Origin of the sequence: Marinomonas shanghaiensis (genome assembly GCF_003259175.1) — a bacterium.
In the GTDB taxonomy this organism is placed as follows: domain Bacteria; phylum Pseudomonadota; class Gammaproteobacteria; order Pseudomonadales; family Marinomonadaceae; genus Marinomonas; species Marinomonas shanghaiensis.
The window spans coordinates 172650-230166 of record NZ_QGOK01000005.1; the positions used below are offsets into that span (position 1 = coordinate 172650).

A 57517-nucleotide genomic window follows, 5' to 3' on the forward strand; every position below is an offset into this window, starting at 1 on the left:
GAGCAATTTTACCACTTAACAAAAGTGTCGCGGCGCGTTCTCTGGGAAAACATCGCTGTGCGGGTTTTTAGCATTTACGAGCAGCGTATTCTTACCAATATTGCTGAAGAAAAAAGAGCGACAGCGGAAGCAGATTATGCGTATTTGCTTGATAAAAATACGACGCAATTGTTTGGCTTAAATGAAAACCCGCTGACGGTGTTTTATCGAGACAAGCAGTTAACGGCACTATCGGAAACCCCTGTTCGTGTTAGACGTACCTGTTGTTTTTACTACCAAGCCACTGAGCCGCCAGTGTATTGTGGTTCTTGTCCTTTGCCTTTGAAGAAAAAGAAAACAACCCCACTTTAATCCTCCCCTTGAAGATAAGGGGAGGAGGCTGTTCTCGTTCTTAGGGGGTTAAAAATCCAAACCATAAGCCAGTGTCAGGGTACGACCACGGCCTTTAAAGTAGAAGCTGTCATTGGCAAAAGCGGCTTGTGAATAGTAAGTGAAGTAGTCTTCGTTGAACAAGTTAGCGATAGATACACTCATTTTCCCCACAGGAAGTTTATAACCAACGGATGCATCGACTAGGGTGTAGCTATCGAAGTCTAATTTGTCATTATCAAAACTACGGCTGAAGGCATGATTTACTTGCAATAAAGAAGACAGTTTCTCACTCCAACGAGCATTCCATGATGTGACTAGGCGGTTAGGTGGAATATCGGCACCGGTTAGCTTGGTATCTACTTTTCCATCACCATCCATATCAGACTTGCCTTGGATGTAAGAGTAGCTAGCTTGTAACTTGTGTTCTTTATTTAGTTGTACCCCTAAAGACGCTTCGGCGCCTTGAATCTCTTTCTTTTCGCGTTTTACAACATAGAGTCCATCTTCTTCAGCGATACGGCTACCTAAATCTGAATTGGATTCATAATAGCTTAATTCGAAATCGTATGGATGGCGGTTTACACGAAAGCCCACTTCATAGTTATCGGTTACGATAGGTGATAGATCAATCAACGTTTCAATATTTTGATTAGTTGTCTTAACATCACGAAGCACGCGTCCAACGTCAGGCATACCAAAGCCTTGCGAATAGTTAGCGAATACACTGACAGCAGGTGTGATCTTAAAAACAGCGCCTGCATTGTAGACTGTTTCATGGAAACTTGGGCTCCCGCCATTGACTGTTACACCGTTTTTAGCGGCCACTGTCTGGTAAGTATCTACGTCTAATTTAGCGTGTTCATAACGAGCACCGGCTTGCAGAATTAAGCGCTCAATTGGTTTGTATTCAAATTGAATGAATGGCGCGTAGTTGGTGTATTCCGCTTCTGGAACATAGGTGCGATTTGTTAAGACTAAGGTCTGGCTAGTGGTATCTTGTAGTAAATCTAAGCCTGTCGTGATGCTTAAGTCGTTATCTAACAAATCATCTTTGGTCAGGCTAAATTTCGCGCCGATTTTTTCAGACTGATTTTGACTTTGATCATAAAGCGTACCAACGGGTGCGATGCTGATGTCTTGAAAGCTTCCTGAATTTGTCGCGCCATAACGACCTTCAAAGTCTTGGTGGAAGATTTGCGCTTTCAATTCCATGCCATCAAGGTCGCTGTCAGTGTAGAAAAGACTGGTTGTTTGCACGTCGTTATAAGGAGCCACGCCGTTTGGTGGTGTGCCTTTGATAGAGCTGGTGGCAACACCATTATCTCTGTCACCATCCACTCCGGTAAAGTTCATACGTCCTTTCATTTGGTACTTATTAACTTCTAGTTCCAGCCTCTGATCGTCCCCTAACCAGTAGCCTAATTTGACAAAAGCGTCATAGCTTTTTGAATCCATTATGTCGCCACGAACGGTTGCCGCCCCAACATAGTTACCATCGGCATCGAGGTACATGCCTTGTACTTCGTTAGTTAGACCGACAAGGTAATCGAAATCGCCTTGTGAGCCTTCTGCTTGGTAACCAATTTTATATGAAAGAGTATCGCTGCTTATGTCATCTGTCGGTGTTGTCAATTGCACGTCCATATGCTGTTTTAAATCGTTTGAACGTGTTGATTTGGTGATGAAGTTAATAATGCCGCCAGTTGCCCCTAAACCGTGAACCGCAGTTGCGCCATGGATAACTTCTATACGGTCAACCATAGATAAGTCAATGGTGTGGGCAGATCGGCTACCTTCTCGAATAGGGTTAGATTGCGGTACGCCGTCGACCATGTATAAAACAGAACGGCCACGGAAGGTTTGGCTGCTGTTATTTAATTTTTGTGTATTGGGTGAGTAGGCAGGTAGAAGATTAGAAAGCGCTTGGGAGCTATCGGTTGAAATAGACAGTTGCTCTTCAATTTGCTTCCGATTGATCACCGTGATGACCTGAGGACTGTCTTCTTTTTTGGTATTAGAGCGGCTGGTTTGGATAATCAATGTATTTAGATTGATCGCTTGGTTGTCCGCTGTAAGACCTTGGTGGCTCTTTGTTAAGCTGTAAGTGCCGTCTTGATTAGCAATCACCACCAAACCTTTGTTAGAGAGTAACTGCTCAATGAGTTCTATTGGATTGCCGTTACCTGAAATGCCTTCGCTTTTCAGGTTTTGTGTTAAGGCCGGATTAAACGATAGGGCGATATTGTGACGAGCGGAAAATTCAGTAAGTACGCTCCCAAGGTCACCAGCGTCAATGTGTAATGGCTCACGAGTCGTTTGATCTGCGGTATCTTGCGCGACAACAAATGGGCTAAGACTCGCCGCGATGATTAACCCACTACAGGTCAATGTTGTACCGATTGCCTTCTGAAATTGCGTTTTTAGAGCGATTTTTTTACGGGTAGTCACAGCCACCTCCTTCTTTACAATGATGGTGCTTATTAGTGGTTTACTCTGTAAGCCACTTGAAAAGAAAAAAAGTGTCAGCTGAAATAAAAATTATTTCATTTTTTTAGGCGGATTCTATGGTGACCCAATAATGTCCAAGATGACGGTTTATTTGGATCGGATAGGTATGCGATAACATATTGAGAATCATGTTGAGATCTTGGACAGGATACGCTCCAGAGATCGCCATATTGGCAATCGCAGGAGAAACCCGTAATAAGCCGTTATGGTAACGGGAAACCTCTAGAGCAAACTGACTTAATGGCATCTTGTGCACAGCAAGCATTTTGTTTAACCAAGAGGTCGTATTGGATTCGAGTGCTTTTCGAGACAAAAATGTCTGACGTGATAATTCGACTTGGTAACCGGCGCTAATAGCATGGTCTGGCGTAGCTTGTGCCAGTTTAGGCGATGCTTTGACAAGGCCTTCAATCACGCCCAAGCGTGTTAAATCAGGGTACTGACGCACGGTGAAGTTGGCCTCTAAAGGCGATAAAACTGCGTCCCGTGTTGTTACGACAAAAGGGGTCGGCAAGTGAGCATTGGCGGTGGTCGTATTAACTTGGATTTCGCCTTCTCTTAATGACAACAAACGTGTTTGGTGATCAAACGTAATATCAAATGCCGTTGCGGTATTCAGCTTAACTTGGGTTCCATCTGGTAACGTAACTTGCTTTTGCTGGCCTTTCGCGGTGCGATAATCGGCGCTCCATTGTTGATTGTTGACCGCTTTATAACTTCCCCATATTAAGGGGCCAGAGGCTAACAGAAGCGCCAGTTTGCCAATATGCAAACGGCGTGTTGCATCGTCTGGTCGGTTCAGTACCGCGTAAGCTACTTCCTTCGGTAGTGTGTCGACTTTATTGATAAAATGTTGCGCACGCTGCCATGCGCACTGGTTGTCTTTGCTTGATTGTAACCATTGCTGCAGCTGTTCTTGCTCGCTATTCGTGAGCGGTTTTTCTTGTTGTCTGATGAGCCAATCAGCGGCTTCGTGTAGACTTTTTTTCGAGAGCTTATTCAAACACATCGTCTCCCATTAAGATGAGGCATTTTACATAAGCTTGTTTCATGTATCGCTTTACGGTGGCGAGCGAAAGCTGCATTTCATCGGCTATTTGCTGATATTTTTTGCCTTCTATTTGCGACAGCAAAAAGACCTGTTTCACCTGTTCGGGAAGGGCATTAAGCAGCCTGTCTACTTCTTCTAACGTTTGTAAAATAATGAATTCATGTTCAGGTGAAATAACGAAGGACTCAGGCTGTGTGGCTAACAGTTCCAGATACGCCTGCTCTAAGGATCTACGTCTATAGAAATGGCACACAAGGCCTTTGGCGATGGTGGCTAAATAGGCTTTGGGTTCTTTAATGGTGGCGGCATTCTGCTTTGCGTGAACGCGCAAGAAAGTATCCTGAGTCAAATCAGCGGCATCGAATTGGCTGTCTAAACGTTTTCGAATCCATGTGTACAGCCAATTGTGATGATTGGCATATAAAGAGTGCATTACATCATGTTGCACACTGTGGCTCGCATTGTGCGGCATGAAACCGAACCTTATAAAAAAGTAGAAATGATAATTACTATCATTAAAAAGCTTTGCGCTTGCCTTGTCAAGATAGGGTTGTTATGACGGTGATGTTTGCTTTGCAAAGAGAAAGAAAAGCGCCAGGATAAGACTGACTGGCGCTTCTATTTTTGAGTTAGTCCAACGCCAGATCATTTTGGCGGATGATTCTTAATCCAATGATCGGCGATGTCCTCGCGGCGGGCAATCCAGACGTGCTCGTGGGATTGTACGTAATCCAGGAACTTTTTTAATGCCATGAAGCGGCTGGGTTTGCCGAGTGTTCGACAGTGCATACCGATGGACATCATTTTCGGTGCGGTGGCGCCTTCTTCATACAAACAATCAAAGTTGTCTTTCAAGTATTGGAAAAATTCTTCACTATGATTAAAACCGTACGGCGAAGAAAACTTCATGTCGTTGCAGTCGAGCGTGTAAGGCACGATAAGATGCGGTTTGCTGCCGCCCTCTGGCGTATCGACTTTTACCCAATACGGTAGGTCGTCGCCGTAGTTGTCTGAATCGTATTTTAGTTGCGCTTGTTCAGCGACTAAGGCGCGAGTGTTTGGCGAGTCGCGTCCGGTGTACCAGCCAACGGGTTTAACGCCAGTGACTTCTTCGATCAAGGCGAGCGCTTGTTGCATGTGTTCGCGCTCTTGCTCAATCGGCATTTCTTGGTAATGAATCCATTTTAAGCCATGACAGACAATCTCGTGTTGGCCTTCCACAAAGGCTTTTGCCACTTCTGGGTTACGTTGTAATGCGGTGGCAATGGCAAAAATCGTCAGCGGTAAGCCGCGCTTTTCGAATTCGTTGAGGATGCGCCACACACCAGTGCGAGAACCGTATTCGTAAAGGGACTCCATGCTCATGTGACGATCTTTGAAGGGTTGGGCGCCGAATATTTCTGATAAAAAGGTCTCGGCGTGTTCGTCGCCATGTAAGACGCAGTTTTCACCGCCTTCCTCGAAGTTTAAAACAAACTGTAAGGCGACTCGGGCGTTGTTGGGCCATTTTACGTTTGGCAACCCTTGTCGACCGTAACCGGCATAATCGCGTTCTAAATAGTGTTTCATGGTGTGCGTTCCATTTTTTGTTAGATAGTGTGGAAGCCGTTATAAGCTCCAGTGCGCATAGCGCCCAGTAAAGGCTTTGCTAACACGCTGTCCGTATTGACCTTTTTTAGAGGTGTGTAGTCCTAACTGATGCAATGATTCTGCCAGTTTTACCGCGGCGACAACGCCGTCAATGATGGGCACAGGCAGTTCTGCAGATAGCTTTTCCACCAAACTCGACATACCAGCACAGCCCAAGACGATGGCTTCCGCGCCGTCTTGCTCTATCGCGGCTAGGCATTCTGCTTTAAGTAACTGATAGGCCGTAGGGTCGATATTTTCTAAGGCCAAAACGGGAATGTCGGTGGCTCTGACACCGCTGCATTTATGTAAATAACCGTATTTTTGAAGTAAGTGTTCACTCGCTGGTAAGGTTCTGGATAACGTGGTGACGACACCAAAGCGATGGGCAATTAAACTGGCCATTTGAAACCCCGCCTCGGCAATGCCAATGACTGGCGCATCCGCCAATTCTCGCGCGGCGTCTAACGCTGGGTCGCCAAAGCAGGCGATAATGTGAGCATCGACACCTTGTTGTTTGCCTTGTTCGATCAGATCGAGCAGGGCGGCACTGGCAATGACTTCATCAAAAGCGCATTCGATGCTTTTCGGGCCGTGTTCTGGTGTGCAGGCGATAATTTGCGTGCTGTCTAGCGCAACCGTTTGTGCACTTAAGGCCATTGCGTGAGTCATGTCGGCGCTGGTATTGGGGTTAATGAGCTGAATTCGCATGGTGCTCCTAGCGGCCAAAAAGTTTTTGAAAATCAATGTTTTCTTCGGGTTTACTATCAAGGATAAGCGAAGATCTGATGTGTTTAAGGTGATGGCTCATCCAGTGTTGCGCCTTATCTTTGTGCCCTTGATCAAGCAGATCCAGTAGCTCCGAGTGATCTCCACATTCGCAACCGACACTGCCGCGAGTACCGTAAGCGGCGAGAATAAGTGAAGAGCGATAGCAGAGTTGTTGGACAAAGTTCGCCAGTACTTTATTGCCTGCTAGCGTCGCTAATTCATAATGGAAACGAGCGGTGAGCTGGATGGAGTCGGCTAATTGATTGCTTTCTTCTGCGTGTTTTTCTTCCGTGACCATAATACGAAAACGCTCAGAATGTTCCGCATTCCAATGAGTAAGCAGGTCAGGAATGAGTTGTGGCTCAATCAATAGGCGGCTGTCTAGTACTTCTAATGCTTCCGCTTTGCTTGGATGGTTTACCTGTGCGCCTTTGTTTTTTTCAATCACCACAAAGTGTTCCAGAGCAAGCCGTTGCAAGACTTTGCGTATGCCCGTTCGGCTCACACCAAAGGCTTCTGATAATCGGTCTTCTGGTAAACGTGCTCCGGGTGGCAGCTGATGCTCGACAATGGCGTTTAGCATTTGTCGGTAAATGTTTTCGTCATTCGACATAAATCTTCTCTATTTATTGTATACAATAATTAATTGAATCGTCGTTTATAAGACAATATAACACGGCTGTTTGTTTCATACATCCTAAACAAAAAAAGTAATTTTTGTGCACAATCATGGTGACTATTGAGTCGATTTGGCTTTTATTGGTGCGTTTTGTCGCGTTCAAAACCGCGTTTAATTTCATTTGATGCGGTAAATGCTTGGTTTATGTTTTTGGCACATTAATTGTATTTGTGATTGTATACAATTAAAAAGGAACGTAATCATGAAACAAACATTTGAACAAAGCCCTAAGCTGGCAAACAGCGATCTTCTCCCAGAGAAAGAGCAAAAATGGGGCTGGTATAGTATTTTCGCATTTTGGATGTCAGACGTGCACAGCGTGGGTGGCTATGTGTTTGCGGCCAGTTTGTTTGCGTTGGGTCTAAATGGTATTCAGGTATTTATCAGTTTGTTGTTGGGTATCTCAATCGTGTTGTTGTTTGCCAACTTGATGGGGAAACCAGGACAAAAAGCCGGTATTCCTTTTCCTGTGGTAGCGCGCATGTCTTTTGGTGTGTTTGGCGCTAATATTCCCGCCATTATTCGTGGCTTAATCGCCGTGGTTTGGTACGGTATTCAAACCTTTCTGGCGTCTAGCTCCTTCATTATTTTGCTGCTGTACTTCTTCCCAGGCATGGCGTCCCTTGCGGACCAATCTTTTGTCGGCCTTTCTTATCTAGGTTGGATTGGCTTTTCGGCGATGTGGGTCGTGCAAGCGATTGTCTTTATGTTCGGTATGGACATGATACGTAAAGTGATCGATTGGTCTGGCCCGGCTATATATATCGCCATGTTTGCGCTTTGTATTTACATGGTCGATCGTGCCGGTTGGGAAAACATCAGTTTCAGCTTGAGCTCAAACAATCTCACGGGTATGGATGTGTATGCTCAGATGTTTATTGCCATCGCTTTGGTGGCTGGCTACTTCGCGGGACCAACCTTGAACTTCAGTGACTTCTCTCGTTACTGCGGTAGCTACAAAAAATTGAAATTGGGTAACCTATTGGGCTTGCCCGTTAACTTTGTGCTGTTTTCTTTGTTTAGTGTGGTGATTGTATCGGCCTCTATTCCTGTGTTTGGCGAGATGATTACGGATCCTGTAGAAACGGTGAAACGTCTTGATTCTGGTTTTATCACGGTATTGGGCGCACTGACGTTTATCTTTGCCACTGTGGGCATCAATATCGTGGCGAACTTTGTCGCACCTGCGTTTGATTTCTCTAACGTATCGCCACAGAAGATCAGCTTTAAAGCGGGCGGTTTTATTGCCGCGTTTGGTTCTGTGTTGCTAACGCCTTGGAACTTGTTTAATAACCCAGAAGTGATTCACTACACGGTGGATGTTTTGGGCGCGATGATTGGGCCTTTGTATGGCATTATTATTGTCGATTATTTCTTCATCAAAAAAGGCCAAATTGACGTGGCCGCGTTGTACACAGAGTCTCCTAAAGGGGCTTATTGGTATGAAAACGGTGTGAATAAGAAGAGTGTCTATGCTCTGATTATTGCGGGTTTAGTATCTATCTTAGCGACCTTCGTGTTTAGCGCCTTGGCAAACTACGCCATCTTTATTGGTGGCATCGTGGCGGCCTTGTCTTATCGCTACATGATGGAACCAGAGCGTGCTGCTCTGCAAAACATGGCATTGGCTAAGTCGTAAAATCGTTTTACATTAGCGTCAATAGAACCAAAAAGCCCCGCATTCCCTCGGAAAGGAATGTGGGGCTTAGTTTTATTTACTCAGTGAAAAGGCTGTTAAGCCGTTGCAGCAAGGTCGGCTTCCGCCGCCGCCAGCATGTCGAACTCTTCTTCCGGTGTTTTCGCCACAAGGCGATTTTTACTGTACAAGAAGTAGTAAGCGGCGCCGATAGCGAACAAGACCAGCGTGTAGAAAAACGCGCGTGGGTCGTAAGCGTAAACGCCAGTGAGTGCTAACAGAGACAAAACAAAGGCGATGGAGGAGGTGAAAATACCGCCTGGTGTTTTATAAGGACGTTCCATGTTTGGCTGTTTGATGCGAAGCAAAATGTGACTAAGCGCCATCAAAGCATAAGATACGGTTGCGCCAACCACGGCCATTGCCAACATTAGATCGCCTTCGCCCGTCAAAGAAGCAAGAAAGCCTAAAATGCCAGGAACGATCAAAGCACGAGCAGGCACTTTACGTTTGTCTGTTACTGACAAGCTTTGTGGAATGTAACCAGCACGAGACAGAGCAAAGACCAAACGGCTGTAACCGTAGATGATGGAGAAGAAAGACGCGATCAAACCAGCAAGACCGAGAACGTTTACCGCTGTTGCCAAAGAGCTGTGACCCGCAAAATTTAAGGCATCAACCAAAGGCACCGCGCTCTTACCCATCGCGTCGGCACCGGCAGCGCCCGCTAATAAAAACACCACCAAGAGTGCGGTAAACAGTAAGAAGATCATCGCGCCGATAATGCCTTTTGGCACATCTTTCGCTGGGTCTTTGGCTTCTTCTGCGGCTAGAGGCACACCTTCAACCGCCAAGAACAACCACATACCAAATGGCAATGCCGCCCAAATACCATACCAACCCATTGGCATAAATTCAGACGCGCCAGCGGCATCCGTGACTGCCACATCAAATAAACGGCTGCTATCAAAATCGCCAATCAATGCCACTGCTGTCGCTAGAATGGCAATCACGGCCAAGCCGCTGATGACCATCATGACTTTGAGCGCTTCGCCTGCACCGGCTAGGTGAATGCCGATAAAGACAATGTAAAACGCGGCGTAGACCCAAGGTCCATTAAAGCCCAACAGGGCTTCTACCGCAGAACCGATAAATATCACAATGGCGGCAGGCGCCAAAGCGTATTCAATTAACACCGCTAGGCCGGTTAAATAACCGCCAGTAGGCCCCATTGCTTGACGCGCAAAGCTGTAACCGCCGCCCGCCGCAGGGATAGCGGCAGACATTTCTGCCAAGGATAAAACCAAGGTGAAATACATGACCGCCATGAGCGCTGCTGCGATGGCAAACCCACCCCAGCCCGCTTCGGCAATACCAAAGTTCCAGCCTGCGAAGTCACCAGAGATAACGTAAGATACGCCCAAACCCGCGAGCAGAATCCAGCCCGCGGAGCCTCGTTTTAGCTGGCGTTTCGCCAGATATTCTTTATTGATTTGATCAGACATTTTAGTTTCCTTTTGTTCCAGTTGTGCTCTATATGTTGAGTTTTAAACCGTCATTTTTTGCCCTGTGGGCTTATAGTTTTCTTGCTTTTCTGTTTGTACGTCTTCGTGCGTTTTGTTTTTCCTTATCTTTTTTTCTCTTATCTTTTTCCTCGTATTAGGAGATGAGGAAGTTTTTTGACTCCTTTGAGGTGTCTACGATTAAATCATCGTCCGATCTGTCTTTGAGTTTGACGCCAGACAGTTTCAGGGTTCGTGCTTCGTTTAATAGATAAAAGGCTTTGCGTGCCGCTTCTTGATAGACCAAGCCCGCTGGGCGAACGTTGGATATGCAGTTTCTGTAGGCATCGGTATAACCCACTTTTCCGCCCCAAGTGAGATACAAGCCTAAACTGTCTGGCGAGCTCAGCCCCGGACGTTCACCGATTAATACCAAGACACATTTGGCGTTTAGGCGCTCACACACATCGTCACCAATGGCAACGCGGCCTTGTTCAACAAAGCAAACGGGCGCGATGTTCCAGCTTTTGATATAGCCAGACAGGGCTTGTAAAAAGGGCAAGGTATTTTGCTCTACTGCCAGCGACGACAAACCATCCACCACGACAATGGCAAGGTCATAATTCTGCGAGGTGGAGTCTCTGTGTTCGTCCAGTATATTGGCCGAGGCGTCGTCCAATCTGCGGCCATAATCTGGACGCTGTAAATAGGTTGCGCGGTCCGTCGCGCGACTGTGCAAGAGTAGGGGGGCACAGTGCTTTGTCCAATCTTTTGCCCAATCTTGTTCTACTAGCGCTTTGGCTAACGCCTTGCTATCGAGTTGCGTGTGCACGGCATCGATCGCTTGAGCATGGGCCAGCTGAAAAGCCAACAAATGCTTGGTTGGGACGCTGATACCAGAACGGCCCAAACCCACTCGCGCATCGGTAAAGGCATTGAGTTTGCGCCACGGGTTCTCTGTTACTGGCTCTGCATGCGGGTGTGTTGGGAAAGACTTGTCTGAATGAGTGGTCTCTTGGCTCATGGCTTGCCTCCAATCATCTTATGCAGTGATTTATGAAAGGCGTCAGGCACCTGATGATTAAGAACAAATTGCTCGTTGTTTTTGAAAATTTCCATCTTAGCCAACCAAAGGCCGAACTCTGGTGACGGTTTTAACCCTAGCACTCGGCGAGCGTACAAGGCGTCATGAAACGAGGTGGTCTGGTAGTTCAGCATGATGTCGTCGGAACCGGGGATGCCCATCACAAAAGTACAGCCCGCGACACCTAACAGTGTCAGTAAATTATCCATGTCGTTCTGGTCGGCTTCCGCGTGATTGGTGTAGCAAACATCACACCCCATAGGTAAGCCAAGTAGCTTTCCACTGAAGTGGTCTTCTAACCCTGCACGAGTGATTTCTTTGCCGTCGTACAAATATTCAGGGCCGATAAAACCGACCACGGTATTCACCAGTAACGGATTAAACTTACGTGCTACCGCGTAAGCCCGAGCCTCGCAGGTCTGCTGATCTAAACCGTGATTGGCATTGGCGGATAAAGCGCTGCCTTGGCCTGTCTCAAAGTACATGACGTTATTGCCAACCGTGCCGCGATTCAGCGATAAGGCCGCCGCTTGGGCTTCGGCCAGCGTGGCGAGGTTAAAACCAAAACTGTCGTTGGTCGCTTGGGTGCCACCAATCGATTGGAAAACCAAATCCACGGGCGCGCCTTGTTCGATGCATTCAATGGTGTTGGTTACGTGAGTTAAAACGCAGGATTGAGTCGGGATTTCATAATGCTGGATGACTTCGTCCATCATCTTGATCAAGCGTGTGGCTTGCTGCACGTTGTCAGTGGCAGGGTTAATGCCAATCACCGCGTCGCCATTGGCGTAGAGCAAACCGTCCAACATGCTGGCCGCGATGCCGGTTAAATCGTCGGTCGGGTGGTTGGGTTGCAAACGCGTCGACAAATGCCCAGGCAAACCAATGGTGTTACGAAACGCGGTTTTCACATGGCACTTTTTCGCGACCAAGATCAAATCCTGATTGCGCATAATCTTACTGACCGCCGCCGCCATTTCTGGCGTCACACCGGGTCGAATCTTCGTCAGGACCTCGCTGGTGGCTAAATCGCTCAGTAACCAATCACGAAAGCCGCCCACTGTTAGATGAGAAATCACAGAAAAGGCGTTTTTGTCATGATCGTCTAATATTAGTCGGGTAATTTCGTCTTCTTCGTAGGGAACAAGCGCGTGTTCAAGGAAAACTTTAAGCGGTACGTCGGCCAGTGTCATCTGCGCGATGGCGCGTTCTTCGGCGCTTTGAGCCGCAACACCGGCTAAACGATCACCTGAACGCGCGGGCGTGGCCTTGGCCATTAAGTCGGCAAGATCGACAAAGCCGAAGGTACGTTCTCCTACTACGTGGCGAAATTGAAAAGCGGAATGTGGGTTATGCATCATATTTGCTCACGCTTTAGATCGGATATGGACTCAAAAACACCGCCTCAAGAGTAAGAGGCATACATTTTGCAGTCTTTATCTGAGTCTATGTTTCTAGTCCATGGTTTGAGAAATAACATAAGTTAACAGTACGGAAATCCATAAATGGGTGTTATCGAATAATGGCAAGATTTAAAAAATTTATATATTTCAAATGGTTAGGTTTTTAGTTCCTCATATTCCGTAAGAAAAACAAACACAGACAGGTGTGGTTATGTTGAATTTAATGATGGATGCACCAAAACAGGGCTTTCTCTCCAATGTATCGAACGCTGATATATCGAAAGTGAGACTGTCGGAAGCGCACGACGCCGATTTGCACGCCAGTAATTTGACCAACTGGCAGCAAGAGTACGACCAAACCAGCCGTGGCAGTTTTTACGGTCGTATTGTCGAGCTGCCGTTTGATGGTTTGCAGGTGTTTTGTGAACACACCAGCCAAGCCTTACAGCAAAAGTGCGTGGTGTGGCCGAATTCGGTTTGGTTGGGGATTCCGCTTGCCGACCAAGAAGAGAGCCGCATTAATGGTTTAACCATCCATTCAAACAACATTATGTGCCGTCCAGGTGATTGTAATTTTCAGCTATCCACACCGCAGGATTATGATTTATATGGCTTAGTCGTGGATCGTTCAAAGCTGATTAAAATGGCCGCGATTCACGGGGTGGATCTCAATTGGAAAGAACTCACCGAATGTGGCCGTTTGGGCGTACCCGATAAAACCTTAGAGGAAGTGCGCTTTGTACTGGCACGTTTGTTGTCGTTGCAAAACAACACCACACCGCCACGCCTGCAGCAAGACATCGTGATGATGGCCTTGCTTGAAGTACTCAAAGTAGAAACCCCACAGCCCGCCAAAACACAAAGCTATTACCACCGTAAAAAAGTGGTCGATTGTGCCCGTCAGTTTTTGGATTATCACCTTGATGAACCCGTTACCGTGACGCAATTGTGTGAAATAACCAACGTTAGCCGTCGTACCTTGCAATACAGTTTTGAAAGCATCCTCGGCGTCAGCCCGATTCAATACCTACGCATCAGCCGACTAAACGGCGTGCGTCGTTCCCTCGTCCAAGCCAAAAATGGCCAAGCTGTCAGCGACATCGCCGCCCAATGGGGATTTTGGCACCTGAGCCAATTTGCCAAAGACTATAAGCAGTTGTTTGGTGAAACACCTTCAAAAACCCTTACGGGATTGAGTGGTTGAGAGCAAAAAGATATAAGGGTTAGATAAAAAATAGCATTTTCATCTGACCCTAAATTATCGAGCGTTATAACACAGAGATGATTCCTTGCTCGAAAACCGCAATTGGACTATTATTTGTACAATAAATTGTACTAAATGGAGTTCATTATGAGCCGTATTCACCTTGATCAAGATATTCAGCCTTTGTCTGAGTTCCGTGCTGGCGTTGCATCATTTATCAAACAGATCAATGAAACTCGTCGACCACTGGTTATTACACAGCGAGGTAAGGGTGTGGCCGTCGTTCTTGACGTTGCTGAGTATGAAGCAATGCAAGAGAAAATCGAATTACTCGAAGAAATGCGTACCGCAGAAGCCCAATTTGCTGCAGGTTTGGGTGTATCAAACGAAGATGCTCGTTCTCAGGTTCTGGGGCGCATCATCTAATGAAAGTAGTTTGGTCACCTCTAGCGCTACAAAAACTTGGTGACGCCGCAGAGTTTATTGCTTTGGATAACCCATCTGCTGCAGAAAAGTGGGTGAGGGAAGTGTTCGACAAAACAGAGTTGCTTGGCTCAATGCCAGAAATGGGTCGTATGGTTCCTGAAATGCTTCATACTAATTACCGTGAAATAATTTTTGGTCATTACCGCATTATTTATAGTTTGGGCCACGAAATACGCGTTCTCACAGTGCGTAACTGTCGTCAATTACTCACAGAACGTGATGTATGAAACATCAACAATTAGGGGCTGATGAAAAATAGCACTAAAATCTGCATTTTTTCATCTGACCCTAAAATCTATACCTTATACCTACGCATCAGCCGACTAAACGGCGTGCGTCGCTCACTGGTACAAGCGAAAAATGGTCAAGCTGTCAGCGACATCGCCGCCCAATGGGGATTTTGGCACCTTAGCCAATTTGCTAAAGACTATAAGCAGTTGTTTGGTGAAACACCTTCAAAAACACTTACGGGATTGAGTGGTTGAGTAAAAAGAGATAACGGCTTTATCGTATTTATACTGGCACCAAGCCAGAAAGTCTTTTAGTATCAATCAACAACATAAAACCCAGCTCATATAACGCGTTGTGGATAAATGTGTAAACCCGCATGCTCGGATGTCCAATTAACCAATCTGTGGGAAAGGTTAAAAAGTGCCATAGAATCAATTTTTATAGGGATTTATATGAAAATTCAAAACAGTGTAGATGCGCATGCGCACTGTTAAAATGTTATAGCTATTCATCAACATTATCAATTTAGATAGGAATAGGAGAAATATATGGCGGGGATTCGAGTTTCAGGAAAATCACAAGTTACGATTATTGGTGGAAGTATTGAGCGAAATGGTGGTGGTGGGCTAGTTATTGATGGTGAATCAACCGTAGATGTTAGAGGTGGAACAAAAATTCGTGATAACTATGGTGACGGTGTAGCCGTATCGGGTGAAGGTTCTATAGTAACTGTTGAAGACGCTGATATATCAAATAATGGGCTTGAACAAGCGTATAGAATCTTAGGCGTTGATCGTGCATATATTACCGAAGAGCAACTAGAAGCATTAATTAACAAGGCAATCTCAACACACGAAAGAAATCATTCGAGTAGCTCTGTTGTTGAAGATGTTTTGACTTGGGCAAACAATACGGCAATTTTTGCTACGGTTGCTGGTTCAGACCCTCTTGTGGTCGCTGTATCAGGGGTTGTTGCTTATGGTGTTTCAAACCTTAAAGCTCTAAAAGAAAAATTGATTTCGAGCTAGCCATAGCTATAACAAAGCGTTCAAGAGGGATTTTGCACGCGTGGCATTTTTAGTATGCGTTGATTTTAGTGTTTATGGCGCTATGCGGAAGCTTTGTATTGCGTGCTGGCACCCCTTAACGCGGCGTTAAACGTCTATGTGCAAAATATCTACATCATCAACTAACAAAATTATGGATTTTTTATGAATAAAGAACCTTTCGGATCAAGGAATGTTATTGAATCAAAAATATCAGAAGATCAACTGAAAAGCTTTTTAGTAGGTTTTGACTTAGATGATGATGGGGTTAGTAAATATAGATGGTCACAGCTGGTAACAAAAATCACAAATGTCATTCATGAGTTTTCATTCGGTTTTCATGAGGGCACAAGTACAGAAAATACACAGACTCTTGAGAAAATCATAGAAGCCGCAAACTCAGTTTATAAGATTGATGAATTTCAGAAAGTAAGAGATATTTATAAAAATGAAGGGCATATCGACGATGATCTGGATGATAAATACCTAAGACGGGGAGAATTTGGGGAATTGATACTTCATTTAATACTTAGAGATCACTTCAATACAATACCTTTACTTTCAAAAATATATTTTAAGGACTCACTTGGTAATACAGTTCACGGTTTTGACTGTGTACATATTGAGCCAGAAAGCAAAACACTTTGGCTTGGAGAATCTAAACTCTATTTTGACCCAAAACGTGGGTTGAGTGAGCTTATAAAAGATATAGAAGAACACTTCAAAATTGATTATTTGGATTCTGAATTTGGACTAATTGCAAAAAAAATAAAGCACTTTAATAATATACCTGAATCTGAGCACTGGAAAAAATTACTGTCTTCAACAACGAAAATTAAAGATAAACTGAATGAAATATATATTCCATTATTATGTACATACAGTTGTGATTTATTTACAAAGTACGATGATGAAGGCAACTCTGACTTTATTAACGAGTACGAGAATAAAATAAGAGAGTTGCAAAAGTACTTCGAAGAAAGGAATAATCACCCACTAAAATCAAAGTTACGGATAATAATAATTCTTCTTCCCGTACAGTGTAAAAAAACTCTGGTTAAGAAGCTACATCATAAACTCTCTCTGTTACAGTCTGTTGGAGAGTAAAATGACTGAAATACTCAATAAAATACAATCAGCAACTGAGTTCAATAGTTCAGAAACATTTGATATTTATCGTCACTGTGCAGCAACTTTGATCCAAAATGAAGAAGAAGGTTCGAATCTTCTAATTCACATTCTTAACTCCAGAGTTAAGTTCTCCAGTTCGCTAGATGAAATGCTTGCTGACTTAGTTGAATCTATAGGGTTTTATCCATACCTAAAGAAAGAGAATTTAAACCTTTCATCAACAAGTTCAAAAATAAGGCAAACATCAAGTTTATCTGAAAACATTCATGATAAGTATTTTCATGAGGAACAAAAATATGTTCTTGAACTATTAAGTTCGAATAAAAATGTAATTGTCAGCGCACCAACAAGCTTCGGGAAAAGCTTACTTATTGAAGAAATTGTCGCATCATACAAATATAAAAATATTGTCGTAATACAACCAACACTAGCGCTTATAGATGAAACTAGAAAAAAACTCTCTAAATATGAAGAAAATTACAAAATAATTGTTCGTACATCCCAAGAAGCCTCCACAGAAAAAAGTAATTTATTTCTTCTAACCGCAGAAAGGGTCAATGAATATCAAAATCTTCCAGACATTGATTTTCTGATTATTGACGAGTTTTATAAATTAAGCTCAAAGCGGGATGATGAACGATCAGATTCTCTAAACAATGCCTTTAGATACATTTTAGAAAAATATGATCCTAAATTTTATCTTCTAGGGCCTAATATAGAAGGCATATCTGATGGGTTTGCCGAAAAATACAATGCAATTTTTTACAAAACACAATATAGCTTAGTTGGCTGTGAAGACGTGGATATATACCAAGATCATAAAGGGAAGTTCGGTAGTCGAGGTGAAAAGAAAAAGTATAAGGAGAAGGTGTTATTTGACCTAATTTATGACCTTAAAAATGAAAAAACAATAATTTATTGCTCATCACCAGCAAGATCACGATATCTTTCAGTTGAATTTTTAAAATATCTTATTTCAAAAAAAGAATTACCAAAGAACAAAAAACTATCAATCATTGACTGGATAGAAGCTTATGTTTCCGAAGATTGGAGCCTTATTGATTGCTTAAAGTATGGCATTGGATTTCATGATGGTGCGCTCCAGAAACATTTAACATCTTCTATAATTGACTATTTTAACAGCGGAACATTAAAAACATTATTTTGTACGTCAACAATTATTGAAGGTGTAAACACTGCTGCAAAGAACGTAATATTTTTTGATTGTAAGAAAGGAAAGGATGCTCCAATAGATTTTTTTGATTATTCAAACATTAAAGGTAGAGCTGGCCGTCTAATGGAGCATTATGTTGGTAGGGTTTTTAACTTCAACCCAGTTCCAAAGTATGATCAAGTATATATTGACATTCCATTTTTTGAACAGAATCCTATATCTGACGAAGTGCTGATAAATATAAGTAATGAAAATATTATTGATAAAGAGAGTGAACAGTATCACTACTTATCGAGCCTTCCTGAAAATGAGAAAGAAATATTTTCTAGAAATTCCCTTTACATAAGAGGACAAGATTCGATTGTTTCAAGAATTCGACAAGATATAAAAAATAATTACGATCTGATCTTTTGGGATTCCACTCCTAAATATAAGCAGCTTGAATATTGTTTAGGTCTTGCTTGGGATTACCTTATCAAACCAGGTGAAAACCTTAATCCAATGACAAAGAATAAAATTGTTAAGATTACTTTTGATTATGGTATCAACAAAAGTATACTAGAGTTAGTAAATAACAACTTCATATATAAGAAAAAACTCGAGAGTTATAATAGCTGGAGTGATAAAGAAATCCTTGATGAGTCGATACGTGATAGCTTTCAAATCCTCCACCACTGGTTTCAATATAAAATTCCTAAATGGCTGCTCGTTGTAAATGAGCTTCAAAGATATGTTTGTAGTGAATTAGGGTTAAGGCCTGGAAACTACACCTTCTATGCAAATTCTATCGAAAGTGATTTTATACGGGAGAACCTCACTATTCTTGCAGAATATGGTGTGCCACGATCAGCAATAGATAAGATAGCGAAATATATTGATAAAAATCTCAATCAAGATTTGGTGATTCAAGAAATTATTGGTAAAGGAATTCATAATAAACCTGAGTTTTTGAGCTATGAGCGTGAAAAGCTAGTATCCAACTATACAGCGAAAAACGTTTAGAGCATTAGGGTCAGATGAAAATTAAAATTTTCATCTTGTATCTTAACCAACAGCTACAAACAATTAGGGTTAGATGAAAATTAAAAATTTATTTTCATTTTGTATCTTAACCAGCAGCTACATTATGTTTGTACAGACATGATGAAGCAGGGGCAGTGAGGATGTTTTCATCTTGGGTAGTTTAACCTGTGAGTCAGATTATCCCCTCACTTTTTTACTGGACGTGATCCTAATAACTTGAATCCCAAATTAATCGAGGTTTAGTAAATCATGGAAGAAAGAAGTCAGTTATTCTTAGAGCAATATCTTAGCTCTTTACCTCTAGAAGTGTCTGAAAAATATACTTCTTTTAGCGCAGACTATTTTTGTGCAGATGAGTTTAACGCAAATGTATGTGCTGATTTAATCCTTCGAGGCGAGAAACGAGCATCATGCAGTATGGAGTATTGGTACAGCCAAAAAGGTGAACTTATGCCGCAGGTTGGTCATCTTCAGGTTGTGACCAACTGGAATGGTAAGCCGATTTGTATTATCGAAATTACCTCAGTATCGAAGTGCCAATACAATCAGGTTACTGAAGAGTTTGCCGCATCAGAAGGTGAGGGTGACAAGTCATTGGCATGGTGGCAAACAGCTCATCGAAATTTTTTCTCACGTGAATGTGATGAGCTTGGAATAGAGTTTCAAGACAATATGCTGTTAGTTTTAGAGCATTTTAAGGTCGTGTATCACTGAAAAATAAACAATTAGCGTCAGATAAAAATTAAACTTGCTTCACACCTTAATTGGGCTTTATGCCCCAAACATTGGATTCACATCCATACTCTTATGCAAGATTCTGATTATCTGGATGTTCTGACTACCAATTTGTTGATAAAAAATAACATGGCTTCCTTGTGGAAACTTTCGGTAGCCATCTCTGATTTCATTCTCTCTCTTCGTTATCGAGTTCATTGATCAACGAGTCGAGGTCATAATCCGCCATACCACTTTCTTCACCTTCAACGAGCAGCTGTCGTAAGGTGTTCATTTTCGTTTCTTGTGTTTCGAGTAAACGTAAAGCGGAACGAATCACTTTACTTTTTGAACCATAGCGTCCACTTTGGACCTGGCTACTGATAAAGCTATCAAAATGTTCATCAAGCGTAATGCTAGTATTTTTCGCCATTGGGATCTCCTTAATACCTACCTTCTTATCACCCCGAAAATTATTTTTCAAAAAAATATCCTTTATCTGAAACCTTTTTTTAAAAGATGAGTATCTCTGTATGAGCCACCCAATTGGGTGACACCTGGTTTACTAATACAACTCATATAGGATGATTATGATGAAAAAGACGATTATTGCTGCCACGACTGCTTTCGCTGTTTCTGCTTGTTCCACTGGCTTTTACGGAACATCGGACCAAGCTAGTCCTATCGCTGGGTACGCGCTTGCTAACAACGGAACGACCTTGATCACTATGGGGTCTATCGCGTCTCCCTCGAAAATGGACACCTTTATGCTAAGCAATAAGCTGGATGCGGTGGCTTATCGTCCCGTCACAGGCGAGCTGTTGGGCTATTCCAACGGTGCGGTTTATGCTGTGAATACTAAGACGGGCAAGCTAACCGATCTGGGGGCTACCTTCACCAATGGCGCCATGATTTCTAAGGATGCGTCAGCCACCGCGATGGATTTTAATAACGCCATCGATGCGGTGCGTATGGTGGGTTCTGACGGGACAAACTTGGTGTATTTCCCAGTCGGTTTTGGTGACCAAGATAAGCGTGCTAATTCCGTATTGAAATTCACCTCTACCTTTTATGTAAAAGGCGACAGCAACGAAGGCATGACGCCTGAAATCTTTGCGAACGCTTACACGAACGCCATTGCCGGTGCAAAAGCGTCGAGCACTTTTCAGTTTGCGTTAGACAGTAAAACAGATTCATTGGTCAGCCTTGCGAATAATACAGGCGAACTAAAAACCGTCGCTAAGATCACCGTTAATGGTAAGGCCGTTGATCTATCATCCATGGGTGGTTTCGATATTGTGTCTGCCGAAGAAGGTTCTGACGCGGCTTATGCCATATTACAGCTTGAAGGGGCATCAAAAGCCGGCCTTTACTCTATAGACCTGACGACAGGCGCGGCAACCTTAATGGCCGACCTACCAATGGGTGGATTTAGTGGTTTTGCTGTCTCTGGCGGCAAATAATGCCAAAGGGTGTTTTTACACCCGTAGTAAGAAAAAACCAAAGGCAGTCTAGTAATAGATTGCCTTTTTCTTGTGAGCTCGTTTAGCAATTTAGGGCGTCACATTCAAGGCGGTAGTCGAAAGCGCTTCTTTCCTAAATCCCACATCTTTCTTTCATTACTCTTTTATCAAATTATCGAGATATTTGTTTCAGACTAAATTGTTATGTTATAACATATTGACTTGTTGTAATGAGCGCTCTAAAAGAGCGTTAGTGTCAGACCAGTCAACTACTCCTCATCATGTAGGGCATTATATGAATGAACAGCCAATGAATACTCCACCGAGTAAAAAGCTTCCTGTTACTGTGTTATCTGGTTTTCTGGGGGCGGGTAAAACCACCTTGTTAAACCATATTTTGAATAACCGCGAAGGTCGACGTGTTGCGGTGATCGTGAACGATATGAGTGAGGTCAATATCGATGCGGATCTGATACGAGAGGGCGGGGCAGAGCTTTCTCGTACGGATGAAAAAATGGTCGAAATGAGCAACGGCTGTATTTGCTGCACGTTACGAGAAGACTTGCTGATTGAAGTGGAACGGTTAGCCAAAGAGGGAAAATTTGATCAGTTGGTGATTGAATCAACGGGTATTTCAGAGCCGTTACCTGTTGCGGAAACCTTTACTTTTGAAGGCGAAGACGGCCGCTGTTTGAATGAAGTGGCACAACTCGACACCATGGTGACTGTGGTGGACGCGTTTAATTTTCTTCGTGATTATAGTTCGCACGACGATTTACAAACGCGCGGTGAATCGTTAGGCGAAGAAGACGACCGAACCGTGGTGGATCTATTGATTGAGCAAATCGAATTTTGCGATGTGATGGTCATTAACAAAGTGGACTTGGTGACGGAAGAAGATCGAGATCGATTGATTGCCATTCTGCGCAGCTTGAACCCAAGGGCGAAAATCGAAATTGCTCAGTTTGGTAAGGTGCCATTAGAGCGTGTTTTGCAGACTGGCCTGTTTGATTTTGAACAAGCGTCTTTAGCGCCCGCTTGGCTACAAGAAATTCGCGGAACCCATGTGCCAGAAACCGAGGAATACGGCATCAGCAGTTTTGTCTACAGCGCGCGTAGGCCTTTTCATCCGAGTCGTTTCTATGAGCTGGTGAATCAGGATTGGCCGGGTGTTGTGCGTTCCAAAGGCTATTTTTGGTTAGCATCTGACCCGACCAAAGCGGGTAATTGGTCACAAGCAGGCGCGGCGGCAAGGCACGGTCCTGCCGGATATTGGTGGGTGTCTATTCCCAAGGCTCAGTGGCCACAAGACGCAGAGTCGGTCGAGTGGATCCATGAAAAATGGCATGACAAGGTAGGTGATGCGCGCCAAGAGCTCGTTTTAATCGGTATGAACATGGACGAATCCGCTTTGCGAGCCAACCTCAATGCGTGCTTGTTAACCGATGAAGAAATGGCACTCGGCGCCAATGTTTGGAAGACTTGGACAAACCCTTTTCCCGAATGGGTTTAATCTTGATGCACGCCTTACTTGTTGTAAGGTGTGTTTTCGTGGGGGTTGATGCAGAGTGTAATAACGCCGAATATATCATTTTGATGTAGGCTCATTTGAGCGAAACGTCATAACAGGAGCAAATGATGATTCGATGCTGGGGGTTGTTATTGTCTGCTCTGTTCAGTTTTTGCGTTCAAGCCGATGCTGCTCAGAACACAGTGGATCATGGGGACTTTGGTCCTTTTATGCGTTCGTTAAATAATACGAACTATGGTTATCAAGTTATTCAAGACATTACGGATAGCGCATCAACCAAGCTAATCGAGAAATTCGAGGTGCGTCCAGGAGACTGCTACTGGAATAAAGGCTGGAACGATTGCGAGCAAGATCGCGAACGCAGTGAGTTATCCGAGCAGCAGAAAACGACGTCAGCAGGTAGTGACGCTTGGTACGGTTGGTCGATTTATTTTCCTGACGATTATCCCAATGTTTTTCCAACCAAGGTGGCTCTAGGTCAATTTCATCAAGCCAATTCTCATCCTATCTGGATGTTTCAAAATGGCCGTGGCGGGTATCATCTAGACGATCATATTTCCGGTACTAAGCAATACTACGAGCTGATTAATGAGGCTGATCTGCGAGGTCGGTGGCATAAAATCGAAGTGTATGCTCGCTGGGAAAAAGACGATTCTGGTGTGTTCCAAGTTTGGGTAAACGGCGAGCAAAAAGTCGACTACCAAGGTCCGACGATGGACGCAGACATTGTGTATTTTAAATACGGCGTGTATCGATCTTTTTTATCGCGATACAAACAAACCAAGCAGTCAAACGTCGTACCGCCGCAAATTGTCTATTACAGCAATGTGAAGCGTGGTAAAAATAGAGCATCGCTTCAGCCTTAGAGTATTGCCATTGGGAGATAACATGAGCGTTCAAATTCGTCCTGCTGTCATTGATGATTTACCTGCGTTAACCGATCTTTATAATCACTACATAGTGAATACGGCGACGACTTTTGATATAGAGCCGTACACGTTAGAGGGTCGATCGGTTTGGTTTTCGCAGTTTGCACCAACAGGTCGGTATCGATTGTTGGTGGCGGAACAAGACGGCGAGATCCTTGGCTACGCTTGCAGCGGTCAATTCAAACCCAAACGCGCCTATGAAACCTCGGTGGAAGTCAGCATTTATCTAAAACCTGAGACAAAAGGCCGAGGCTTGGGAACCGCTTTATACATCGAGTTGTTCGAGCTATTGGAAACAGAAGACGTACATCGCGCTTACGCGGGCATCACTTTACCCAACGAAGCCTCCCGCATTATCCATGAAAAATTCGGCTTTGAATCCGTTGGGGTTTATCTTGAAGTTGGCCGAAAATTTGGTCAATACTGGGACGTGGAATGGTTCGAGAAAGAAGTGGGGGGGCTTAGAAAATAACAATGACTTATTAACCTAGGTTAATTCCTTCTCTTCTGTGCTCCTGTAAGCTTAATGGTATTCCGTATTGATTGAGTATTAGGGAGCGCAGTATGTCGTTATCATCCAGTCTACAAAATTATCTATCTGACCTCGGTTTGGTCGTACCTGAGCCATTGAATATTGAGTTTGTGCAGGCGTTGCAAGAACGACATGTGGCGCGTTATAGCTTTAATAGTTTGGCGGTGGTGTTGGGCGAAGAGATTTCTTTGGAGCTTGATGCGATCAGTCAGAAAATAGTGACGCGAGGTTTGGGTGGGTATTGTTTTGAACACAACAAGCTAACGTTTGAGCTTTTAAAAGCCTTGGGTTATGACGTGCAGCTTAAGTTGGCAAGAGTACTGAATAACAACTTCGAGCGTGAAGCGGGCAGAACCCATCGTGTGACCTTGTTGACGCTAGAAGGTGTGAGTTATTTAGTGGATACCGGCTTTGGTGGCAATGGGCCGATTGCGCCCTTGCGGTTAGATAGCAATACGCAGCAAGTGGCGGGTTTAGACCGCTATCGTTTGTTGGCAAAAGGTAAGGGTGAATACGATTTGCAGGTGATGAAGGGGGAAGATTATTTTACCCTTTATCGTTTTGATCATGCGGATTACACGGATGCGGATTGTGCGCTGGGGCATTTTTATTCTCATAAAAACCCTAACGCGGTGTTTCTGAAGAACCTAATGGTGACTTTGAAGCAAAAAGATCAAACCATGGCGCTGGTGAATGCAGAGTTAATCATTCGAAATCGCCAAGGCGAGAAAAAGCGCATGATTGAAACCCCCGAGTTACTTAACGATATTTTGATCACTGAGTTTGATATTGTTCTTGATCCAGCGCTGGTCGAGCATTTGTTTATTCGCTTTTTGGCGCCAATCTTGGCGGTGGATGAAGTCGGGACACGTTCATGAGCTCGCTATTTACCTTGTTATTGTGGGCTTGGTTGATGGCGTCTTCTTTTATCATCTCGGGTCATATGGTGGCATACGCCAGTCCGATTGCTACGTCAGCGTTGCGCTTTTTGTTGGCGATGTTGATGATGTTGCCTGCGCTATGGTTCAGTTGGCAGCGTGCTAAGTTAAATAAAACCGAGCAGTTTCGAGCCTTGTTCGCTTCGCGTCAGCGGCTTTTTCATTATGTGGTGATAAGCGGTGCGCTGGTGGGCTTTTTTATTGGTTTGTTTGTCGCGTTGCAGTCGACTACGCCGTTGAATACCTCTGTGTTATATACCTTGGTTCCCTTGATGGGTGTGATGATAACGAGGGTGTGGCTTAAAGAAATGGCGCCTTTATGGCGAGTGGTTGGTTTTGTGCTGGGGTCTATTGGGGCGATGACAGTGTTATTTTCTACACAAGACTCTTCTACACAAGACTTTCCTATTCAGGGAGGCGACGGATTTCAGTGGCATTCCGGCGATTATATTTTTGTTGGGGCATGTTTCTTATTGGCCTTGCATGTGGTGTCCGTTCAAAAGTGGGGGCGTTCATTAGGTGCTTTGTCTGGCGCTTTTATGATTATGCTGTTTGGCTCGCTTTGGTTGCTGCCTATCGCGTTGATTTGGGGAGAGCTTGATCAGGTGCAGTGGGCGTCGCAAGGTTTTTGGCTGAATATCTTGTATCTAACTGTGTTTACTACCTTGTTTACCTTTGTGTTGCAGCAGCGTTTGGTGATGACGGTTGGGGCGAGTCGGCTGCTTGCGATATCTTATACTATACCGGTTTGGGTGGCGTTATTTACGGCGCTGACACAATCGCGTCTACTGAGTTTGGTGGACTGGCCTTTTGTTGCTGGCATAGTACTGTTAGGTGTCGCGCTGTTTCTTATTGATGGTAACTTGCATAAGGTGAAAATTGCTGATGGATCGAATTCAACTGCAAAATAGTTTCGAAGCGTATTTTAACGAATGGGGCTACGAGATTGATTGGCAAAGACTGACGGTGCCAATGGATGTGCATGTGATTCGCAAAGGGGATTATCTCTTTAGACAAGGCGATGCCGCGAATCGTTTGTATTTTTTGCATTCTGGGTTAGTGCGTTATGTCAGTGTGTCTGATGAGGGTAAAGAGTTCACACAAACCTTTGCAAAGAGCCCGAGAATCATTGGTTCGACCAAGGCGATGGTAACAGGATCGACTGTTTTATTCGGTATCCAAGCGTTGGAAGATTGCATGGTGTCTTCTTACCCTTGGCAGGCTTTTTATGCCCAAATGCGTCATGATATTGGCTTTTTAGAGTGTTACGCTAAATTTTTAGAGCGCATTTTCATGACGAAAGAAGAGCGCGAGAATGCTTTTGTAAAGCATTCGGCAGAACGGCGTTATCTCGATTTTTGTATGACTTATCCTGAGCTGAAAAACACCATACCACAGCAGCAAATCGCCTCTTACATTGGTATTACGCCGGTGGCATTGAGTCGAATTCGACAAAAATTGAAGTTAGGTCATCGTTGAATGCGGGTTCTTGAAATAATCAATTTTTAGTCATTTGTTATTTCGTCATTTCATCATTTGGTAAAGTGAATACATGTGCTTGTGTATGACTTTATTCCCCTTTGTCTTTTTTAAAAACATAAAAATAATTTATAGATCAATGTCTTAAATTATTTTTAAGCCTTTATTTTCGTGCTTTTTATATTTGGGCATGCTCCATGCAATTCCCCTTGTTGTGAGAAATAACCTATTTAGCTCACCTTACCTATCTGACTGGGCTCCCCTCTCTGTCAAATAGACGTGGTGTCTACTTAGTGACGGCTTACCGTTTCATAAAAAAAATAAGGAGAAACACTATGATGTTAGCGAATAAAACCCTTTTAATTACCGGCGTATCCTCTGGTATCGGTGCGGATGTTGCTAGGCTTGCTCGTTTTCACGGGGCACGAGTGATCGGCATTGATCGTAATCAGCCTAGCATGACATTGGATGATTTCATTCAAGTGGATTTAGGTAATCCTACGGCGATTGATGCCGCTCTGGCGGCTTTACCTGAAAAAATCGACGCCTTGTGTAACATTGCGGGTGTGCCTGGCACTGCAGATGTGGAGCTAGTAGGCCGAGTAAATTATTTAGGATTACGCCATTTAACCGAAGCACTAATACCGAGATTCAACAAGAATGCTAGCATCGTGAATGTGGCTTCTGTGTTGGGCATTGAATGGCCTCAGCGTTTAGAAAAACACAAAGCACTGGCTGACACTTCGTATTTTGAAGAAGGTGTGGCTTGGTTAAAGAAAAATCCCGTCCCTCAAGAAACCTGTTACCAATATTTCAAAGAAGCCTTGATTGTTTGGTCTACTCAGCAAGCCTTTACCTGGTTCCGTGATCATGGTGTACGTATGAATTGCGTGGCTCCGGGTCCTGTTTTTACGCCCATTTTAGGCGATTTTGTGTCCATGTTGGGTGAGGAAAGAGTTCAAAAAGACGCCGCAAGAATGGTTCGCCCCGCTTATTCCGATGAAGTGGCTGAGGTGATTGGTTTTCTTTGTTCCGATGCCTCTCGTTGGGTGTGTGGTGTCAATATTCCGGTCGATGGCGGTTTGGCTTCAACCTATCTGTAAGTACGTAATTTTATCCATGTCTTAAAAATATAAAACAACAATAAAAAGGTATTTGTCATGACAGTATTAAAACGCGCTTGTACTTGTGCGCTGTTAACCCTACCTGTTACAGCAATGGCGTATGATTTGCCCGGTGTTAACTTAGGTGGCACCAGTTTTTATGATGGGGCTCCAGGTCCGCAAGGGCCGGGTTGGTATCTTATCGAGTATTTGCAATATCTCTCATCCGATACGCTGAATGATGGTAATGGTGATCCGCTTTCTTTGCCAAGACAAGATATAGATTTATTTATTCCTTTGACTCAGATTATTTATGAGCCAGAGGAGCATTTCACTGAAAATACTCGATTGGGTTATACCCTGCTTCTACCTTGGATGGCGAAACAAGACGTGGATGATGGTTTAAATAATGCAGCAATAAGTGCGCAGAGTGGTATTGGCGATATCATTTTGGGGGCTTTTTTACAGTTTGATCCCGTTATGGGAGAAAATGGCCCGCGTTATTCTCAGCGTATTGAGTTGGACGTCACTTTGCCGACTGGCGAGTATGATGCGGGCAATGCCATTAATCCGGGCAGCAATGCCTTTAATATTAACCCTTATTACTCTTTAACTTACTGGTTAACCCCACGTTGGACAGCGTCTACGCGTATTTCCTATTTATGGAATGGTAAAAATGATGACCCTTCAACGGCGCTTAACGCCAAAAACGACAGCCAAGCAGGTCAGGCCTTGCATGCTAACTTTGCCAGTGCGTATGTACTGACAGACAACTTAAGTGTTGGATTGAATGGTTACTGGTTGAATCAAATTACCGACACCAAAGTGGATGGTAAAGACGTAAAAGGACGCAGAGAGAAAGTATGGGCTGTGGGGCCAGGTCTTGTTTATAAGCTAGATCAAGAGAACTCTGTTTTTGCGAATATGTACTTTGAGCAAGATGCCGAGAACCGTTCTGAAGGTAATCGCTTTGTGTTGAGGTTCAATCACCATTTTTAATGGATTTGAAAAGAACACTTAAGAATAGTTTTATCACCTTTTCCCCGTGATGTGTGGTCCATCACGGGGCTTTTTACGCGCTATTCCTCTGTGTTGTTTTGTTTGCTTTTCTTAAGACGATACGCCAATTGTGGTCTGCTTAGACCGACTCGTCTGGCGGCTTCAGATAAGTTGCCTTGCGCATTGTCTACCGCTTCTTGTAAAAGGTTGCGTTCTAGCATTTCAATATCGATAGAATCCTTTGTGCCCACGAATTGAGAAATGTGTTCCAGCAACGAGCTGGTAGGCTCTGTCTTTGTCTTTGAATGGCTCAAATTTCCTTGGTCATTGACCGAATAAATAATCTCATCCGGAATAAATTCATTTCTGAAAAGATGATGAAGATCAATGGGTTCGCCTTCTTCTGAAGAAATCACGCCACGCTCCATTAGGTTTTGTAACTCACGAATATTGCCCGGAAACGCATAGTTAAAAAGAGCACGGCGTGCTGTTTGCGTCATACCCGAAGGGGATTTAGAGTGTAACGCACAGAAGTGGTGGTAGAAGTGATTAATCAATAAAGGAATATCTGCTTTACGCTCTCTTAATGGTGGTAAATGAATAGGGAATACGTTCAAACGGAAAAACAAGTCTTCACGAAATTCGCCTCTCTCGACGGCTTTACGTAGGTCCACATTCGTCGCTGCGATGACTCTGACGTTCACTTTGATGGGGGAAATGCCACCCACTCTTTCTATTTCTCTTTCTTGTAAGGCTCGCAGTAATTTACTTTGTCCTGCTAAGTTCAGGTTACCGATCTCATCAAGAAAAAGGGTGCCGCCATTGGCTCTTTCAAAACGTCCTGGACGGCTCATAGTGGCGCCAGTGAAGGCGCCTTTTTCGACACCAAATAACTCGGATTCCATGAGATTTTCGGGAATGGCCGCACAGTTAAAGGCCAAAAACGGGCCTGTTTGACGACTAAACTTATGCAGCATACTGGCAAAAAGTTCCTTGCCGACGCCGGATTCTCCTGTGAAAAGCACGGTGGCATTGGTCGGGGCCACTTTTTTTAATGAATGTGTGGCAGCGGTAAAGGCAGCTGAAACACCGATCATCCGAAGTTGATCTTCTGGCGAACTGGGCTCCATTTCATTGAGCTTAGGATCTGCTTGTGTTGTATTTTCTATCTCGTTGGCAGTTACGTTCAGAAAGCGAATATCCTCTCGGATATCGCCCCACAGTTCGGCGGATTTGCCAATAACACGACAAACAGCATGTCCCATAGATTGGCATTCTACTTCGCGGAAAATCACCAAAGAACCCACGAGACCAGAGACATAACCAATGGCGTAGCCCAGTTCCATCCAGCATGCCGGTGAGCTGCCAATGCCGTAGGCGGCAATATGTTCTTCGTCTTCACTGCTGTGATGCCATAGAAATTCGCCGTCATACAGGCCTTTTTCGGTATCGAATTCAAAATGAATGGTTTCGACTTTTACAACCCCTTCCAGACCGTGGAGATGAGTGCCAGCGGTAAATATGGATGGGGGATCAGAGTCTGGCCAGCGGTTACGAATGAGATCGGCATCGCGCATGCCAGATAAGTAGCCAGTACGAGTCAAAATATCACGAGCTTTATCTAAACCGAGAGAATCAATGAGCTCTCTGCGCAGCAACCCAAAGGATGAACTATGGATAAGCAACATGCGTTGATCTTCTAGCCAAATACGACCATCACCAGGAGAGAAAAATAGACATTCTGTCAGATCATCTACGGTAGGGGAGTTGTGACCATCGAGTTCGCGCGAGCTGCCTTTGAGCAGTATTTTGGTATTTTCTTTTGCCATATCGGCCAATGAGATGCGGTGCAAGTTTGTCATTATTATTTTTCCTCTTTCACCTAATTGATGAAATGGTTAACTGCTTTTTCTTTAGTTTTGATTAAATTTAACGATATCGTCAAGTCTGTTGATTGAATTTTATCCGTCACTATCCGTTATGTTTTTGTCCTTTTATAATTAATTATTTATATATCAATAGATTGGGTGTTGTTTTTATTTTGATAGAAACAGAAACAACATATCGGCATAGGTATTGCTCTGCTTTCTCCATCCGCTACGTTTGAATCTTGAATAGACAAGAAGAGTGACAGAGGCGGAAATCTAATAAAAATAAACAGGAGAACACAGATGACGATATCCGTACTTGAATCGAAAAAATGGTCAGGGAATTTTTTTACAGGCGACTGGGTTCAGGCCTCGAATACACAAGAGGTCATTGAGCCAGCGACAGGCAATGTTTTGAGTCATGTGGCCATTGCTTCAGCCAATGATGTTTATCTGGCTTGTCAGCAGGCGGCGAAGGCTCAAAAAGAGTGGCTAAAAGTCCCTCCTAGAGACAAAGCGACGTTATTTCACAAAGCCGCTGCTTTTATGCAGGACAATTTTGATGAACTGGCCTTATACGTCGCCCGTGAAACGGGCGGTATTATTCCTAAAGGCCAGCATGAAATAAAAGAAGCCATCCTGATTTTGCAATTAGCGGCCAATATGACCCTAGAGCCAAACGGCTTGACCTTGCCTTCTGTGCCAGAAAGAATGTCTTACGCAACACGCAAACCTATTGGTGTCATTGGTGTTATTTCTCCGTTTAACTTTCCATTAATTCTGTCTATTCGTTCCATTGCCCCCGCGTTGGCAACAGGTAATGCGGTGGTGACCAAACCCGACCCACAAACGCCTGTAACCGGCGGTTTTATTCTTGCTCTTGCCTTGGAAGCGGCAGGCTTTCCCAAGGGGATTTTTCAAGTATTGCCTGGCGCGGTAGAGGCGGGTGAAGCTTTGTGCGCAGCGCCAGAAATTGGCATGGTGGCCTTTACTGGCTCGACCGCAGCGGGCCGAAAAGTGGGTGAAGCGTGTGGCCGTAACTTGAAAAAAGTCTCTCTTGAATTAGGCGGTAAGAGCTCGTTGATTATTTTAGAGGACGCTGATTTAGATGTGGCGGCCAGTAATATTGCCTGGGGTGCGTATTTCCACCAAGGTCAAATTTGCATGGCGTCAGGGCGCATTCTCGTTCAAGCAAGCATTGCGGCAGCATTGACGGCAAAAGTCGTTGAAAAAGCCCAACACCTACCTGTAGGGGATCCTGTTTCTGGAACTGTGGCCTTGGGGCCCTTGATTAATCAGCGTCAACTTGAAAAAGTGCATGCCATCGTGCAAGACACTGTAGCGGCTGGCGCTAGGTTAGAAGCGGGCGGAACATATGACGGGCCTTTCTATGCCCCAACGGTATTGAGTAATGTCAAACCCGGTATGCGTTCGTTTGATGAAGAGATCTTTGGTCCAGTGGTGAATATTGTCACCTTTGAAAGCGATGCCGAAGCCGTTGAAATGGCGAATAACACCCAATATGGCCTAGCGGGTGCGGTGATCTCGAACGACCTTTCTCGTGCGCAACGCATTGGTGCTCAGTTGCATGTTGGTTTACTGCACATCAATGATCAAACCGTGAACGATGAATGCATCAACCCATTTGGTGGTTGTGGCGCTTCGGGCAATGGCAGCGCGGTGTGTGGCCCTGCGGATTGGGATCTTTATACCCATTGGCAATGGGTAACGGTGAAACAATCTGCTACGCCTTATCCTTTCTAATTAAACAGATAGTAAAGCCCTACATTCATCATGTGGGGCTATTTTCTTTACTTATTTGCTTGTTGCTAATCGCCAATGTCAGTTCTTCAATAAAGACCTTGATAAGAGTCGATTGTCGTTCTCTGTGCAGTGTGATGCCCAGTGTGCATTGCGGGTTGGGTAGGCGAATGGGGACTTGCTTTAAGCGGGGGTTGAGTTGCTTGATGTTCCAGTCATCGTAGAAAAGAAGTGCAATGGCATCGCTGTGAATGACCAGTTCCTCTGACGAGGCAAAGGTGAGCATTTCGAGGGCTTGAATCGGCGGTTTGTTGTCGATGCTATGAAATAAGCTTTCGAAATAATCCCGAATGGGGGTGCCGTGGCGCGCGACAATCCAGCGTTCATTGGTTAAATCATTGAGGGTTTTAGCATAACCATGAACTGGGTGATCGGCTCTGGCGATCAACGCATATTGCACCTCTAGCAAAGGTAATTCTATTAAGTCTGGGTGAATTGGGCCTTTGCGCATGAGTCCTAAAAAACAGTCTATTTCGCCTTGTCTTAACGCATTGGCAAGCATGTGATAAGGGCCTTGCATGGCTTGTAAACGAATGCCTGAGTGTTTCTTAAAGATAGAAGCAAACGCGATGGGAACGATGTCTTGGCAGGAAAAGGACAACATGCCGACAGACAATCTTCCGGTTAATTCGTTGGGCTGTGACTGTAGTGTGTGGGGAAGCGATTGAGCGATAGGCGCTATTCTCAGGAACAACGAAGCGAGTTGTTTGGCGGCAGTTTGTGGTATCAGACCATGGCGCGCTCGTGAGAAGAGCGGCTGCTGTATCATATTTTCGCTTTCTTTTAAGGTTTTGCTGACCGCGGGTTGAGTCATGTTAAGAGTTTGCGCGGCCAGTGAGGCGCTGCCCATTCTGACCACGGCTTCTATCGTCATAAGATGCCGCCATTCCACATAGGACTTTAGCTTCAATAGCGGTCTCACATCGCATTGCAAATGGCGTTCGGTATCGGCAATGGCTTGCAATAGGCGGTTGCATGATGAAATAACCACTTCGCCTTCTGCCGTGGGTTCTGCGCCACTCCAGCCACGAGTAAAAAGACTGATTTGCAGTGCGTGTTCTGCTTGTGAAAGGGCGCGAGAAACACTGGATTGGCTTAGGTTTAGCGATAAGCTGGCGTCTTTCTCTGTGCCTTTTTTCATGATCTCGGTAATCACCCTGCATTGTTTGAGCGTGAGAGGAAAAGCTGCAATGGGATTGATCATGGTGTTTTTTCTCGTAATGCCGAGGATGAAATAGGCGTAATTTTAGATATAACCAAATTTTAAGTCATATTTTTAAATATGCATATGCCATTTTTGTTTTTCCCGTATACCTTATTCATTCAACCAGTGTCGTGTGATGGTCACTCTGGCTTTTCGATTTAAGGTAAGAAGCACATGAATAATAACAATAAGCCTTACAGTAACATTCCTGGTACGACTGTATTCGACGGGGATATGGCACGAATAGGCTTCCATCTTAATCAATTTTGTATGTCGCTTATGCAGGCATCGAATCGTGATGCTTTTCGGCAAGATGAGCGCGGTTATGTAGACCAATGGCCAATGACAGAAGCGCAAAAAAAGGCCGTGTTGGCGCGTGATTTCACACAGTTAATTGCCTTGGGTGGCAATATTTATTATCTCGTTAAACTCAGTTCCAGCGATGGACTTAGTGTTGCGGCGGCCGTTTCTACCATGACGAACTTATCCCCTGAAGATTATATGGCAATGATGCGCAATGGCGGTCGTTCGCCAGACGGTAATCGTTATGTCGAGAATGACAAACCTAAGGAGAAGCCATAATGGCAAAGATCACTGCAGGATTAGGCACTTCTCACATTCCCTTGCTTGGCCACATTATTGATAAGGGTGAGAGCCATACTGAAAAGTGGGCGCCGATTTTTGATGGTTTCCAGTTCACCAAACAATGGATTAAAAAGCAAAAACCAGACGTGGTGATCTTGGTGTACAACGACCATGCGACGGCGTTTGATATGAAGATTATTCCGACCTTTGCCATTGGTTGTGGCGAAGAATATCACCCAGCCGATGAAGGGTATGGCGCACGCCCCGTTCCGACGGTAAAAGGCGCGCCGAAACTGGCGTGGCACATTACCGAGTCTTTGATCAAGCAAGGTTTTGACATGACCATTGTGAATGAGATGGATGTGGATCATGGCCTTACCGTGCCGCTGTCTATGGTGTTTGGAGAAGTAGAAGAATGGCCATGCCAAGTAATTCCTTTGGCAGTGAATACCGTGGTGTATCCCGCGCCAACGGGTGAGCGGTGTCTCGCTTTAGGTAAAGCCATTCGCGCTGCGGTTGAGCAATTTCCAGAAGATCTTAACGTACAAGTGTGGGGAACGGGTGGCATGAGTCATCAGCTGCTTGGCGAACGCGCTGGCCTAATCAACCGAGAATGGGATCTGGCTTTTATGGACGATTTGCAAAGCGACTACGACAAGCTGGCGGCGATATCCCAAGTGGAGTATATCCGCGAGTCGGGGACAGAAGGCAGTGAAATGGTGATGTGGTTGATCATGCGCGGTGCCCTAAATCACGATGTGACAGAGATTCATCGCCACTATTATGTGCCGGTATCTAACACGGCGTTAGGGCATCTTATTTATGAAAATGCCGACATCGCAGCGGATCTTAAAACAGCAGAGGATGTGGCGTAATGGCGGGGTTTACCACTAAACCAACACTGGTTTGCTTGGCGGGTTTGTTGTGTGATCAGCGGATTTGGAAAAACATCGCCACTCAATTAGAAAAAGAGGCTGATGTTAAGATTATAAGCTTCGCAGGCTTTGATGATTTAACCGCTATGGCACAGCATGTTTTATCAAGCATAGAGGGCGACTTTGCCTTAGCAGGGCACTCTATGGGAGGACGCGTAGCGCTGGAAATCTATCGCCTTGCGCCGCAACGCGTCACGCATTTAGCATTATTAAATACGGGTGTTCATCCTAAATCTGACAAAGAAATTCCGGGGCGCATGCGTTTAATCGATGTCGCGACCACGAGTGGCATGTCTGCCTTGGCTGAGCAATGGTTGACTCCCATGATGTCCCCCAAAGGGCGGAATAATGAAGAGCTGATGGCGACCCTAAGGCAAATGGTGGAGTCTTACTCGCTTGAGGATTTTAAAAAACAAATACATGCGCTGATTCATCGACCTAATGCCGAGGCACAGCTTGCGCAGATTTCGGTACCCACTCTGTTGCTGTCTGGGGCAGAAGACACTTGGAGCCCTGTTGATCAGCACAAAGAGATGCAAGATAACATCAGTGGCAGTGAGTTGGTCGTGATAGAGGACGCAGGACACATGGCCCCAGTGGAAGAGCCAACAAAGGTGGCTCAGGCATTGAAACGCTGGTTACAAACAAATCGCCGAGTGAAAAATGATCAAACAATAGAAAACATCTTGATTGAATGGCAGTGTCAGAAACGCGTCACACATTCTATTAATTTATTGGATCAAGGGCGATGGCAGGAATTGGCAGACTGTTATACCGAGGATGGTGTTCTATTCCGTCCGAGTGCACCGACAGAGAAAATTGAAGGACGTGAGGCCATTTTAGCGTCTTTTACCGCGCGTCCGGCAAAAGAGACCTGTCATGTTTTGGCGAATCAAGAAACCCAAATTATCCATGCAGAGCACGCTATTGTGACATCGCGCGTGGTGTTGTTCGCTGCGAATAAAAAAGCAGAAAGTCTTGAAAGCATGGTGCAAGCCAATGCGGATGTGTTTATCGGTCGTTTTGTGGATGAATTGAAACGGGTGCAAGGTGAATGGCTTATTGCCAAAAGACAAGGTTCGATTGAACTACACTACAAAGGCGCTGAATAAAAAACATTGCACGGTTGGGTAATGGGCTAATGGCTCATGCTTGAGAATATTGAACACAGAATTTTCTATTAAATCAGGGCGTTCCGTTGAGTCGGTTTGTTCGTTACAAAAATAACAAAGCCTCCAGAGGCAAAAAAGTAGCATTGGGAGAAAAGATATGAAATTCAATACATTGGTGTTAGCAGCTTCTGCAACGATAGCATTATCCAGCCAAGTGTCGGCACAAGAATTAAAGTTTGCCAGTTTTACCCCACCCTTTCATACCATCAATTCGTCGGTCATTGAAAAGCTCAATACCGATCTTTCTGCGGCTACCGATGGCAAATTAACCGTGCGCGGATATCACGGCGGTGAATTAGGCGCTGGCCCTGCCGAGCAATATGTGCGCGTGTTACAAGGCGCTGCGGATATGTCTTGGGGCTTACCAGGTTATACCTCGTCACAGTTTGGTAAAACCATGATCGCCGAGCTTCCCGGCGCAATACCTGAAGATATGCCTGGTTATGAAGCGTTATGGCGCGCCTACGATAAACACTTAAGCCAAGAGTTTCCGGGCACCAAACCATTAGCCTTGTGGACTTCTGAACCTAATATTTTCATCATGCGCAATAAGCTAATCCGAACACCTGCAGATCTTGCTGGGCTTAAAATTCGAGTTGCGGGAACAACCGCAGCCGAGGTCGCCAAGGCATTAGGCGCCACCCCCGTGCAAATGCCAGCGAGCCAAATTTATAACGCCATGCAAACAGGCTTAATCGATGGCGTTATCACTGGAGCTTCGACGTTAACGGATTTCAAACTGGATGAAGTGGCCGACGCCTTGACGATAGGCGCGCCATTAGGGCGTTTGACTTTTTATACGGTATTAAACCGTGGCGTCTATGATGGTCTTAGTAAGGAAGAAAAAGCGGCTGTCGATGCTGCCAGTGGCGCTGGACTCTCTAAGAGCGCCGAAGACGCCTGGATGAAAACGGCCACAGAAGCACTTGAGATTGCTCAAAATGACAAAGCGAATACCATTATTGAGTTAACCGATGCCGAAAAAGCGGCCTTTGCGCAAGCTGTGTCAGGTGTGATTCAGTCCTATGTCAAAAGTGTCGATGGCGCGGCTACGCTTGACGCCATGCAAGGCAAGTAACTTATGCTTAATGCAACACGTAAACTGGCGGACGGGCTCATTGCCCTGTCCGCAGCGGTGGGCGCTTTGGGGCTGATATTAGAAGTTTTGATTTTATTGGCTGATGTGGTTGGTCGTGCCTTTGGCGCGCCAATTTACGGCTCGCAAGACATGATTACGATGACCATGGTGATGGTTGTGTTTGGGGCGATGGCGTTGTGTGATCGCCAAGGAGGGCACATCTCTGTGGACCTTTTTGAAGGCAGTTATCCCGCATGGCTTAATCGTATTATTGATATTTTTTCAGCCCTATTAGGTGCGGTTATCTTTTTTGGTATTGCTTATGCCGTTAATGAAAGCGCTAAAATTTCCATTATGTTGAATCTATCAACCAATCTTTTGCGATTGCCTAAGGCTTGGTTTCAGAATGGCTTGTCTATTTTGGCTGTGTTCACGGCGGCGGGAATGGCGCTACGCGCGATAGAATTGACCTTGTCAGGTCGTGACATTCGTAAAGTAGGCGCGGATACAGGAGGCACAGCATGAGCCCCGCAATGATGGGTACTATTGGCATCTTGGTGATGTTTGTTTTGTTGGTGCTGCGGGTGCCGGTGGCATTTGCTATGTTTTCGGTGGGTTTTGTTGGCATCACCATACTGGATAGCAGTCGATCCGCGCTGAGTTTGCTGGCATCGGAAACGTTTACCTTGGCGTCGTCGCCTGAGCTGGTGGTTATTCCCTTGTTTATACTGATGGGGAATGTCGCTTCCGAGACGGGCATGAGTCGAAAACTGTACGATGCGGCCTACGCTATTATTGGCCAGTTCCGTGGCGGACTGGCCTCGGCGACGGTCATTGGTTGTGGTGGTTTTGCCGCCTTGTCTGGCTCGTCTGTGGCCTCTGCCCTCACCATGGGCAAGGTGGCGTTGGGACAGATGGACCGCTTTAAATACAACACCCGTTTGTCTACGGGAGTGGTCGCTGCAGGCGGTACCTTGGGCATTTTGATTCCACCGTCCACGGGGTTTGTTATTTATGCCATTCTTACGGAACAAAGTATCGGACGTTTGTTTTTAGCGGGTGTTTTGCCAGGCATCATGCTGCTGCTTTTGTTTATCTTTGTGATCATGCTAATTTGTTGGTTTCGTCCTGAATTTGGTCCAGCAGGGCCTGCGACAAGTTGGCGTAATAAAGGCAAAGCGCTCTTGGGGGCTGGGCCGATCATTGCGGTGATTTTATTGTCCATAGGTGGAATTTACAGTGGGTTATTTTCGCCCGTTGAAGCCTCTGCTGTTGGGGCGGGTATCGTGATATTGGTGGGCTTAATCACACGTGTTTTGTCTTTAAACGCACTCTGGCGTGCCGCTCGTGATGCCGTGGTAACAACCGCTACCGTGATGTTGATATTGATTGCCGCTCATCTGATTAACCCATTTATGGCGCTCAGCCACATTCCTGCCGCTGTTGGCGAATTGTTGTCGGGACTGGGGTTGGGAGTGACGGGAACACTGATTCTTATTTTGGCGATTTACCTTATTTTGGGCTGTTTTTTGGAAGGGTTTGCTATGTTGGTACTGACCTTGCCAATCTTCTTTCCTATTATTATGGCGCTTGGGATCGATCCTATTTGGTTTGGTGTGCTGACCGTCTTGACGCTTGAAATGGGGTTAATCTCACCGCCTGTGGGCATCAATGTTTTCATTGTAAAATCGGTCGCACCGAACGTGGAATTAGGTGATATTTTTCGTGGTGTGCTGCCTTTTTGGTTGATGATGGTACTGGCTGTTGCCTTACTGATTCTTTTCCCACAAATTGTGTTGTTTCTTCCGAATACCATGTTTGGTTGAGTGTTTATCACTGCAGAATAAAAATGCCCATGTTATGGGGTCACTTCACACATGGGCATTTTTTGAGCAGAAAAAACAGTGCTAAGCCAGCGTTTGCTCTGTTTTTACTTTCTCTAGCACTTCTTCAATTGCGCTTTTAAATACTTCTGCGGGCTGTCCACCTGAGATGGCGTAGGCGTTATTGATAATAACGGTTGGGACAGACGTGATGCCGTTTTGTTGCCAGACTTTTTCTTGTTGGCGAACGTCGTCCGCAAAGTGATTATTTTCCAAAATACCCTTTGCTGCAGCGGGATCAAGGTTCACGCTGGCCGCAAGGTTAGCGAGTATGGTGTGGTTGCTGATGTCTTGATTGTGGGTAAAATGCGCCTTGAATAAAGCGGTTTTGAGTTCCGCTTGTTTGCCTTCCAAGTGTGCCCAATGCAATAAACGATGGGCATCAAATGAATTGCGCATGCGACTTTCAGGTGTAAAGTTAAACTCGAATCCGACTTCTTTGCCACGAGCTTGAATCATGGCGCGGTTTTGTTCAGATTGAGCTTTGTTGATGCCATATTTTTCGGTGATATGTTCGTCTAAATTTTGACCTTCTAGCGGCATCTTAGGATTAAGTTCAAACGGCTGAAAAGTCACGGTCGCGTCGACTGTGTCGTTTAGCTGTTCTAGTGCTTGGTTAAGGTTTCCCAAACCGACTACACACCAAGGGCACATAACGTCGGAGATAAATTGAATATCCAATGGTTCTTTCATGGTATTTTCCATCTTTAAAGTGAAAAGCAAAACTTAAAAAGTTCGTATTAGAAAAAGAGATTGGGGCAGCGTGGTGAATTAAAAGAGAAGCCGTAAAATAGTGCGGATCGTTGCTCATAATTTACACAGTATTGAGTGAGTCGACAGGATATAGACTCAAGCAAACGCTACTAAACGTTAGTTGTTGTTTTAATTGTTGTATGGTGTCATACATTAACGCCATTTTATGGGTGATATGATTCACGGATGCAATAGGATAAAAAGAATGTCTCAGCATAACAAAGCCCGTCAGTATGTGTACGTGTCCAATGCCAAAGATGGCACCATTGCCAGATATTTATTAGATGATCATCAGCGTAAACTCGTTTTTCTTGGGCGCACACCCGCGGGTGATAATGTGATGCCTTTGGCCGTGAGCCCTGATAAATCGCATTTGTACGCAGCCATTCGTTCAGAACCTTTTCATGTGGTGTCGTATCGCATTGATTCTGAAACAGGGGATTTGTTAGTAGAAGGTACAGCCAGTTTGCCGGTGAGTATGGCCAACATAGATACGGATAAATCAGGACGTTTTCTTCTTGCTGCTTCCTATGGTGGCCATTTAATCAGTGTGAGTCCGATGAATGAGCAAGGCGTGGTGACGGCCGATGCTCAGCAAGTATTGCCCAGTGGTCGCAATGCCCATGCTATCCATACCAGTCCCGATAATCATTTTGTCTTCTCCACCAGTTTGGGTGACGACGAGATTCGACAATATCGATTTGATGAGCAAAGTGGGCATCTCACACCGAATATACCAGCTGCAGTGAAAACCGAGCAATATGCCGGCCCTAGGCATTTTGTATTTTCTAAAAATGGTCAATACGTTTACGTTTTAGGCGAGTTATCAGGTACGGTAACCACCTATGCTCTTGATGCCAAGACTGGGTTATTAACCCTTAAAGGCGTAAGCGAAGGGGTTCCAGCGAAAGTCTTGCCATTAGAGAACGGCGTGCCGCCCTTTATGACAGCCGATAATGATCACCCTAAAATATGGACAGCAGACATGCATGCGTCCGCCGATGGTCGCTTCTTGTATTTGTCGGAAAGAACCACAAGCACCATGGTCATACTGTCGATTGACCCCATGACCGGGCTGCCAAGTTATCAAGATACAACGCAAGTTGAACAGCAGCCACGAGGTTTTGCCCTCAGTGCCGATGGTCGTTTCATGGTGGTATCAGGTGAAAAAGACATGAATGTCGGCCTGTATGCTGTCGATGCCCAGTCGGGTGCACTGACGAAAATAGATACAGCGCCAGTCGGTATCGGGGCAAACTGGGTTGAAGTCGTTTCTCTGTCATAAAAAGGTGTTTGTTCATGTATGACATTTCAATAGTGTTGCTGTTAGTTTTTGTGCTCGCGAGCTATGTACAGAGTGTTACTGGTTTTGCTTTTGGCTTAATCGTGATGAGTGTTGCGGGTTTATTTTCTTTAGCGCCTTTAGAAGTTGTGGCGTTTTCTGTGAGCGCTTTGAGTTTAGTCAATGCAACAACGGGTTTATATGGCGGCGTATGGCGACAGGTAAATACGAAGAATCTTATTGTCTATTTTATTGCGAGCTTACCTGCAATTGCGTTAGGAGTGTATTTACTCGGTTATTTTGGTGATAGCTCTTTACATTGGTTACAGCTCTTATTGGGAGTGACCATTATTTTGGCGTGTGTATTGAGTTTAATAAAACCGAAAGTGGGTGAGAAACCGTCCCGTCCGTGGGTGTATTTTGTATTTGGTGGCTTATCTGGAATTCTAGGAGGACTGTTTGCCACGTCAGGACCTCCAATTTCGTATTTGATGTATCGCCAGCCTGTTTCTATTAGTGTGATACGTGCAACTTTGCTTAGTGTTTTCTTTGTTTCTTGTTTGCTGAGAATTATCATTATGGCCGTAGGAGGGCAGATTACTACGCCGATGATTTTGTTGAGTGTGGTCGGTTTTCCTTGTGTCTTGATAACGTCACTATTCGCGAAGCGTTATCCACCTAATATTTCCACTCAGGTGATTAAACGCATAGCGCTGTTTCTATTACTGCTATCTGGAGTGAGCCTGACTCTAAAAGCGTTGTTTTGATTGTTAACATATCTTGCTTATTCCCTCTGAGTTTTTTAGCCATAAAAAAAATCCAATTCTGAGTTGAAATGTTAGTTGTATGATGTATGATGTTTTTAGCTCCTTCATGGGGTCATAAAAATACGTCCTAACTACAAAAACAACGATAGGAATACGGTTATGAAAAAATTGTTTCAGAGCTCTAGCCTTGTATTGATGGCAGCTTGTGCCTTAGCTCCGGTAGCGGCTTACGCGGCTGATAATCCAATTCGAGGCAATATTCGTGTGGTGATTGGCTCTACATCTACGGGGGGGGATACTTATCAGGCAGCGGCTATTATTACTGAAGCGTTAGCCAAGAAAATCGATACAAATATTAAGGTCGATGCGGTTGGTTTCTCAGCCGGTTATCAGGCGCTTGAGCGAGTGCCAAGCGGTAATACCTTGATGATTTTTCATGACCAAGCCTATCTTGGTTATTTATATGGACAAAAAGGTTACGAAGATCCGTTTGCAAAATGGAATATTGGGCCGTCTTTTGCCATCAATCCAGGCAACGGTTATTTAGTGTCAAAAAATTCGCCATACAAGAACATGGATGAAATTCTTAATGCGGCAGGCAATGGCAAAACTGTGCGCGTTGCCATTCAGCCAGGTGGAGTATCTGAAATCGGTTATACCGCGATGAAGAACGCGGTGCGTTTAGCTTATCCAGGTCAAGAAGACAATTTGGTGGCGCTGAACACAGGTTCTCAGTCTGACAAAAACCAAGCGTTGTTCGATGGTCTAGCCGATGTCATTAATGGCAGTGTGCAGGCAAACGAGCAGTACACTCGTTTACCTGCAGATGATCAAAAAGCCATGGATTTTGTCTGGTTAACGGCAAAGGCGTCGACGATTGGTCAAGCCAATCCAAATGGCATGGGGGAAACTTCTCGTGATCAGTTGATGCAATATGCGTCTGGTCTTGGGGTAAATATTCCCATGGATGCCGATAGCGATTTTACCTTCGATAAAGAGTTTTTCTTCTTATATAACAAACGTATGTCGCCTGAAGCCATCAAGTTTTTAGATAATGCCTTGGCTGAAGTGTTTGCCGATGGTGAAGTGCAAGAAACCCTCAAAAAGTCTTTTTTTATCCCAAACTTCCGAACCTCTGCTGAAGCTCAGCAGCACTTAAAAGCGAAAAGTGACAGCTACGCGAAGATTATTAATAGTCTGCATAAATAATCTTCTTAGATTGGCGTCGTAGGCATTGCGAGCCTGCGACGCTATGGTATCTCGCGTGTGAGGGTCAATATGTTTGATTGGTTTATATCGTTGAATTCCGTGACGATCGATTTTGATACGTCTCATCAGTTCTTTCCTCGAATTATCATGACGCTGTTGCTGGTGTTAGGGAGCTTGATTCTTCTTGCTAACATTCGTCCTGTCTGGCGAGCAATTCGTTCTGGTCGTTATCAGTTTTTTGTGCGTAATGCGGATTTCTTCCGCTTGCTGGTAACCCTAGTGCTGATTCCTGTGTATTTCTGGTCGATGGATGCGATAGGTGAAGTGCTGCCCAATATGGGATTGGGCTTTTTGTTGGCGTCGATTCCTTTTGTGTTTCTGATGTCGATGCTTTATTGCCATGAAAGAACTCGCCGGAATATCACCATCATTACTGCCAATGCTGTGATTGCGCCTACTGTCGTATGGGGCGTGCTTTACCATCTTTTCCTTGTGTCTATGCCTTAGCTATCAGGAGTAAATGTTATGGAGTTTTTAGAATTACTCTCGCCGGCTTTTTTCTTGTTAGCCGCCGCAGGGGCGATTATTGGTATTGTTTTTGGGGCCATCCCTGGAATGACCGCAACCATGGCGGTCGCGGTTTGCTTACCATTGACCTATACATTGGGGTTGCAAGAAGGCTTGGCTTTGTTGCTGGGTTTGTATGTCGGTGGTATTTCGGGAGGGTTGGTGCCTGCCATATTGCTCAATATCCCAGGAACCCCTTCGTCTATCACGACTACCTTTGATGGCTACCCAATGGCGCAGCGAGGAGAAGCTGAACGCGCCTTAAAAATATGCATTGTGGCGTCTTTGGTCGGCGGTATTTTTAGTGCCTTGGTGTTGTTTTTCTTTGCGCCTGTGTTGGCGGATTTTGCCATTAAGTTTTCCTATGTTGAAAAGTTCTTAATGATTTTCTTTGCTCTGACGGTGATTGCTTCTTTATCGAAAAATATTGTCATGGGGGTGTTTAGCGGTTTATTGGGAGTTTTGCTCAGTTTAATCGGTTCTTACGATGTGTCTGATGGTGGTAATGGTGAGTATCGATTGATGCTGCCGTTTATGGAACCTTATCTTGCCTTCGGTTTTTCCCTGTTGCCTGTTCTGATCGGTTTGTTTGGAATATCGACCATCATAGAAGAAGCGGAAAAGGGGGCAAAAGAATCGTCCCAAGAAGATAAAGTGAATTTAACAAAAGGTAAGCCATTTCGCTTCTCTGTTTTCAAAGGGCAAGTGGGCAACTTATTACGTTCTTCATCGATTGGTACCTTTATTGGGATGTTGCCGGGCATAGGGGGCAGTGCGGCATCGATTTTGGCCTATACCCAACAAAAAAATCTCTCCAAACAGCCGCACAAAATGGGCACAGGTGAGCCTGAAGGATTGGTGGCGTCAGAGTCTGCCAATAACGGTTTGACGGGGGGCGCTTTAATACCGTTATTGTCTCTAGGGATTCCAGGTGACAGCACCACGGCCGTATTGATCGGTGCGTTTACCTTGCAAGGGTTGCAAGTCGGTCCTTTGTTCATCGGGGAAAACATCGACACATGGTATTCCATGATAACGGCCTTGATGTTTGCCAATGTGGTGATGTTTGTCGTGATGTTTTATGCCATTCGCTACATCGCTAAGGTGGTGTTGATCCCTAAGTTTATTCTTTATCCCATCATAGTAATGATGTGTACCGTCGGAGCGTACGCCATTAATTACGGCATTATGTTTGATGTCTGGACTTTGTTTATTTTTGGTGTGGCGGGTTGGATTTTTACCAAGATTGGCATTGAAGTGGCGCCGTTGGTGATTGGTTTTATTTTGGGTGGCAGTGCGGAAGTGTATTTTGTGAAGAGTTTAGAGTCCTACGGAGAATACACCGTATTGTTTACTAAAAGCCCGATTGCCATGGTGCTTTGGGGATTGATTGTCTTGTCTATTGTTGTCTCATTCATGATACATAAAAAAAGCAAGCAGCATTCAGGGGAGAGTAAATGAGTTCATCTTATGTGTTAATCAAAATTCATGACAATGACAATGTTGCGATCATCTTGAATCAAGGTGGTGCGCCAGCTGGTGCCGAGTTAGACAATGGATTGGTGCTAAAAGAGGCGGTACCACAAGGTCACAAAGTGTCTTTGCAGGCAATAAAAGCAGGTGAAAAGATCATTCGTTACAACGAAGTGATTGGCTATGCGGATAAAGATTTGGACGCTGGATGCTGGGTGTCTGAGCAAGTGGTGCGGATGCCGACGCCACCAAACCTTGACGAGTTGCCGTTGGCGACTCGAGAAAAGCCTAAATTTGAACCATTAGAGGGTTATACCTTTGACGGTTATAAAAATGCCGATGGTTCTGCTGGCACAAAAAACCTTTTGGGTATCAGTACCAGTGTGCAGTGTGTGGCCGGTATCACAGACTATGTGGTCAAGCTGATCAAGCAGACTTTGCTGCCAAAATACCCGAACGTGGATGGTGTGGTGGCTCTGAACCATTCCTATGGTTGTGGCGTGGCGATTAATGCTCCCGGCGCGATCGTGCCAATTCGGACTTTGCAAAATATGGCGAAGAACCCCAATTTTGGTGGCGAAATCATGGTGATTGGTTTGGGCTGTGAAAAACTACAGCCTCATCGTTTGCTTGAGATTGATGATTCGCAAGCAGTGAATATTCTGCCTAATTCTGCGGCGGCGAAACGACTTGAAGACAGCATCGTGAGTTTGCAAGACGAATCACATCACGGTTTTCAAGATATGGTCGACCATATTATGGATATGGCCGAAGAGCATCTTAAACGCTTAAATTTACGTCGTCGTGAGCCTTGTCCTATTTCTGAGCTGGTTGTTGGGATGCAGTGCGGTGGCAGTGATGCGTTTTCTGGTATTACCGCAAACCCTGCTGTGGGTTATGCCTCGGATCTGATTGTGCGTGCGGGTGGGTCGGTGATGTTTTCAGAAGTCACCGAAGTACGTGACGCGATTCATTTGTTAACACCAAGAGCTGAAACGGTAGAAGTTGGCAAAGCTTTGCTGCGCGAGATGCAGTGGTACGACGATTATCTCAATCAGGGTCAAGCGGACCGCAGTGCGAACACCACACCAGGCAATAAAAAAGGCGGTTTGAATAATATTGTAGAGAAGTCATTGGGATCGATTACCAAGTCTGGTAATAGCCCAATTGTGGATGTGTTAAGTCCTGGAGAGCGCATTCGCAAGCGTGGTTTGAATTTTGCCGCGACACCCGCCAGTGACTTTATATGCGGCACGCTTCAGTTTGCCTCTGGTATGAATGTGCAAGTTTTTACCACAGGGCGAGGAACACCTTACGGCTTAGAAGTGGCGCCTGTGATTAAAGTGTCGACCAATAGTTCATTAGGGAATCGCTGGCATGATTTGATCGACATGGATGCTGGGCGCATGGCAACCAAGGAAATCACTTTAGAAGAAGCGGGCTGGGAGTTGTTTCATCTGATATTGGATGTGGCAAGCGGACGCAAACAAGTGGCGGCTGACCGTTTAGGGTTGCATAACGATCTAGTGCTGTTTAACCCAGCCCCTGTGACTTAAGCCGATACTATTATAAAAGCAAATTTGGCTTGTAATTCGTCTTTTTAGTTGTATGATGTATTACAAGTTATGTCAAAAATCTTCCGAACTAAGGAAGGTGTTATTAATATAATAAAGAGGAAAAAAGCATGGCTTTTTCGGTTGAACAAATGAGATCTGCATTGAGCGACGGACTGTTGTCCTTTCCAGTAACGGATTTTGATGCGAATGGTAAATTTAACGCAGAGACATTCCGTCAACGCTTAGAGTCTTTTATCGAACATGGCGTGTCTTCTATTTTTGTGGCGGGTGGTACGGGGGAGTTCTTTTCTCTCGACGAAGACGACTACCGTCAAATTGTTGAGCTGTCTGTTGCGACCGTAAAAGGCCGTGTTCCAGTCATTGCATCGGCGGGTCGCAGCGTCTCTGATGCGAAAAAATTTGTCGCAATTGCCGATGAAGCTGGCTGTGACGGTATTTTGTTGATGCCACCTTTTCTAACAGAATGCCCTGAAGACGGTATTGTCGAGTACGCTAGCCAAATCATGGCCTCTAGCAAAACACATTTTATTTATTACAACCGTGGTAATGGCATTTTGACCGCTGAAAGCGTGAAAGCCTTGGCAGCAGCGAACCCCAATATGGTGGCGCTAAAAGATGGCGTGGGTAACATCGCGGCATTGAACGATACGATTAAAACCGTCGGTGATCGTTTAGTGTACATAGGTGGTGTACCAACGGCGGAAATTTTCGCTGAAGCCTATTTGTCGATTGGCGTGAATACATATTCTTCTGCGGTCTTTAATTTTATGCCAGAAATGGCCAACAAGTTCTACAAAGCGCTGCGCGCTGGTGATCAGGCCGTGGTGACGGCAATCATTAAAGATTTCTTTATCCCATTCTGCCGTTTGCGTGATCGCAAAAAAGGCTACGCAGTGAGCCTAATTAAAGCGGGCACCACCTTGATGGGGCACACGGCTGGTAATGTGCGTGCACCACTCACTATGCCGACAGCAGGTGAAGTGGCGGAGTTAGAAGCAATTATTAAGAAAAACTCTTGATACCTTAGAGAAGGTTAGGCCGGATAGTCTAACCTTCTCATTTTTTTACAAGGCAGAGATTCGCATTATGTTTACAACAATAAAAAAGATGCAGGTAATACCCGTTGCTGGCTACGATAGTTTTTTACTGAATCTAAGTGGCGGACATGCACCTTGGTTTATCCGTACAGTGGTGGTACTGGAAGATAACGACGGCAATATCGGCTTAGGTGAAGTGCCAGCGACGGATAAAATCATCGCCACACTTGAAGAGTGTCGTGCTTTAGTTGAAGGCAAAAGCGTTGGCAAGTGGAAAAGTATTATCAGTGATGTGCGCAGCGCGACATCCGGTAAAGCGGATGATGTTCGCGGTAATCAAACCTTCGATTTAAGAACCGCAGTGCATGTCATTACGGCGATTGAATCGGCACTACTCGATTTGGCAGGCCAGAATATGGGCTTACCTGTTGTTGATTTACTGGGTCAATATGGCAAGCAGCGTGACGAAGTCGAAGCATTAGGTTACTTGTTTTTCCTTGGCGACCGCACCAAAACAAATTTGCCTTACCCAACCTATGATAACCCAGTAGATGAGTGGGATCGGGTTCGTGGTCTAGAAGCCGTCACACCGGAATCCATTGCGACATTGGCGAAAGCCGCTTATGCGCGATACGGTTTCAAAGATTTTAAATTAAAAGGCGGCGTCTTGGACGGTCATCGAGAAGCCGAATGCATTGCGGCTTTGTACGAGGCGTTTCCAGATGCGCGTTTAACGCTGGATCCAAATGGCGCGTGGACGCTGGATCAAGCGGTTGAATACTTGACGCCAGTGAAGCACATGTTGAGTTACGCAGAAGACCCTTGTGGACAAGAAGGGGCGTGGTCTGGCCGCGAAACCATGTCGGAGTTCAAACGTAGAACAGGTCTGAAAACCGCGACAAATATGATTGCGACGGATTGGAAACAGCTAAAAAACGCGGTGCGTCTTGATTCGGTTGATATTCCACTTGCCGACTGTCATTTCTGGACCATGCAAGGTGCGGTTGCCGTGGGCGAACTCTGCAATGAGTGGGGCATGACATGGGGTTCTCACAGTAATAACCATTTTGATATTTCGCTCGCAATGATGACGCATGTTGCGGCCGCTTGCCCCGGTGAAGTGACCGCGATTGATACCCATTGGATTTGGCAAGATGGTCAACGCGTCACCAAAGCACCATTAACAATCCGTGGCGGTAAAATTACTGTGCCAACGAAACCGGGTTTAGGCATTGAACTGGATCGTGAAAAGCTGATGGAAGCCCATGCGCTGTATAAAACGCTCACCTTAGGTCAACGTGATGACAGCTTGGCGATGCAGTTCTTGATTCCTGGCTGGACGTTTAATGCCAAAAAACCAGCGCTTGTTAGATAAGTAGCACTGGGGTAATGTTCTGGGTTTTAGAATAAACGGCGCAATCAGATATGGATAGGGTGAAAACAGTGGCTAAATCACTACAAATAGAACGAGTAGGCAAAGGCGATAGCTTGGCAAGCAATGTTGCAAAACAACTTGAAAAGCAGATTTCGGCTGGGCACATTTCTGTGGGAGATAAACTGCCGACAGAAAATGCGTTATGCGATCTATTTGGTGTGAGTCGAACTGTTATTCGAGAAGCCATCACTCAGCTTAAATCGTTAGGCTTAGTGGAAACAAAACGTGGCGTGGGCACGAGTGTGATTCGTGCTCAATCAAGCGAGACTCTGTTTGCTTATCGAATCGATCCTACGGCAATTGCCGATATTCTACATATCTTAGAAATGCGCTTGAGCGTGGAAACTACGGCTTGTGAATTGGCGGCGTTGCGTCGTTCAGACGAAGACGTTGCCATCCTTGAGAAGCATTTCAATGAGTTTGACGAGGCATTAAGCCGTGGCGAATTGGCAAGAAAAGAAGATTACGCTTTTCATCTGGCGATTTGTACCGCGACTCGTAACCCTTTCCTTAAACAGTTTTATGAGCAGTTTAATAAGAACGTTATCCCCAGAGCAAAATTAATAAACACAAACTTGAAGCAGGTGGCGACAGACGAATATTTGCGCCGCATTCGATCAGAGCATCTTGAAATACTCAATTGCATCAAAAACCAAGATGCAGAAGGTGCAAAGCAGGCCATGCATAATCATTTGTATCGCGCTTACCATCTGTACGAACGCTACCAGAGCGATAACAAGTTTGATCTAGAGTAACGCATTAAAAGTGAGTTTGGCTCACTTTTATTCTTCGATAAAACTGAGGGGGAAACATGGATACGAAAGGGCTTCTTAAAGGCACTTTATTGGTAGCCGGTAACGATATTACGGGGACTCAACAAGCCATTCACGCAATCAATCCTGCTACTAACGAAACGCTAGAGCCTGCTTATCATGGCGGTACCAAAGCGGACGTTGAACAAGCGGTCAGTGCGGCATGGCTAGCATTTGATGCCTATCGATCCATCAGTACAGAAAAACGTGCGGCTTTTCTAGAATGCATCGCTGATGAAATTTTAGCGCTCGGTGATGCGCTGGTAGAGCGTGCCATGGCGGAATCGGGTTTGCCTAAAGCACGTATTGAAGGGGAGCGTGGACGCACTATGGGACAGCTACGTTTGTTCGCAGACGTGGTTCGTTTGGGCAAAGCGACCGACGCGCGTATTGATCCTGCTATGCCAGATCGCACACCATTGCCTCGCTCTGATTTGCGTTTCCAAAAAATTGCCTTAGGCCCAGTGGCGGTTTTTGGTGCAAGTAACTTCCCATTGGCTTTCTCTGTTGCTGGTGGCGATACCGCGTCGGCATTGGCGGCGGGCTGTCCGGTTGTTGTTAAGGCGCATTCTGCTCATCCTGGTACGTCTGAACTGGTGGGTCGAGCTGTTACGGCTGCGGTGAAAAAATGCGGTCTGCCTGCTGGTGTGTTTTCTCTCTTGTATGGTTCTGGTCGTGAAATCGGCAGTGCTCTAGTGGCGCACCCTTCGATTAAAGCCGTGGGTTTTACAGGATCTCGTAGTGGTGGTGTCGCACTGATGAACATCGCCGCCAATCGTCCGGAGCCCATTCCTGTTTATGCCGAAATGAGCAGTATTAACCCTGTCTTTATCATGCCTGAAAAGTTGTCCGCTGAAGCGCAAAGTGTGGCGAAAGGTTTTGTTGGTTCACTTACCATGGGGGCAGGCCAATTCTGTACAAACCCAGGTATGGTTGTGCTGCTGAAAGGCGAAGCGGCGGATAGCTTTAAAGCGACGGTTGCCAGCGAAGTGCAAGCATTGGGTACGCAAACCATGCTAACACCTGGTATTTACCAAGCGTATTGTGACGGTGTTGAGAAGCTGAACAACAATTCAGCTGCGACACTTTTGGCGAAGGGTAATGATAGTGATCAGCCAAACCAGTGTTGCCCACATGTATTCGCTACCAGTGCGAACGCTTTCTTAGCTGATGCGTCAATGGAAGATGAAGTCTTTGGCTCAACGTCTTTGATTATCGAATGCGATACCTTGGATGAATACAAGGTGGTGGCTGAGCACTTAGAAGGTCAATTGACCGCGACGGTGCAAATGTCAGATGCGGATGTTGAAGCCGTACGAGCTTTATTACCAACACTAGAGCGTAAAGTGGGTCGCATTCTATGCAATGGCTACCCAACAGGTGTGGAAGTGTGTCATTCCATGGTACATGGCGGCCCTTTCCCTGCGACATCGGATAGCCGTTCAACGTCTGTTGGTAGTGCAGCTATTGATCGCTTCCTACGACCAGTGTGTTACCAAGACTTCCCTAGCTCATTGATCCCAGACGCTATTCAAGATAAAAACCCCTTAAACATTCCTCAATTGGTGAATGGGAAATTGGTATAAATAAGTCCTTTTAATTGATAAAAAACACTCTATTGGCCACCCTAGCCTGTAGAGTGTTTGTTTTAGGGAGTTCAACTTGTTAGAAACGCAAAGCGTGATTTTGGATGTGGCCGCGCCAGTTTTATTAATGATTGCGATGGGCGCTTTGCTGCGACGAATTCAGCTGATCAATGATGGCTTTATTTTGGTGAGTTCGCGATTCGTTTTTCAAGTCTCGATGCCCGCTTTGTTCTTCTTCGGCATGATGAGCAACAATTTAAATGGCTTGATAAGTCTTAATTTGGCGGCCTATTTTTTGGCGGCGATAGGGCTTACTTTTTTACTGTCCTGGTGGTTAGCGGTCAAGCTTAATGTGCCAGAGCGGCAGCGTGGCGTGTTTGTTCAGATCGCTTTTCGAGGCAATTGTGGGATTTTCAGTGTTGCACTGGTCGTGAATATGTTTGGTCAAGAAGGTGTGGCGCTGGGTGGCGTGATGTCTGGCTTGAGTGTTTTGCTGTTTAATATTTTAGCCGAAGTGATATTAACACGTTATAGCCACGGTCAATTGCGTTTGGTTCCGGTACTGAAAAGCCTTCTTAAAAACCCGCTTATTGTCAGCATCGTGCTTGGCGTAGGGGCCAATATGATAGGACTGACATTGCCGGCTTTTGTGATGAAAACCGGCTCGTTAATTGGTGGTTTGTCTTTGCCCTTGGCATTGGTTTGTATTGGGGGATCATTAGCGACCAGTGGATTTATCTTGCCGAAACACTTTTCCATGGCGATGTTATGTAAAGTCCTGTTGAGCCCTATTTTATTCACTGCAATTGGGTATGGATTGGGCTTTAGTCAAAAAGAATTGCTGTTTTTGTTCATCTTTTTAGCCGCACCCACGGCGGCTTCTGCCTATGTAACGGCGGTGGCAAAAGGCGACGATGGTAAGTCGACGGCAAACGCGATAGCCAGCACGACGCTGGTATCCTCGGTCGTGATTGTGGTGGGGATTCCGTTGATTATTTGGGTAACGGGCAGCTAATAAATGTAGATAATAAAAAAACCGCGTTTCGTATGGAGACGGTGAAGCGCGGTGGTTATGTATGAGATTTCTTTAGGCACGGTTTTGACCGTGCCTTTTGCCATTAGGCTGGCAACACGCCTAATTCTACAAGACGTTCATGCAAATAACTTTTTGCCGTGTGACGCTCCGACAACACAACCTCTGGTTTTGGATGCAGGAACAAGGGCAGGGAAATGCGCGATTTGGTTTTATCGGCACCTTCTGGGTTAATCACGCGGTGAGAAGTGGAGGGAAAGTAACCGCCGGATGCTTCTTGTAGCATGTCGCCAATATTGATAATAAGCGTGCCGAAATCACAGGGTACGTCCATCCAAGTACCGTCTTTGGCTTTAACCTGCAAACCGGGCTCATTGGCGGAAGGCAATATGGTCAGCAAATTGATGTCTTCGTGGGCGCCTGCGCGGATCGCGCCTAATTCTTCATCGCCTTTCAATGGTGGGTAGTGTAATACGCGCAGCAAGGTTTGCTGGCTGTCTTCTACCATACTGGAAAGTGATTGTGAGTAATGTTTAGCGACATCGGCAGGGGAGTGTTTCTCAACCCAAGCGAGCAGTTCTTTTGCCAAGGCAGAAGCTTCGCCATAGTATTGCGCTAAAAGCGGTTTTTGCTTTTCAGGGCATTGTCCCCAAGGGTAGTAGTGAAAATACTCTTTGATGTCACGTTTGGTATGGCCCTTAGCGGTTTCCGCTACTTTGGGCGAAAAATAACCATCTTGTGGACCGACGTTATAGCGGTAGTCGTATTTACTGTCATCGGCAAAAAAGTCCTGCCAATCTTGATAGATTGCACTCACTAGTTCTTTTTTGATGGGGTGGTTTTTAAGCACACCAAATCCTGTTTCGCGTAAGGATTTAACGAAGTCTTCTTGAGCGGTAGGGCTGTTGTAGTCAATGGCTTGTAGTTGCATCTTATTTTCCTGCTTGCTGATAATCGGCGTTCTGTCGAAATGACACGGCAAAGAAGCGTTTAATGCTAGGTAATTAAATCGCTTCTTCATTTTTTAGGACAAAGGCCGAAAAGCTAAGAGGACCAACCACTGTGGAAAAAATAGCGTAGATCGATGGTTTCCGCTTGATAGTGTTGTACCCATTGCGCCAACGTCATCACATACACAAGGCTGAGTATCTCGGCCTGTGCCAATCGCTTAGTGGCGTTGTAGGATGAATTGCTGGGCATTATTGGTCTCTCAAATGTGAAAACATTGTTAGTTTACTGCGTGAAATGTGTGTTTTGAAGGGATTTAGTAATAATTTGTGTATTAGGGGTGGGTTAATTTTCATCTTCCTCTATACTGCATAGGTCGGTTGTGTACATTTACCGTCTTCAATTGCTCTTCTCTACATTGTTCTACTGTCTGTTTCGCCTTATTTGGCAAGTTGTTTTTTTAGATCCAAGTACTTCTTAAGTGTAAATAATCAACGCGCTTCTTGCGTTGTCATCAATTTAAAGAGGGCTCATGACTATGAATGCATATTTCGATTCTTTTAAAAATCACTTTCTGATTTCTATGCCACATCTAGACGACCCCCACTTTGAACACACGGTTATTTATCTCTGCGAACACACGAAAGCGGGTGCGATGGGGATTGTTATCAATCGTCCATCCAATGTTGACTTTAGCGAGTTAGCCGACCATCTTGGCATTCACATTATCAGCCCGCATTTGGGCGCTGACCCCATTTATAATGGTGGGCCTGTGGAAGCTGAACGCGGTTTTATCTTGCATACCACCGATAAATCTTGGGAACGAACCCTACAAGTAACTGACGATGTGTCTTTATCTGCCTCCTTAGAAGCGATTGAGGACATTGCCCAAGGTAACGGTCCTGAGGCATTCCGAATTACGCTGGGATGCGCTGGTTGGGATGCAGGACAGCTCGAAAACGAAATAGCCAATAATGATTGGCTGGTATGTGAAGCGGATTTAGACGTATTATTTCATACTCCAAGTGATATGCAGTTTACCGCCGCGACTCGTGTGCTGGGAATTGATATGACAAGACTTTCACCGGATATAGGACATGGTTAATGACGGTAACATCGTCTTTGAATGCTAGCCAGAAGCCCAATACTGCACGCGCAGTATTGGGCTTTGACTTTGGTACGACACGGATTGGCGTGGCGGTTGGCCAGAGTATTACGGGAACCGCACAGCCGCTTGACCCTCTTAAGGCAAAAGAAGGCATTCCCAATTGGGATGAGATCACGCGTATTGTTGAAGAATGGAAGCCAGATGCATTTGTTGTTGGTCTGCCGCTTGATATGGATGGTTCAGAAAATGAGATGTGTCAACGAGCACGTAAATTTGCCAAACGACTGCATGGACGTTTCAACCTTCCTTACCATATGATGGACGAACGATTGTCTTCTTATGAAGCAAAAGGACAGGTGATTGCCCGCGGAGGCAATCGTAACTTTAAAGAGAATTCTGTGGATGGTTTGGCGGCTCAAATGATACTGGAAACCTGGTTTGCAGAGTCTTTGTAAGCGCTTCTCCATTGAGAAAGACAGGGCGTTCATCCTGTTTTATGATGAATTTAACAATAAGGTATGAGGAAAGAATGAAGTTAGATTTAGAGCGCTCGCTGGCGGCAATGAGGGAACAATTAGCGTCTTACTGCGAAAAGAAAAAGATTGAAGACGCCATTGTCGTCGGTATTCATACTGGTGGAGTTTGGGTGGCTGAACATTTGATGTCAGCGGTGCCAACCACCGAACCACTCGCCACTTTAGACATTACATTTTACCGAGATGATTTTACCAAAGCGGGATTAAATCCTAAAGTAAACCAAACTCTGTTACCCGCGATTGAAGACAGGCACGTTATTTTAGTCGATGACGTATTGATGTCTGGCCGGACGATTCGAGCCGCCATGAATGAAATATTTGACTTCGGTCGACCTGCAAGCATTACCTTGGCCATTCTTTATGATCTTGGGCAGCATGAGTTGCCGATTGCGGCCGATATTGTTGGCGAGCAATTGACGCTTAATCCTGACCAAAGAGTTAAGCTAACAGGGCCACAACCGCTTGGTTTTTCAGTGATTAATACCGATTAATTATGCACAACAACGCTTTATTTTTTCGCGCACACATACGACAATTAACGCATGGATAAAATTGACGCTACAGTGGTTATAAAAACGATATCTTACCGTGAGAATAAGGTGAGACAGCTGTTTACTGTCATGAATGCCCGGTTGCAGTATGCCTGCACCGGGCATTTTCCTATCTAGACGTTCTATTTTTTAAGCAAAAGAGAAAGACGATACCGTCTTTGCAGTTTGAGGAAAGCAAACCATGATGCGATCCGAACCTCGGGCATTACAGTTAAACGAACACGGGCAGCTTAAACACTTTCTAACGTTAGATGGCTTGGATAAAACCATTTTGACCGAGATCCTTGATCGGGCAGAATCCTTTCTTTCGATGGGAGAGCAATCGGTTAAAAAAGTCCCTTTGCTACGCGGCAAAACCGTGGTGAATTTATTTTTTGAAAATTCCACTCGAACTCGCACTACTTTTGAGTTGGCGGCGAAGCGCTTATCGGCTGACGTCATCAATCTCAATATCGAAACATCCGCCACCTCGAAAGGCGAATCCTTACTGGATACCTTAAAAAATCTAGAAGCCATGCAAAGTGATATGTTTATTGTGCGCCATTCAGACAGCGGTGCTGCACATTTTATTGCGGAACATTGCACGCCTAATGTGGCTATCATCAATGCTGGAGACGGGCGTCACGCTCATCCAACACAAGCCATGTTAGATATGTTGACCATTCGTCGTCATAAGGGTGGCTTCGAAGGGTTAAAAATCGCCATTGTAGGCGATATTCTGCATTCGCGTGTGGCGCGCTCTCAATTGCAGGCGCTGACGACACTGGGTGTCAGTGATGTGCGTTTGGTCGGTCCTAAAACGCTTGTGCCCAGTTTCTTTGCGGAAATGGGCGCCACGATTTGCCATGATTTAGAAGCGGGCTTAAAAGACGTGGATGTGGTGGTGATGTTACGCCTACAAAAAGAACGCATGAAGGGCGGACTCTTGCCCAGTGAGAGTGAGTTTTATCGTTTATACGGCTTAACGGAAGAAACGCTCGCTTGGGCCAAGCCGGATGCCATTGTAATGCACCCAGGCCCAATCAATCGGGGAGTGGAAATTTCCTCGGAAGTCGCTGATGGTAAACATTCGGTTATCTTGAACCAAGTAACTAACGGTATTGCGGTGCGTATGGCGGTGATGTCTATGGCGATGAGTGGGCAGTTGCAAAGCGCCGAATCGTCAGTAGCGGGGGATGATAAATAGCATGAAATTACGTATTCAAAATGGTCGTTTGATCGATCCGAGTCAAGGTATCGACGCTGTCACAGAACTGTTTGTTGATAACCAAAAAATCGTCGCGATTGGCGATGCACCAGAAGGCTTTGATGACGCTGAAGTGGTGGATGCATCGGGTCAGTGGGTATTGCCTGGGTTGGTGGATTTGGCGGTGTCTTTGCGTGAGCCTGGATTGACACAAAAGGGAAATATCGCAACGGAAGGCCGCGCGGCGGTTGCTGGTGGTGTGACCACCTTGGTCTGCGCGCCAGATACTCGTCCTATCGTAGATACACCCGCGGTTGCTGCTTTGATTCAAGATAAGGCGGACGACGCTGGCATGGCGAACGTATTCCCTCTTGGGGCGTTAACACAGGGCCTAGAAGGCGCTCAGCTTAGCAACATGGTGGCGTTGACTGATGCGGGTTGCGTGGCGTTATCGAACCATCGTCACCCTATGGCGAGTACTAAGGTGTTGGTA

58 protein-coding genes (2 of these 58 only partly in view) are annotated in these 57517 nt (G+C 45.2%); 42 read left to right on the forward strand and 16 right to left on the reverse strand.

Annotated features, from left to right (window positions below; translation table 11 throughout):
• Positions 1-351 carry the final stretch of an IucA/IucC family C-terminal-domain containing protein gene (locus tag DKT73_RS04515; RefSeq protein WP_111637388.1) on the forward strand. The gene continues 453 nt to the left of window position 1, outside the view, so the window shows 351 of its 804 coding nt (coding positions 454-804); its start codon lies off the left edge, out of view; the stop codon is at positions 349-351.
• Positions 352-399: 48 nt separating this feature from the next.
• Here the strand turns inward: DKT73_RS04515 and DKT73_RS04520 are convergent, their stop codons facing one another.
• From DKT73_RS04520 to DKT73_RS04545, 6 genes are all read right to left on the reverse strand, one after another.
• Complete coding sequence (locus DKT73_RS04520) at positions 400-2820, reverse strand: TonB-dependent receptor (protein WP_232827782.1); 2421 nt, start codon at positions 2818-2820, stop codon at positions 400-402.
• A 103-nt stretch (positions 2821-2923) separates the two neighbouring features.
• Positions 2924-3883 (reverse strand): FecR domain-containing protein, encoded by a 960-nt coding sequence (locus DKT73_RS04525; protein WP_198666539.1) that lies wholly within the window; start codon positions 3881-3883, stop codon positions 2924-2926.
• Positions 3876-4403, reverse strand: coding sequence for a sigma-70 family RNA polymerase sigma factor (locus tag DKT73_RS04530; RefSeq protein ID WP_111637390.1), 528 nt, complete (start codon positions 4401-4403; stop codon positions 3876-3878). The genes DKT73_RS04525 and DKT73_RS04530 overlap by 8 nt, the downstream gene beginning before the upstream one ends.
• 173 nt (positions 4404-4576) lie before the next feature.
• Complete coding sequence (gene puuE, locus DKT73_RS04535) at positions 4577-5500, reverse strand: allantoinase PuuE (protein ID WP_111637391.1); 924 nt, start codon at positions 5498-5500, stop codon at positions 4577-4579.
• 39 nt (positions 5501-5539) lie between these two features.
• Positions 5540-6271 (reverse strand): aspartate/glutamate racemase family protein, encoded by a 732-nt coding sequence (locus tag DKT73_RS04540; protein ID WP_111637392.1) that lies wholly within the window; start codon positions 6269-6271, stop codon positions 5540-5542.
• A gap of 7 nt (positions 6272-6278) precedes the next feature.
• Positions 6279-6944: a GntR family transcriptional regulator gene (locus DKT73_RS04545; RefSeq protein WP_111637393.1), complete on the reverse strand. Its 666-nt coding sequence runs from the start codon at positions 6942-6944 to the stop codon at positions 6279-6281.
• Between the two features lie 268 nt (positions 6945-7212).
• Here DKT73_RS04545 and DKT73_RS04550 point away from each other — a divergent pair, with 268 nt between their 5' ends.
• The gene (locus tag DKT73_RS04550) at positions 7213-8649 is read left to right on the forward strand and encodes an NCS1 family nucleobase:cation symporter-1 (protein ID WP_111637394.1); all 1437 of its coding nucleotides are present in this window, start codon (positions 7213-7215) and stop codon (positions 8647-8649) included.
• A gap of 95 nt (positions 8650-8744) precedes the next feature.
• Here DKT73_RS04550 and eat read toward each other — a convergent pair whose 3' ends face one another.
• The 3 genes from eat to DKT73_RS04565 all read right to left on the reverse strand — a co-directional run bounded on the left by eat (position 8745) and on the right by DKT73_RS04565 (position 12590).
• Positions 8745-10151 (reverse strand): ethanolamine permease, encoded by a 1407-nt coding sequence (gene eat / locus DKT73_RS04555; protein WP_072838789.1) that lies wholly within the window; start codon positions 10149-10151, stop codon positions 8745-8747.
• Between the two features lie 154 nt (positions 10152-10305).
• Entirely contained in the window at positions 10306-11172 is an 867-nt protein-coding gene (eutC, locus tag DKT73_RS04560) for an ethanolamine ammonia-lyase subunit EutC (RefSeq protein WP_111637395.1), read from the reverse strand.
• Positions 11169-12590, reverse strand: coding sequence for an ethanolamine ammonia-lyase subunit EutB (locus DKT73_RS04565; RefSeq protein WP_111637630.1), 1422 nt, complete (start codon positions 12588-12590; stop codon positions 11169-11171). The genes eutC and DKT73_RS04565 overlap by 4 nt, the downstream gene beginning before the upstream one ends.
• 256 nt (positions 12591-12846) lie before the next feature.
• Between DKT73_RS04565 and DKT73_RS04570 the strand changes: the two genes are divergently transcribed.
• From DKT73_RS04570 to DKT73_RS04610, 8 genes are all read left to right on the forward strand, one after another.
• Positions 12847-13839: a helix-turn-helix domain-containing protein gene (locus DKT73_RS04570; protein ID WP_111637396.1), complete on the forward strand. Its 993-nt coding sequence runs from the start codon at positions 12847-12849 to the stop codon at positions 13837-13839.
• A gap of 147 nt (positions 13840-13986) precedes the next feature.
• Positions 13987-14265 (forward strand): type II toxin-antitoxin system Phd/YefM family antitoxin, encoded by a 279-nt coding sequence (locus DKT73_RS04575; RefSeq protein WP_198666540.1) that lies wholly within the window; start codon positions 13987-13989, stop codon positions 14263-14265.
• The gene (locus DKT73_RS04580; RefSeq protein ID WP_111637398.1) at positions 14265-14552 is read left to right on the forward strand and encodes a type II toxin-antitoxin system RelE/ParE family toxin; all 288 of its coding nucleotides are present in this window, start codon (positions 14265-14267) and stop codon (positions 14550-14552) included. The genes DKT73_RS04575 and DKT73_RS04580 overlap by 1 nt, the downstream gene beginning before the upstream one ends.
• 21 nt (positions 14553-14573) lie before the next feature.
• Complete coding sequence (locus DKT73_RS04585) at positions 14574-14810, forward strand: helix-turn-helix domain-containing protein (RefSeq protein WP_408631189.1); 237 nt, start codon at positions 14574-14576, stop codon at positions 14808-14810.
• A 294-nt stretch (positions 14811-15104) separates the two neighbouring features.
• Positions 15105-15584: a right-handed parallel beta-helix repeat-containing protein gene (locus DKT73_RS04590; RefSeq protein ID WP_111637399.1), complete on the forward strand. Its 480-nt coding sequence runs from the start codon at positions 15105-15107 to the stop codon at positions 15582-15584.
• Between the two features lie 183 nt (positions 15585-15767).
• The gene (locus tag DKT73_RS04600; protein WP_111637401.1) at positions 15768-16709 is read left to right on the forward strand and encodes a HamA C-terminal domain-containing protein; all 942 of its coding nucleotides are present in this window, start codon (positions 15768-15770) and stop codon (positions 16707-16709) included.
• Between the two features lies 1 nt (position 16710).
• Entirely contained in the window at positions 16711-18909 is a 2199-nt protein-coding gene (locus tag DKT73_RS04605; protein ID WP_111637402.1) for a DEAD/DEAH box helicase, read from the forward strand.
• Between the two features lie 270 nt (positions 18910-19179).
• Positions 19180-19644, forward strand: a complete 465-nt coding sequence (locus DKT73_RS04610; RefSeq protein ID WP_111637403.1) for an ASCH domain-containing protein — start codon at positions 19180-19182, stop codon at positions 19642-19644.
• Between the two features lie 57 nt (positions 19645-19701).
• On the opposite strand, the gene DKT73_RS04615 is transcribed toward DKT73_RS04610, so the two are convergent.
• Both DKT73_RS04615 and DKT73_RS04620 read right to left on the reverse strand, forming a co-directional pair.
• Complete coding sequence (locus DKT73_RS04615; protein WP_198432030.1) at positions 19702-19863, reverse strand: type II toxin-antitoxin system RelE/ParE family toxin; 162 nt, start codon at positions 19861-19863, stop codon at positions 19702-19704.
• Positions 19835-20077 (reverse strand): type II toxin-antitoxin system ParD family antitoxin, encoded by a 243-nt coding sequence (locus DKT73_RS04620; RefSeq protein ID WP_111637404.1) that lies wholly within the window; start codon positions 20075-20077, stop codon positions 19835-19837. The genes DKT73_RS04615 and DKT73_RS04620 overlap by 29 nt, the downstream gene beginning before the upstream one ends.
• Before the next feature lie 157 nt (positions 20078-20234).
• Here DKT73_RS04620 and DKT73_RS04625 point away from each other — a divergent pair, with 157 nt between their 5' ends.
• From DKT73_RS04625 to DKT73_RS04665, 9 genes are all read left to right on the forward strand, one after another.
• Positions 20235-21107 carry a DUF4394 domain-containing protein gene (locus DKT73_RS04625; RefSeq protein WP_111637405.1) on the forward strand — a complete coding sequence of 291 codons (873 nt, stop codon included), beginning with the start codon at positions 20235-20237 and terminating at the stop codon, positions 21105-21107.
• A 310-nt stretch (positions 21108-21417) separates the two neighbouring features.
• Positions 21418-22620 carry a zinc metallochaperone GTPase ZigA gene (zigA, locus tag DKT73_RS04630; protein ID WP_198666541.1) on the forward strand — a complete coding sequence of 401 codons (1203 nt, stop codon included), beginning with the start codon at positions 21418-21420 and terminating at the stop codon, positions 22618-22620.
• A 122-nt stretch (positions 22621-22742) separates the two neighbouring features.
• Complete coding sequence (locus DKT73_RS04635; protein ID WP_232827783.1) at positions 22743-23504, forward strand: polysaccharide lyase family 20 protein; 762 nt, start codon at positions 22743-22745, stop codon at positions 23502-23504.
• A gap of 22 nt (positions 23505-23526) precedes the next feature.
• The gene (locus tag DKT73_RS04640; protein WP_111637408.1) at positions 23527-24039 is read left to right on the forward strand and encodes a GNAT family N-acetyltransferase; all 513 of its coding nucleotides are present in this window, start codon (positions 23527-23529) and stop codon (positions 24037-24039) included.
• 92 nt (positions 24040-24131) lie between these two features.
• A complete protein-coding gene (locus tag DKT73_RS04645) occupies positions 24132-24977 on the forward strand; it encodes an arylamine N-acetyltransferase family protein (protein WP_111637409.1) in 846 nt (281 codons plus the stop codon).
• Positions 24974-25948, forward strand: coding sequence for a DMT family transporter (locus DKT73_RS04650; protein WP_111637410.1), 975 nt, complete (start codon positions 24974-24976; stop codon positions 25946-25948). The genes DKT73_RS04645 and DKT73_RS04650 overlap by 4 nt, the downstream gene beginning before the upstream one ends.
• Positions 25923-26516, forward strand: coding sequence for a Crp/Fnr family transcriptional regulator (locus DKT73_RS04655; protein WP_111637411.1), 594 nt, complete (start codon positions 25923-25925; stop codon positions 26514-26516). Before DKT73_RS04650 ends, DKT73_RS04655 begins: the two co-directional genes overlap by 26 nt.
• 335 nt (positions 26517-26851) lie before the next feature.
• A complete protein-coding gene (locus tag DKT73_RS04660; protein ID WP_111637412.1) occupies positions 26852-27619 on the forward strand; it encodes a coniferyl-alcohol dehydrogenase in 768 nt (255 codons plus the stop codon).
• Between the two features lie 57 nt (positions 27620-27676).
• Positions 27677-28618 (forward strand): SphA family protein, encoded by a 942-nt coding sequence (locus DKT73_RS04665; protein WP_111637413.1) that lies wholly within the window; start codon positions 27677-27679, stop codon positions 28616-28618.
• Positions 28619-28698: 80 nt separating this feature from the next.
• Here DKT73_RS04665 and DKT73_RS04670 read toward each other — a convergent pair whose 3' ends face one another.
• Positions 28699-30480: a sigma 54-interacting transcriptional regulator gene (locus DKT73_RS04670; RefSeq protein WP_111637414.1), complete on the reverse strand. Its 1782-nt coding sequence runs from the start codon at positions 30478-30480 to the stop codon at positions 28699-28701.
• Positions 30481-30789: 309 nt separating this feature from the next.
• Here DKT73_RS04670 and DKT73_RS04675 point away from each other — a divergent pair, with 309 nt between their 5' ends.
• Complete coding sequence (locus DKT73_RS04675; protein WP_111637415.1) at positions 30790-32250, forward strand: benzaldehyde dehydrogenase; 1461 nt, start codon at positions 30790-30792, stop codon at positions 32248-32250.
• Between the two features lie 28 nt (positions 32251-32278).
• Here the strand turns inward: DKT73_RS04675 and DKT73_RS04680 are convergent, their stop codons facing one another.
• Entirely contained in the window at positions 32279-33511 is a 1233-nt protein-coding gene (locus DKT73_RS04680; RefSeq protein WP_111637416.1) for a LysR family transcriptional regulator, read from the reverse strand.
• A gap of 174 nt (positions 33512-33685) precedes the next feature.
• Between DKT73_RS04680 and ligA the strand changes: the two genes are divergently transcribed.
• The 6 genes from ligA (at position 33686) to DKT73_RS04710 (ending at position 39107) form a co-directional block, all read left to right on the forward strand.
• The gene (gene ligA, locus DKT73_RS04685; protein ID WP_111637417.1) at positions 33686-34093 is read left to right on the forward strand and encodes a protocatechuate 4,5-dioxygenase subunit alpha; all 408 of its coding nucleotides are present in this window, start codon (positions 33686-33688) and stop codon (positions 34091-34093) included.
• Complete coding sequence (locus DKT73_RS04690) at positions 34093-34971, forward strand: class III extradiol dioxygenase subunit beta (protein WP_111637418.1); 879 nt, start codon at positions 34093-34095, stop codon at positions 34969-34971. Before ligA ends, DKT73_RS04690 begins: the two co-directional genes overlap by 1 nt.
• A complete protein-coding gene (locus DKT73_RS20010) occupies positions 34971-36143 on the forward strand; it encodes an alpha/beta fold hydrolase (protein ID WP_157959151.1) in 1173 nt (390 codons plus the stop codon). The genes DKT73_RS04690 and DKT73_RS20010 overlap by 1 nt, the downstream gene beginning before the upstream one ends.
• Before the next feature lie 157 nt (positions 36144-36300).
• On the forward strand, positions 36301-37281 hold the full coding sequence (locus tag DKT73_RS04700) for a TRAP transporter substrate-binding protein (RefSeq protein WP_111637419.1): 981 nt from the start codon (positions 36301-36303) through the stop codon (positions 37279-37281).
• Between the two features lie 3 nt (positions 37282-37284).
• Positions 37285-37806 (forward strand): TRAP transporter small permease, encoded by a 522-nt coding sequence (locus DKT73_RS04705; RefSeq protein WP_111637420.1) that lies wholly within the window; start codon positions 37285-37287, stop codon positions 37804-37806.
• Positions 37803-39107 (forward strand): TRAP transporter large permease, encoded by a 1305-nt coding sequence (locus tag DKT73_RS04710; RefSeq protein WP_111637421.1) that lies wholly within the window; start codon positions 37803-37805, stop codon positions 39105-39107. The genes DKT73_RS04705 and DKT73_RS04710 overlap by 4 nt, the downstream gene beginning before the upstream one ends.
• Positions 39108-39188: 81 nt before the next feature.
• On the opposite strand, the gene DKT73_RS04715 is transcribed toward DKT73_RS04710, so the two are convergent.
• On the reverse strand, positions 39189-39857 hold the full coding sequence (locus DKT73_RS04715) for a DsbA family oxidoreductase (RefSeq protein ID WP_111637422.1): 669 nt from the start codon (positions 39855-39857) through the stop codon (positions 39189-39191).
• Between the two features lie 265 nt (positions 39858-40122).
• Between DKT73_RS04715 and DKT73_RS04720 the strand changes: the two genes are divergently transcribed.
• The 11 genes from DKT73_RS04720 to DKT73_RS04770 all read left to right on the forward strand — a co-directional run bounded on the left by DKT73_RS04720 (position 40123) and on the right by DKT73_RS04770 (position 52677).
• Positions 40123-41202, forward strand: coding sequence for a lactonase family protein (locus DKT73_RS04720; RefSeq protein ID WP_157959152.1), 1080 nt, complete (start codon positions 40123-40125; stop codon positions 41200-41202).
• A 14-nt stretch (positions 41203-41216) separates the two neighbouring features.
• Positions 41217-41966: a sulfite exporter TauE/SafE family protein gene (locus DKT73_RS04725; RefSeq protein WP_111637424.1), complete on the forward strand. Its 750-nt coding sequence runs from the start codon at positions 41217-41219 to the stop codon at positions 41964-41966.
• Positions 41967-42125: 159 nt separating this feature from the next.
• Positions 42126-43175 carry a type 2 periplasmic-binding domain-containing protein gene (locus DKT73_RS04730; protein ID WP_111637425.1) on the forward strand — a complete coding sequence of 350 codons (1050 nt, stop codon included), beginning with the start codon at positions 42126-42128 and terminating at the stop codon, positions 43173-43175.
• 69 nt (positions 43176-43244) lie between these two features.
• Positions 43245-43682: a tripartite tricarboxylate transporter TctB family protein gene (locus DKT73_RS04735; RefSeq protein ID WP_111637426.1), complete on the forward strand. Its 438-nt coding sequence runs from the start codon at positions 43245-43247 to the stop codon at positions 43680-43682.
• 18 nt (positions 43683-43700) lie between these two features.
• On the forward strand, positions 43701-45203 hold the full coding sequence (locus DKT73_RS04740) for a tripartite tricarboxylate transporter permease (protein ID WP_111637427.1): 1503 nt from the start codon (positions 43701-43703) through the stop codon (positions 45201-45203).
• Positions 45200-46771: a galactarate dehydratase gene (garD, locus tag DKT73_RS04745; RefSeq protein ID WP_111637428.1), complete on the forward strand. Its 1572-nt coding sequence runs from the start codon at positions 45200-45202 to the stop codon at positions 46769-46771. The genes DKT73_RS04740 and garD overlap by 4 nt, the downstream gene beginning before the upstream one ends.
• A 128-nt stretch (positions 46772-46899) precedes the next feature.
• Positions 46900-47811, forward strand: coding sequence for a 5-dehydro-4-deoxyglucarate dehydratase (locus tag DKT73_RS04750; protein ID WP_111637429.1), 912 nt, complete (start codon positions 46900-46902; stop codon positions 47809-47811).
• 67 nt (positions 47812-47878) lie between these two features.
• The gene (locus DKT73_RS04755) at positions 47879-49204 is read left to right on the forward strand and encodes an enolase C-terminal domain-like protein (RefSeq protein WP_111637430.1); all 1326 of its coding nucleotides are present in this window, start codon (positions 47879-47881) and stop codon (positions 49202-49204) included.
• A 68-nt stretch (positions 49205-49272) separates the two neighbouring features.
• Positions 49273-50019 carry a FadR/GntR family transcriptional regulator gene (locus tag DKT73_RS04760; protein ID WP_232827784.1) on the forward strand — a complete coding sequence of 249 codons (747 nt, stop codon included), beginning with the start codon at positions 49273-49275 and terminating at the stop codon, positions 50017-50019.
• Between the two features lie 56 nt (positions 50020-50075).
• Positions 50076-51662 carry an aldehyde dehydrogenase (NADP(+)) gene (locus DKT73_RS04765; RefSeq protein WP_111637432.1) on the forward strand — a complete coding sequence of 529 codons (1587 nt, stop codon included), beginning with the start codon at positions 50076-50078 and terminating at the stop codon, positions 51660-51662.
• A gap of 76 nt (positions 51663-51738) precedes the next feature.
• On the forward strand, positions 51739-52677 hold the full coding sequence (locus tag DKT73_RS04770) for an AEC family transporter (RefSeq protein ID WP_111637433.1): 939 nt from the start codon (positions 51739-51741) through the stop codon (positions 52675-52677).
• 103 nt (positions 52678-52780) lie between these two features.
• On the opposite strand, the gene DKT73_RS04775 is transcribed toward DKT73_RS04770, so the two are convergent.
• Both DKT73_RS04775 and DKT73_RS20015 read right to left on the reverse strand, forming a co-directional pair.
• Positions 52781-53626 (reverse strand): 2OG-Fe(II) oxygenase family protein, encoded by an 846-nt coding sequence (locus tag DKT73_RS04775; RefSeq protein WP_111637434.1) that lies wholly within the window; start codon positions 53624-53626, stop codon positions 52781-52783.
• A 113-nt stretch (positions 53627-53739) separates the two neighbouring features.
• The gene (locus DKT73_RS20015; protein WP_157959153.1) at positions 53740-53895 is read right to left on the reverse strand and encodes a hypothetical protein; all 156 of its coding nucleotides are present in this window, start codon (positions 53893-53895) and stop codon (positions 53740-53742) included.
• Positions 53896-54175: 280 nt separating this feature from the next.
• Here DKT73_RS20015 and DKT73_RS04780 point away from each other — a divergent pair, with 280 nt between their 5' ends.
• The 5 genes from DKT73_RS04780 to DKT73_RS04800 all read left to right on the forward strand — a co-directional run.
• The gene (locus DKT73_RS04780; protein WP_232827785.1) at positions 54176-54748 is read left to right on the forward strand and encodes a YqgE/AlgH family protein; all 573 of its coding nucleotides are present in this window, start codon (positions 54176-54178) and stop codon (positions 54746-54748) included.
• Positions 54748-55206, forward strand: coding sequence for a Holliday junction resolvase RuvX (gene ruvX, locus DKT73_RS04785; protein ID WP_111637435.1), 459 nt, complete (start codon positions 54748-54750; stop codon positions 55204-55206). Before DKT73_RS04780 ends, ruvX begins: the two co-directional genes overlap by 1 nt.
• A 74-nt stretch (positions 55207-55280) precedes the next feature.
• Complete coding sequence (gene pyrR / locus DKT73_RS04790; protein WP_111637436.1) at positions 55281-55778, forward strand: bifunctional pyr operon transcriptional regulator/uracil phosphoribosyltransferase PyrR; 498 nt, start codon at positions 55281-55283, stop codon at positions 55776-55778.
• 241 nt (positions 55779-56019) lie between these two features.
• Positions 56020-57024 (forward strand): aspartate carbamoyltransferase catalytic subunit, encoded by a 1005-nt coding sequence (locus DKT73_RS04795; RefSeq protein ID WP_111637437.1) that lies wholly within the window; start codon positions 56020-56022, stop codon positions 57022-57024.
• Between the two features lies 1 nt (position 57025).
• Positions 57026-57517, forward strand: the beginning of a protein-coding gene (locus tag DKT73_RS04800; protein ID WP_111637438.1) for a dihydroorotase. Its footprint extends 786 nt past the window's final position; the window shows 492 of its 1278 coding nt (coding positions 1-492); its start codon is at positions 57026-57028; its stop codon lies beyond the right edge, outside the window.

Bases quoted from the DNA above. Each gene is read 5' to 3' on its own strand.
- DKT73_RS04530 (WP_111637390.1), bottom strand. From the start codon at position 4,403: ATGCCGCACAATGCGAGCCACAGTGTGCAACATGATGTAATGCACTCT.
- puuE (WP_111637391.1), bottom strand. From the start codon at position 5,500: ATGAAACACTATTTAGAACGCGATTATGCCGGTTACGGTCGACAAGGG.
- DKT73_RS04540 (WP_111637392.1), bottom strand. From the start codon at position 6,271: ATGCGAATTCAGCTCATTAACCCCAATACCAGCGCCGACATGACTCAC.
- DKT73_RS04545 (WP_111637393.1), bottom strand. From the start codon at position 6,944: ATGTCGAATGACGAAAACATTTACCGACAAATGCTAAACGCCATTGTC.
- DKT73_RS04550 (WP_111637394.1), top strand. From the start codon at position 7,213: ATGAAACAAACATTTGAACAAAGCCCTAAGCTGGCAAACAGCGATCTT.
- eat (WP_072838789.1), bottom strand. From the start codon at position 10,151: ATGTCTGATCAAATCAATAAAGAATATCTGGCGAAACGCCAGCTAAAA.
- eutC (WP_111637395.1), bottom strand. From the start codon at position 11,172: ATGAGCCAAGAGACCACTCATTCAGACAAGTCTTTCCCAACACACCCG.
- DKT73_RS04565 (WP_111637630.1), bottom strand. From the start codon at position 12,590: ATGCATAACCCACATTCCGCTTTTCAATTTCGCCACGTAGTAGGAGAA.
- DKT73_RS04570 (WP_111637396.1), top strand. From the start codon at position 12,847: ATGTTGAATTTAATGATGGATGCACCAAAACAGGGCTTTCTCTCCAAT.
- DKT73_RS04575 (WP_198666540.1), top strand. From the start codon at position 13,987: ATGAGCCGTATTCACCTTGATCAAGATATTCAGCCTTTGTCTGAGTTC.
- DKT73_RS04580 (WP_111637398.1), top strand. From the start codon at position 14,265: ATGAAAGTAGTTTGGTCACCTCTAGCGCTACAAAAACTTGGTGACGCC.
- DKT73_RS04585 (WP_408631189.1), top strand. From the start codon at position 14,574: ATGAAAAATAGCACTAAAATCTGCATTTTTTCATCTGACCCTAAAATC.
- DKT73_RS04590 (WP_111637399.1), top strand. From the start codon at position 15,105: ATGGCGGGGATTCGAGTTTCAGGAAAATCACAAGTTACGATTATTGGT.
- DKT73_RS04600 (WP_111637401.1), top strand. From the start codon at position 15,768: ATGAATAAAGAACCTTTCGGATCAAGGAATGTTATTGAATCAAAAATA.
- DKT73_RS04605 (WP_111637402.1), top strand. From the start codon at position 16,711: ATGACTGAAATACTCAATAAAATACAATCAGCAACTGAGTTCAATAGT.
- DKT73_RS04610 (WP_111637403.1), top strand. From the start codon at position 19,180: ATGGAAGAAAGAAGTCAGTTATTCTTAGAGCAATATCTTAGCTCTTTA.
- DKT73_RS04615 (WP_198432030.1), bottom strand. From the start codon at position 19,863: ATGAACTCGATAACGAAGAGAGAGAATGAAATCAGAGATGGCTACCGA.
- DKT73_RS04620 (WP_111637404.1), bottom strand. From the start codon at position 20,077: ATGGCGAAAAATACTAGCATTACGCTTGATGAACATTTTGATAGCTTT.
- DKT73_RS04625 (WP_111637405.1), top strand. From the start codon at position 20,235: ATGATGAAAAAGACGATTATTGCTGCCACGACTGCTTTCGCTGTTTCT.
- zigA (WP_198666541.1), top strand. From the start codon at position 21,418: ATGAATACTCCACCGAGTAAAAAGCTTCCTGTTACTGTGTTATCTGGT.
- DKT73_RS04635 (WP_232827783.1), top strand. From the start codon at position 22,743: ATGATGATTCGATGCTGGGGGTTGTTATTGTCTGCTCTGTTCAGTTTT.
- DKT73_RS04640 (WP_111637408.1), top strand. From the start codon at position 23,527: ATGAGCGTTCAAATTCGTCCTGCTGTCATTGATGATTTACCTGCGTTA.
- DKT73_RS04645 (WP_111637409.1), top strand. From the start codon at position 24,132: ATGTCGTTATCATCCAGTCTACAAAATTATCTATCTGACCTCGGTTTG.
- DKT73_RS04650 (WP_111637410.1), top strand. From the start codon at position 24,974: ATGAGCTCGCTATTTACCTTGTTATTGTGGGCTTGGTTGATGGCGTCT.
- DKT73_RS04655 (WP_111637411.1), top strand. From the start codon at position 25,923: ATGGATCGAATTCAACTGCAAAATAGTTTCGAAGCGTATTTTAACGAA.
- DKT73_RS04660 (WP_111637412.1), top strand. From the start codon at position 26,852: ATGATGTTAGCGAATAAAACCCTTTTAATTACCGGCGTATCCTCTGGT.
- DKT73_RS04665 (WP_111637413.1), top strand. From the start codon at position 27,677: ATGACAGTATTAAAACGCGCTTGTACTTGTGCGCTGTTAACCCTACCT.
- DKT73_RS04670 (WP_111637414.1), bottom strand. From the start codon at position 30,480: ATGACAAACTTGCACCGCATCTCATTGGCCGATATGGCAAAAGAAAAT.
- DKT73_RS04675 (WP_111637415.1), top strand. From the start codon at position 30,790: ATGACGATATCCGTACTTGAATCGAAAAAATGGTCAGGGAATTTTTTT.
- DKT73_RS04680 (WP_111637416.1), bottom strand. From the start codon at position 33,511: ATGATCAATCCCATTGCAGCTTTTCCTCTCACGCTCAAACAATGCAGG.
- ligA (WP_111637417.1), top strand. From the start codon at position 33,686: ATGAATAATAACAATAAGCCTTACAGTAACATTCCTGGTACGACTGTA.
- DKT73_RS04690 (WP_111637418.1), top strand. From the start codon at position 34,093: ATGGCAAAGATCACTGCAGGATTAGGCACTTCTCACATTCCCTTGCTT.
- DKT73_RS20010 (WP_157959151.1), top strand. From the start codon at position 34,971: ATGGCGGGGTTTACCACTAAACCAACACTGGTTTGCTTGGCGGGTTTG.
- DKT73_RS04700 (WP_111637419.1), top strand. From the start codon at position 36,301: ATGAAATTCAATACATTGGTGTTAGCAGCTTCTGCAACGATAGCATTA.
- DKT73_RS04705 (WP_111637420.1), top strand. From the start codon at position 37,285: ATGCTTAATGCAACACGTAAACTGGCGGACGGGCTCATTGCCCTGTCC.
- DKT73_RS04710 (WP_111637421.1), top strand. From the start codon at position 37,803: ATGAGCCCCGCAATGATGGGTACTATTGGCATCTTGGTGATGTTTGTT.
- DKT73_RS04715 (WP_111637422.1), bottom strand. From the start codon at position 39,857: ATGAAAGAACCATTGGATATTCAATTTATCTCCGACGTTATGTGCCCT.
- DKT73_RS04720 (WP_157959152.1), top strand. From the start codon at position 40,123: ATGTCTCAGCATAACAAAGCCCGTCAGTATGTGTACGTGTCCAATGCC.
- DKT73_RS04725 (WP_111637424.1), top strand. From the start codon at position 41,217: ATGTATGACATTTCAATAGTGTTGCTGTTAGTTTTTGTGCTCGCGAGC.
- DKT73_RS04730 (WP_111637425.1), top strand. From the start codon at position 42,126: ATGAAAAAATTGTTTCAGAGCTCTAGCCTTGTATTGATGGCAGCTTGT.
- DKT73_RS04735 (WP_111637426.1), top strand. From the start codon at position 43,245: ATGTTTGATTGGTTTATATCGTTGAATTCCGTGACGATCGATTTTGAT.
- DKT73_RS04740 (WP_111637427.1), top strand. From the start codon at position 43,701: ATGGAGTTTTTAGAATTACTCTCGCCGGCTTTTTTCTTGTTAGCCGCC.
- garD (WP_111637428.1), top strand. From the start codon at position 45,200: ATGAGTTCATCTTATGTGTTAATCAAAATTCATGACAATGACAATGTT.
- DKT73_RS04750 (WP_111637429.1), top strand. From the start codon at position 46,900: ATGGCTTTTTCGGTTGAACAAATGAGATCTGCATTGAGCGACGGACTG.
- DKT73_RS04755 (WP_111637430.1), top strand. From the start codon at position 47,879: ATGTTTACAACAATAAAAAAGATGCAGGTAATACCCGTTGCTGGCTAC.
- DKT73_RS04765 (WP_111637432.1), top strand. From the start codon at position 50,076: ATGGATACGAAAGGGCTTCTTAAAGGCACTTTATTGGTAGCCGGTAAC.
- DKT73_RS04775 (WP_111637434.1), bottom strand. From the start codon at position 53,626: ATGCAACTACAAGCCATTGACTACAACAGCCCTACCGCTCAAGAAGAC.
- DKT73_RS20015 (WP_157959153.1), bottom strand. From the start codon at position 53,895: ATGCCCAGCAATTCATCCTACAACGCCACTAAGCGATTGGCACAGGCC.
- DKT73_RS04780 (WP_232827785.1), top strand. From the start codon at position 54,176: ATGACTATGAATGCATATTTCGATTCTTTTAAAAATCACTTTCTGATT.
- ruvX (WP_111637435.1), top strand. From the start codon at position 54,748: ATGACGGTAACATCGTCTTTGAATGCTAGCCAGAAGCCCAATACTGCA.
- pyrR (WP_111637436.1), top strand. From the start codon at position 55,281: ATGAAGTTAGATTTAGAGCGCTCGCTGGCGGCAATGAGGGAACAATTA.
- DKT73_RS04795 (WP_111637437.1), top strand. From the start codon at position 56,020: ATGATGCGATCCGAACCTCGGGCATTACAGTTAAACGAACACGGGCAG.